This window comes from Amycolatopsis sp. NPDC004378, from assembly GCF_053602455.1.
This window is the reverse complement of sequence record NZ_JBSGDR010000016.1, coordinates 115,343-173,013: the sequence shown is the minus strand read 5'-3', so window position 1 is coordinate 173,013 and position 57,671 is coordinate 115,343. Positions and strand designations below refer to the sequence as shown.

45 protein-coding genes (2 of these 45 running past the window's edge) are annotated in these 57,671 nt (G+C 72.4%); 19 read left to right on the top strand and 26 right to left on the bottom strand.

What is annotated here, in order from left to right; all coding sequences use genetic code 11:
• The 3 genes from ACWEN0_RS35715 to ACWEN0_RS35705 all read right to left on the bottom strand — a co-directional run.
• Positions 1-345, bottom strand: partial view of a LuxR C-terminal-related transcriptional regulator gene (locus ACWEN0_RS35715; RefSeq protein ID WP_451983802.1) — the 5' end (the start) only. It extends 384 nt beyond the left edge of the window; only the first 345 of its 729 coding nucleotides appear in the window; its start codon is at positions 343-345; the stop codon falls past the left edge of the window.
• Positions 346-693: 348 nt separating this feature from the next.
• Positions 694-1,953 carry a pyridoxal phosphate-dependent aminotransferase gene (locus tag ACWEN0_RS35710; protein ID WP_451983800.1) on the bottom strand — a complete coding sequence of 420 codons (1,260 nt, stop codon included), beginning with the start codon at positions 1,951-1,953 and terminating at the stop codon, positions 694-696.
• On the bottom strand, positions 1,950-3,296 hold the full coding sequence (locus ACWEN0_RS35705; RefSeq protein ID WP_451983798.1) for a KamA family radical SAM protein: 1,347 nt from the start codon (positions 3,294-3,296) through the stop codon (positions 1,950-1,952). Before ACWEN0_RS35705 ends, ACWEN0_RS35710 begins: the two co-directional genes overlap by 4 nt.
• A gap of 183 nt (positions 3,297-3,479) precedes the next feature.
• Between ACWEN0_RS35705 and ACWEN0_RS35700 the strand changes: the two genes are divergently transcribed.
• Both ACWEN0_RS35700 and ACWEN0_RS35695 read left to right on the top strand, forming a co-directional pair.
• Complete coding sequence (locus tag ACWEN0_RS35700) at positions 3,480-4,193, top strand: thioesterase II family protein (RefSeq protein ID WP_451983796.1); 714 nt, start codon at positions 3,480-3,482, stop codon at positions 4,191-4,193.
• The gene (locus ACWEN0_RS35695; protein WP_451983794.1) at positions 4,190-6,466 is read left to right on the top strand and encodes a non-ribosomal peptide synthetase; all 2,277 of its coding nucleotides are present in this window, start codon (positions 4,190-4,192) and stop codon (positions 6,464-6,466) included. The genes ACWEN0_RS35700 and ACWEN0_RS35695 overlap by 4 nt, the downstream gene beginning before the upstream one ends.
• Here the strand turns inward: ACWEN0_RS35695 and ACWEN0_RS35690 are convergent.
• The 3 genes from ACWEN0_RS35690 to ACWEN0_RS35680 all read right to left on the bottom strand — a co-directional run bounded on the left by ACWEN0_RS35690 (position 6,453) and on the right by ACWEN0_RS35680 (position 13,546).
• Complete coding sequence (locus ACWEN0_RS35690) at positions 6,453-7,373, bottom strand: outer membrane protein assembly factor BamB family protein (RefSeq protein ID WP_451983792.1); 921 nt, start codon at positions 7,371-7,373, stop codon at positions 6,453-6,455. The two genes, ACWEN0_RS35695 and ACWEN0_RS35690, sit on opposite strands and share 14 nt — an antisense overlap.
• Before the next feature lie 89 nt (positions 7,374-7,462).
• Positions 7,463-12,559, bottom strand: a complete 5,097-nt coding sequence (locus tag ACWEN0_RS35685; protein WP_451983790.1) for a phosphotransferase — start codon at positions 12,557-12,559, stop codon at positions 7,463-7,465.
• Positions 12,560-12,619: 60 nt separating this feature from the next.
• On the bottom strand, positions 12,620-13,546 hold the full coding sequence (locus ACWEN0_RS35680) for a hypothetical protein (RefSeq protein WP_451983788.1): 927 nt from the start codon (positions 13,544-13,546) through the stop codon (positions 12,620-12,622).
• 257 nt (positions 13,547-13,803) lie between these two features.
• Between ACWEN0_RS35680 and ACWEN0_RS35675 the strand changes: the two genes are divergently transcribed.
• Positions 13,804-16,827: an MGH1-like glycoside hydrolase domain-containing protein gene (locus ACWEN0_RS35675; protein ID WP_451983786.1), complete on the top strand. Its 3,024-nt coding sequence runs from the start codon at positions 13,804-13,806 to the stop codon at positions 16,825-16,827.
• A 57-nt stretch (positions 16,828-16,884) separates the two neighbouring features.
• On the opposite strand, the gene ACWEN0_RS35670 is transcribed toward ACWEN0_RS35675, so the two are convergent.
• Positions 16,885-17,322, bottom strand: coding sequence for a DUF1707 SHOCT-like domain-containing protein (locus ACWEN0_RS35670; protein WP_451983784.1), 438 nt, complete (start codon positions 17,320-17,322; stop codon positions 16,885-16,887).
• A gap of 150 nt (positions 17,323-17,472) precedes the next feature.
• On the opposite strand from ACWEN0_RS35670, the gene ACWEN0_RS35665 reads away from it, so the two are divergent.
• The 8 genes from ACWEN0_RS35665 (at position 17,473) to crcB (ACWEN0_RS35630) (ending at position 24,208) form a co-directional block, all read left to right on the top strand.
• On the top strand, positions 17,473-18,168 hold the full coding sequence (locus ACWEN0_RS35665; RefSeq protein WP_451983782.1) for a response regulator transcription factor: 696 nt from the start codon (positions 17,473-17,475) through the stop codon (positions 18,166-18,168).
• A complete protein-coding gene (locus ACWEN0_RS35660) occupies positions 18,165-19,550 on the top strand; it encodes a HAMP domain-containing sensor histidine kinase (protein ID WP_451983780.1) in 1,386 nt (461 codons plus the stop codon). The genes ACWEN0_RS35665 and ACWEN0_RS35660 overlap by 4 nt, the downstream gene beginning before the upstream one ends.
• Before the next feature lie 56 nt (positions 19,551-19,606).
• Positions 19,607-20,410, top strand: a complete 804-nt coding sequence (locus ACWEN0_RS35655) for a DUF998 domain-containing protein (RefSeq protein ID WP_451983778.1) — start codon at positions 19,607-19,609, stop codon at positions 20,408-20,410.
• A complete protein-coding gene (locus ACWEN0_RS35650) occupies positions 20,407-22,371 on the top strand; it encodes a glycosyltransferase (RefSeq protein WP_451983776.1) in 1,965 nt (654 codons plus the stop codon). The genes ACWEN0_RS35655 and ACWEN0_RS35650 overlap by 4 nt, the downstream gene beginning before the upstream one ends.
• 126 nt (positions 22,372-22,497) lie before the next feature.
• The gene (locus ACWEN0_RS35645; protein WP_451983891.1) at positions 22,498-22,845 is read left to right on the top strand and encodes a DUF190 domain-containing protein; all 348 of its coding nucleotides are present in this window, start codon (positions 22,498-22,500) and stop codon (positions 22,843-22,845) included.
• A gap of 165 nt (positions 22,846-23,010) precedes the next feature.
• Complete coding sequence (gene crcB, locus ACWEN0_RS35640) at positions 23,011-23,505, top strand: fluoride efflux transporter CrcB (RefSeq protein ID WP_451983774.1); 495 nt, start codon at positions 23,011-23,013, stop codon at positions 23,503-23,505.
• Positions 23,502-23,843: a DUF190 domain-containing protein gene (locus ACWEN0_RS35635; RefSeq protein WP_451983772.1), complete on the top strand. Its 342-nt coding sequence runs from the start codon at positions 23,502-23,504 to the stop codon at positions 23,841-23,843. Before crcB (ACWEN0_RS35640) ends, ACWEN0_RS35635 begins: the two co-directional genes overlap by 4 nt.
• Positions 23,840-24,208, top strand: coding sequence for a fluoride efflux transporter CrcB (gene crcB, locus ACWEN0_RS35630; RefSeq protein ID WP_451983770.1), 369 nt, complete (start codon positions 23,840-23,842; stop codon positions 24,206-24,208). The genes ACWEN0_RS35635 and crcB (ACWEN0_RS35630) overlap by 4 nt, the downstream gene beginning before the upstream one ends.
• A 57-nt stretch (positions 24,209-24,265) precedes the next feature.
• On the opposite strand, the gene ACWEN0_RS35625 is transcribed toward crcB (ACWEN0_RS35630), so the two are convergent.
• Positions 24,266-25,315, bottom strand: a complete 1,050-nt coding sequence (locus ACWEN0_RS35625) for an aldo/keto reductase (RefSeq protein WP_451983768.1) — start codon at positions 25,313-25,315, stop codon at positions 24,266-24,268.
• 96 nt (positions 25,316-25,411) lie between these two features.
• Here ACWEN0_RS35625 and ACWEN0_RS35620 point away from each other — a divergent pair, with 96 nt between their 5' ends.
• Positions 25,412-25,987 (top strand): TetR/AcrR family transcriptional regulator, encoded by a 576-nt coding sequence (locus ACWEN0_RS35620; protein ID WP_451983766.1) that lies wholly within the window; start codon positions 25,412-25,414, stop codon positions 25,985-25,987.
• A gap of 157 nt (positions 25,988-26,144) precedes the next feature.
• Here the strand turns inward: ACWEN0_RS35620 and ACWEN0_RS35615 are convergent, their stop codons facing one another.
• Genes ACWEN0_RS35615 through ACWEN0_RS35605 form a run of 3 tightly spaced genes read right to left on the bottom strand, consistent with a single transcriptional unit; the run spans position 26,145 to position 28,543 of the window.
• Positions 26,145-26,582, bottom strand: coding sequence for a VOC family protein (locus ACWEN0_RS35615; protein WP_451983764.1), 438 nt, complete (start codon positions 26,580-26,582; stop codon positions 26,145-26,147).
• A 42-nt stretch (positions 26,583-26,624) separates the two neighbouring features.
• Complete coding sequence (locus tag ACWEN0_RS35610) at positions 26,625-27,614, bottom strand: LLM class flavin-dependent oxidoreductase (RefSeq protein WP_451983762.1); 990 nt, start codon at positions 27,612-27,614, stop codon at positions 26,625-26,627.
• A 26-nt stretch (positions 27,615-27,640) separates the two neighbouring features.
• The gene (locus ACWEN0_RS35605) at positions 27,641-28,543 is read right to left on the bottom strand and encodes an SMP-30/gluconolactonase/LRE family protein (RefSeq protein WP_451983760.1); all 903 of its coding nucleotides are present in this window, start codon (positions 28,541-28,543) and stop codon (positions 27,641-27,643) included.
• Between the two features lie 116 nt (positions 28,544-28,659).
• On the opposite strand from ACWEN0_RS35605, the gene ACWEN0_RS35600 reads away from it, so the two are divergent.
• Positions 28,660-29,337: a TetR/AcrR family transcriptional regulator gene (locus ACWEN0_RS35600; RefSeq protein WP_451983758.1), complete on the top strand. Its 678-nt coding sequence runs from the start codon at positions 28,660-28,662 to the stop codon at positions 29,335-29,337.
• A gap of 41 nt (positions 29,338-29,378) precedes the next feature.
• Here the strand turns inward: ACWEN0_RS35600 and ACWEN0_RS35595 are convergent, their stop codons facing one another.
• The 12 genes from ACWEN0_RS35595 to ACWEN0_RS35540 all read right to left on the bottom strand — a co-directional run bounded on the left by ACWEN0_RS35595 (position 29,379) and on the right by ACWEN0_RS35540 (position 46,222).
• Positions 29,379-31,190, bottom strand: coding sequence for an OmpL47-type beta-barrel domain-containing protein (locus ACWEN0_RS35595; protein WP_451983756.1), 1,812 nt, complete (start codon positions 31,188-31,190; stop codon positions 29,379-29,381).
• A 60-nt stretch (positions 31,191-31,250) separates the two neighbouring features.
• Entirely contained in the window at positions 31,251-35,198 is a 3,948-nt protein-coding gene (locus ACWEN0_RS35590) for a ThuA domain-containing protein (protein WP_451983754.1), read from the bottom strand.
• Between the two features lie 10 nt (positions 35,199-35,208).
• Positions 35,209-36,183 (bottom strand): multicopper oxidase domain-containing protein, encoded by a 975-nt coding sequence (locus ACWEN0_RS35585; RefSeq protein ID WP_451983752.1) that lies wholly within the window; start codon positions 36,181-36,183, stop codon positions 35,209-35,211.
• A 17-nt stretch (positions 36,184-36,200) separates the two neighbouring features.
• Entirely contained in the window at positions 36,201-37,055 is an 855-nt protein-coding gene (locus ACWEN0_RS35580; protein WP_451983750.1) for a TIM barrel protein, read from the bottom strand.
• A 9-nt stretch (positions 37,056-37,064) separates the two neighbouring features.
• Positions 37,065-38,069 carry a sugar phosphate isomerase/epimerase family protein gene (locus ACWEN0_RS35575; RefSeq protein WP_451983748.1) on the bottom strand — a complete coding sequence of 335 codons (1,005 nt, stop codon included), beginning with the start codon at positions 38,067-38,069 and terminating at the stop codon, positions 37,065-37,067.
• Complete coding sequence (locus ACWEN0_RS35570) at positions 38,066-39,208, bottom strand: Gfo/Idh/MocA family protein (RefSeq protein WP_451983746.1); 1,143 nt, start codon at positions 39,206-39,208, stop codon at positions 38,066-38,068. The genes ACWEN0_RS35575 and ACWEN0_RS35570 overlap by 4 nt, the downstream gene beginning before the upstream one ends.
• Before the next feature lie 31 nt (positions 39,209-39,239).
• The gene (locus tag ACWEN0_RS35565) at positions 39,240-40,295 is read right to left on the bottom strand and encodes a substrate-binding domain-containing protein (protein WP_451983744.1); all 1,056 of its coding nucleotides are present in this window, start codon (positions 40,293-40,295) and stop codon (positions 39,240-39,242) included.
• A gap of 21 nt (positions 40,296-40,316) precedes the next feature.
• A complete protein-coding gene (locus tag ACWEN0_RS35560; RefSeq protein WP_451983742.1) occupies positions 40,317-41,315 on the bottom strand; it encodes an ABC transporter permease in 999 nt (332 codons plus the stop codon).
• Positions 41,312-42,814, bottom strand: coding sequence for a sugar ABC transporter ATP-binding protein (locus ACWEN0_RS35555; RefSeq protein ID WP_451983740.1), 1,503 nt, complete (start codon positions 42,812-42,814; stop codon positions 41,312-41,314). The genes ACWEN0_RS35560 and ACWEN0_RS35555 overlap by 4 nt, the downstream gene beginning before the upstream one ends.
• Positions 42,811-43,998 (bottom strand): ROK family protein, encoded by a 1,188-nt coding sequence (locus ACWEN0_RS35550; protein WP_451983738.1) that lies wholly within the window; start codon positions 43,996-43,998, stop codon positions 42,811-42,813. The genes ACWEN0_RS35555 and ACWEN0_RS35550 overlap by 4 nt, the downstream gene beginning before the upstream one ends.
• A 231-nt stretch (positions 43,999-44,229) precedes the next feature.
• Entirely contained in the window at positions 44,230-45,432 is a 1,203-nt protein-coding gene (locus tag ACWEN0_RS35545; protein ID WP_451983736.1) for an ROK family transcriptional regulator, read from the bottom strand.
• 16 nt (positions 45,433-45,448) lie between these two features.
• Complete coding sequence (locus ACWEN0_RS35540) at positions 45,449-46,222, bottom strand: maleylpyruvate isomerase family mycothiol-dependent enzyme (protein ID WP_451983734.1); 774 nt, start codon at positions 46,220-46,222, stop codon at positions 45,449-45,451.
• 95 nt (positions 46,223-46,317) lie between these two features.
• On the opposite strand from ACWEN0_RS35540, the gene ACWEN0_RS35535 reads away from it, so the two are divergent.
• From ACWEN0_RS35535 to ACWEN0_RS35525, 3 genes are all read left to right on the top strand, one after another.
• The gene (locus ACWEN0_RS35535) at positions 46,318-47,844 is read left to right on the top strand and encodes a long-chain-fatty-acid--CoA ligase (RefSeq protein ID WP_451983732.1); all 1,527 of its coding nucleotides are present in this window, start codon (positions 46,318-46,320) and stop codon (positions 47,842-47,844) included.
• A 127-nt stretch (positions 47,845-47,971) separates the two neighbouring features.
• The gene (locus tag ACWEN0_RS35530) at positions 47,972-49,036 is read left to right on the top strand and encodes a class I SAM-dependent methyltransferase (protein WP_451983730.1); all 1,065 of its coding nucleotides are present in this window, start codon (positions 47,972-47,974) and stop codon (positions 49,034-49,036) included.
• A 152-nt stretch (positions 49,037-49,188) separates the two neighbouring features.
• Complete coding sequence (locus ACWEN0_RS35525) at positions 49,189-50,148, top strand: helix-turn-helix domain-containing protein (RefSeq protein WP_451983728.1); 960 nt, start codon at positions 49,189-49,191, stop codon at positions 50,146-50,148.
• A gap of 49 nt (positions 50,149-50,197) precedes the next feature.
• Here ACWEN0_RS35525 and ACWEN0_RS35520 read toward each other — a convergent pair whose 3' ends face one another.
• A complete protein-coding gene (locus ACWEN0_RS35520) occupies positions 50,198-50,926 on the bottom strand; it encodes a D-Ala-D-Ala carboxypeptidase family metallohydrolase (RefSeq protein ID WP_451983726.1) in 729 nt (242 codons plus the stop codon).
• Between the two features lie 35 nt (positions 50,927-50,961).
• Positions 50,962-52,275: a GH25 family lysozyme gene (locus tag ACWEN0_RS35515; RefSeq protein ID WP_451983724.1), complete on the bottom strand. Its 1,314-nt coding sequence runs from the start codon at positions 52,273-52,275 to the stop codon at positions 50,962-50,964.
• Positions 52,276-52,500: 225 nt separating this feature from the next.
• Between ACWEN0_RS35515 and ACWEN0_RS35510 the strand changes: the two genes are divergently transcribed.
• From ACWEN0_RS35510 to ACWEN0_RS35500, 3 genes are read left to right on the top strand one after another with little or no spacing between them, the layout of a single operon-like run.
• On the top strand, positions 52,501-53,214 hold the full coding sequence (locus ACWEN0_RS35510; RefSeq protein WP_451983722.1) for a dihydrofolate reductase family protein: 714 nt from the start codon (positions 52,501-52,503) through the stop codon (positions 53,212-53,214).
• 5 nt (positions 53,215-53,219) lie between these two features.
• Positions 53,220-53,573 (top strand): YciI family protein, encoded by a 354-nt coding sequence (locus ACWEN0_RS35505; RefSeq protein WP_451983889.1) that lies wholly within the window; start codon positions 53,220-53,222, stop codon positions 53,571-53,573.
• A complete protein-coding gene (locus ACWEN0_RS35500; RefSeq protein ID WP_451983720.1) occupies positions 53,570-54,772 on the top strand; it encodes an RNA polymerase sigma factor in 1,203 nt (400 codons plus the stop codon). The genes ACWEN0_RS35505 and ACWEN0_RS35500 overlap by 4 nt, the downstream gene beginning before the upstream one ends.
• A 6-nt stretch (positions 54,773-54,778) precedes the next feature.
• Here ACWEN0_RS35500 and ACWEN0_RS35495 read toward each other — a convergent pair whose 3' ends face one another.
• A protein-coding gene (locus ACWEN0_RS35495) for a TM0106 family RecB-like putative nuclease (RefSeq protein WP_451983718.1) crosses the window boundary here: on the bottom strand, positions 54,779-57,671 show its 3' portion. Its footprint extends 482 nt past the window's final position; 2,893 of the gene's 3,375 nt are visible here — the last part of the coding sequence; the start codon falls outside the window, past its right edge; the stop codon is at positions 54,779-54,781.

The following is a 57,671-nucleotide window of genomic DNA, read 5'->3' as shown; positions in this document are numbered from 1 at the left end:
GGCGGGCACGAGCGGGGTGAACCGCTCGCGGAACCCGCGCTCGCCCTGCAGCACGAGCCGCGAGAGGCGGCGTTGAACGCGCTCGGACACGAACGGGTGCAGCAGGGTGGGCAGGTCGGCCTGGCAGACCTCGGCCGCGCTCCGGCCGAACAGGGTCAGCAGTTCGCGGTTCGCCGCGAGCACGCGCAGCCGGTCGTCGAGAATCGCCGAAGAGACGTCCGAGTTGTCCAGGAACGAAGAAAACATTCGCTGGTATTCGCCGCCGATTTCCCGTTCCCGGCCGAGCGGGAATGCGGTGCGCGCGGTTTCGTCGAGCACGGAGCCGTGGAGCCGGCTTTCGGACATGGAAAACCCCCGGTTCGTCGTCGTGCGATGCGGGAACGAGTGGTACGGCGCCGAGTGCGCCGGGCATCACCACCGTCGAGAGTCACCCTAGGAACGGGCCGTCACCGGCGTCAACGCGAACGGGTGAGTACGGCCTAATCCTGTGGCACTTCGGGTGACCGTACGGTGACCGCACCCACCGAACGGTTCGGTGCGGGAGTTTGGAGGTTCTTCTCGAATCCGGTCCCCGGGTTGACAAGTCCGGCCGGCAGCCGAACTCCGCGAAGCCACGGTTCTTCCACAAATGTTAAGACCACCTTAAGGGCTGCGCGAGCCCTCAAGGTGGTCTTTGCCGAGTTGTTGCCTGATTCAGCTGGTCAGCTTCTCGAAAGCGGCACGGAGGGAGTCGAGCGTCTCGGCGATGTGCGGCAGCGTGAGCGGCTCCGGGGACCGCAGGGCGGCCCAGCGCTGCTCGTCGTCGGCGCCGTACAGCAGGCTCGTCGCGGCGCGGAACCGCAGCGCGCGGGGATCGTCGCCGAGGTGCTCGCCGCCGAGGACGGCCACGCCCAGCTCGTCGATCAGGTACTCCTGCAGGGACGCCGACCCGGTGACGCCCTTCCCGGCCAGCACGTCACGCGCCGGCTCGAAGTCCGGGTAGACGTAGAAGCCGCCGGTCGGCGGCCGGCAGGTCGCACCGGCCTCGGTGACCACGCGGTGCACCCCGCCCGCCACGGCGCCGTGCAGGCGGGTACTGGCCCGCAGGTGCGCGGTCACCTCGGGCGGCTCGCTCAGCGCCAGGCAGGCGACCTCCTGCATCGGGCCCGCCAGGGTGGACCAGATCTCACTGGCCAGGCCCAGCACGGTCGAGCGCAGCTCCCGGCCGCCACCGGTGGCCGGGAACCGGGCGAAGCCGATCCGCCAGCCGCCGAGCGCGAGGCTCTTGCTCAGCCCGGACGTCACGACCGTGCGTTCGGGGACGAACTCGGCGGGACTGGCGTACGCCGCGGCCGGGTCGTGCAGGATGTCGCGGTAGATCTCGTCGGAGACGATCAGCAGGTCCTCGGCCTCGGCGATCTCACAGAGCCGCCGCACGACGCCGGGCGGTGCGTGGGTGCCGGTGGGGTTGTCCGGCGACGTCAGCAGCAGCATCCGGGGGCGTCCGCCGGCCGCCCGGAACGCGCGCAGCGCCCCCGGCAGCAGGTCGGGGTCCGGCACCCCGCCGCAGCCGGCCGGGATGGGCACCTTGAGCACCGGCCGGCCGAACAGGCGCGCCTGCGGGGCGTAGGTGACCCAGCAGGGCTGCGGCAGGACGACCGCGCCGTCGACGGCGGCCATCAGCGCCAGCAGCAGCGGCTTGCTCCCGGGCGCCAGCACGACCTGGTCCGGCTCGGTCGGCAGGCCCCGGCGGGTGAAGTAGCCGGCCGCGGCCGCGCGGCTGTCGTCCGCGCCCGCGACCGGCCCGTAGGCGGTGCGCCGCGCGCCGGCGAGCAGCCGGTCGGCGAGGAAGTCCGGCAACGGCAGGCGGGACTCGCCGAAGCCGAGGTGGATCAGCGGCTGCCCGGCCGCGTGGCGGCGGTTGACGGCCTCGTCGAGCGCCAGGTTCGGCGAGACGGCGTGCCCGGCGGTCACTCCCCCGCTCCTCGCACCAGGTGCTGCGAGCGGACGGCCTCGACCAGGTCGGGCGCGGTGTCCGGGAGCAACTCCAGCTCGTCGAGCCAGGCGGCGTCCGGGTCGTGGCGGGCGAAGAACGGCCTTCCGGTCAGCCCCGGCCGCCGGGCCTGCAGGAACCGCAGCTGGAACAGCCGCTGCCCGCCGAGCTCGACCGTGCCGTCGACGACGACCTTGCCCGGCGTCGCCGACATCACCGGCCCGCGGATCGTGCGGGCGAGCCCGGGCAGCCGGCCGTACGCCGCGGCGAACAGGTCGTGGGCGCGGGCGAGCGGCACCTTGAAGTAGTCGTGCGGCCCGGTGTCGCGGGCGACGAACATGTAGTACGGCACGGCGCCGAGGGCCAGTTCGGTGCTCCACAGCCCGGCCAGGGCGGCCGCGTCGTCGTTGACGTGCGCGATCAGCGGCGACTGGCAGTACACCCGCGCGCCGGTGCCGAGGATCCGCTTGATCGCCTGCCCGGCGACGTCGGTGGCCAGCTCCCGCTCGTGGCTGTAGTGCGCCATCACCGAGAGCGTGCGCCCGGAGGCGACGACGTCCTCGTAGAGCCGCAGCACGGCGTCCGCGTCGGCGTCGGTCACGAAGCGCTGCGGCCAGTACGCGACCGACTTGGTGCCGATCCGGATCGTGCGGACGGTGGGGATCGCCAGCAGCGGCTCGAGGTGCACCCGCAGCCGCTCGGCCGACATCACCATCGGGTCGCCGCCGGTGACCAGCACGTCGGTGACCTCCGGGTGGGCCCGCAGGTACTCGACGAGCTGGTCGGCCTCCTTCACCGCGAACCGCAGGTCCTTCTCGCCGACGAACTGCGCCCAGCGGAAGCAGTACGTGCAGTAGGTGTGGCAGGTCTGGCCCTGCTGCGGGAAATACAGCACCGTGTGCCGGTACTTGTGCTGCAGGCCGCCGAGCTCGTCGCCGTCGAGCGTGGGGACGTTCAGCTCCAGCTGGCCCGACGGGTGCGGGTTGAGGCTCTGGCGGATCCGCCGCACGACGACGGGCAGGCCGGCCCGCCGGCCCGATCCGGTGGCCGCTTCGGCCAGATCGTGCTCGTCCTCCTTCGAAAGCATCCCGTTCTGCGGGAACACCAGCTGGAAGATCGGGTCGTCCGGCACGTTCGCCCAGTCGATCAGCTCGGTCAGCACGTACTCGTTCACCCGGAACGGCAGTACGAGGGAGAAGAGGCGGATGGTCTCGGCGAGCCCTTCCGGGACCGGGAACCGCTTGAGGATTTCGTCGAGTTTGCTCGGGCCGTACGCTTCGAACCTGGTGCCCACCGGGGCCGGCTGTTCCAGCAGCAGCTTCACGTCGACAATTCCCTTTCCTTCGAAACTCGGCCACGGCCGGAAACCCATCGGATTCTTTTTCCCGGGGCAGTTCTGTTCCTGCGGCCAGGTTAGGAGGCGCCGTCCTGGCAGAATGCCCGTCCCGCGAAAAGCGGCCGCGGAACTGGCAGAGCGCCACGAGCCGCGCGGCTAGCGTCGGGAACCATGAAGTTCTACTGCTGTCCCTTCGCCGGCGCCGGCGCGAGTGTCTACCGTTCCTGGACACCGCCGCGGGACGCCGTGATCGAGATCTGCCCGGTGCAGCTGGCCGGCCGCGAGGAGCAGTTCGGCCTGCCGCCGCACGAAGACGTCGCCGCCGCGGCCCGGCACGTGCTCGGCCAGATCCGGCGCACCGCCGTGGCCGGCGGCGAAATCGGCCTGTTCGGCCACAGTTCCGGGGCCGCGGTCGCGTTCGAGGTGGCCCGGCTGATCGCCGCGACGGACGAGTTCCGGCTGGCCGGCCTGGTCGTCAGCGGCGCGCCGGATCCGGTGACCCCGGTGGAACTGGGCCTGCGCGACCTCGACGGCGAGGAGTTCGTCAAGGCCGTCGAGCGGCTGATCGGCTACACCCACCCCGCGCTGGCGCAGCCCGAGCTGCGCGACATCCTCCTGCCGCCGCTGCGCGCGGACCTCCTGGCGCGCGAGGCGTACCTGGCGCCCGCGGACTCCTCGCTGCCGGTGCCGGTGCTGGCGATCCGCGGCGCGGACGACACTCTGGTCTCCCGCGCGGACCTGGCCGGCTGGGCGCGGGTGACGACCCGGTCCTTCGACGTCGCCGAGCTGCCGGGCGACCACATGTACTTCCTGCCGGACGCGACCGCGCTGCTGGACCTGCTCGCCGGCTGGTTCGACGTCCCGGTGCGGGAGGGAGCCCGATGAGCGACGAGTGGATGTCCTACGGCACCGGCGGATCCGGCACCGGCGAGGTGAGCGCACCGCTCCCGGCGGGCACCTCCGCCGACGCGCGGACGCTCGCGGCCGCGACCGCCGCGGTGCTGGCCCGCTTCTCCGGGGAGACCCCGCGGGTCGCGGTGCCGGACGACCGCGGGCACCGCACCTGGATCCTCCCGGTCGACGAAGAGCTCCCCGCTTCGCGTTACCGCACAACACTTTTCGTCGGCGCTTCGGCCGACGACGGGCCGGCGCCGGTCGCGATCGGCGTGCCGGGCTTTCCGCTGGTGCTCGACCTCGACGTCGCCGACCCGCGCCGGCTGCGCTGCCGGTTCCGGCGCGAACTCGTGCACGAGACGGCGGCGCGGTGGCTGCTGCACGGCGTCGGCGTCCTGCTGGAGCACTTCGTCCGGAAGCCCGGCACCGCGGTCGGCTCGGCCGGCCTGACCGCCGGCGAGCACCCGGCGCCGGTGCTGCCCGGGGAAGCCGCCCCCGCCTGGCTCGACGGCGAGCACACGCTCCACGAGCTGATCCAGCGCCGGGTGCTGGCACATCCCGACGCGATCGCCGTGACGGCCGGGGACCGCGCGGTGTCCTACCGGGAGCTCGGCCACGCCGCGGACGTCCTCGCCGCCCGGCTCGCCGAGCACGGCTGCGGTCCGGGCAGCCGCGTCGGCCTGAGCTTCGCCCGGTCGCCACTGCTGATCGCCGCGATGTTCGCGGTGCTGAAGACGGGCGCCGCCTACGTCCCGCTGGCGCCGGGCAACCCGCCCGCCCGGCTGCGGCAGATCGCCGAGGACGCGGAAGTGTCGCTCGTCCTCGCGGACTTCCCCGCCGAGCTGGGACCGCCCACGCTGGTCGTCGACGACGGCGTGTGGACGGACCGGGCGGAGCCGTTCGTGGCGGCCGGGACCGCCGACGACGGCGCGTACCTGATCTACACGTCGGGGTCCACCGGGCAGCCCAAGGGCGTGGTGGTGGCGCACCGGCAGATCTGCAGCCTGCTCGACGCCGCCCGGGTGTTCGGGTTCGGCTTCGGCACGGCCGACGTCTGGGCGTTGTTCCACACCTACTCGTGGGACTTCTCGGTCTGGGAGATCTTCGGCTGCCTGACCACCGGTGGCCGGCTGGTGATCGTCCCCGAAGAGACCGCCCGTGACGCGCACGCGCTGCACGACCTGCTGTCCGCGCAGGAGGTCACCGTCCTCAACCAGACGCCGTCGGTGTTCACCCAGCTGGCGGCGGTCGACGCCGACCGCGCCGAGCGGCTTTCCGTGCGGCTGCTCGTGTTCAGCGGCGAACCGCTCGACATGGCGCTGATGCTGCGGTGGTTCGAGCGGTACCCGGAACAGCGCTGCCAGGTGATCAACATGTACGGCATCACCGAGACGACGGTCGCGTGTACCTGGCACCCGGTCACCCGCGCGGCCGCGGCGGCGGGCAGCCGTTCGGTCGGCCGGGCCGTCCCCGGCTGGCGGGTCGACGTCGTCGACGAGCACGGCCGGCGGCTGCCCCCGGGCGTGCCGGGCGAGATCCTGCTCGGCGGCGCCGGCATCGTCGACGGCTACCACCGGCGTCCCGAGCTGACCGCGGCCAGGTTCCTGGGCCGCCCGGGTGCCCGCTGGTACCGCACGGGCGACCGCGGCCGCGTCCTGCCCGACGGCGAACTGGAGTACCTGGGCCGGCTCGACGACCAGGTCAAGATCCGCGGCCACCGCGTCGAGCTGGGCGAGATCCGCGCGGCCCTGCTGTCGGCCCCCGGCGTCCGCGCGGCGGCGGTGGTCGTGCGCCGGCGCGGCGAGGGCGCGGGCTCGGAGCGGCTGGACGCCTACGTGGCCGGCACCGGGCTGGACCTCCCCGAGCTGAACCGGCGGCTCCGCGAGCGGCTGCCGGAGTACATGGTGCCGGAGACGATGACCGAGCTGGACGGCCTGCCGGTCAACGCCAACGGCAAGCTCGACCCGGCCCGCCTGCCCGAGCCCCACGGCGAAGACTTCGGCCTGGTGGACGCGGCCGAGGCGAGCGATCTGCAACGCCAGGTCGGCGAGCTGTGGGCGGGCGCCCTGGGCCGCGCCATCAGCCTGGACGACGACCTGTTCCTGACGGGCGGCAATTCCCTGCTGGCGTTCACGATCGTGGACGGCATCCGCCGCGCGGGCCTGGGCGAACTGGCGGTGGTCGACCTCTACCGGACCCGCACGGTGCGCGGGGTGGCGGCGATCCTGGCGGACCGCGCCCCCGCGGCCGTCAGCCCAGGCTGACCAGCTCCCCCGACACGGGGACGAGCAGATCCCCGTTCGCGGCGACGGCGAGCGGGCCGGTGATGGGCCGGCCCGCCGTCCACGTCCCCCGCGGGCCGCCCGCGTCGAGGACCAGCACGGTGCAGTCGTCGCGCAGGTCGAAGCCCGGCCAGCCGTGGTACTTCGTCCAGTACTCCCAGGTCGGGCTGCTCGCGACGGCGACCAGCCCGCCGACGCCGGCGACGATGCCACGCACCTCCGCGCGCAACCGCTGGTGCTGAAGGACCGCGCCGGTGTCACTGTCCACGATGGACACCGTCGGGTGCGGCTCGCCGAGGTCGTCGCGCTCGGGCCAGCCGGGCAGCGCGAGCAGGCCGCCGGCCAGCGGCACCACCAGGTCCCCAGGCGGCAGGTGAGCGGGCACTCGCCGGGTCTCGCCGCCCGGGCCGAGCTCGAGGTAGCCGACGTGGTCGTCCCCCCGCACGGGCACCAGCACACCTCGTCCCGGCAAACCGGTGAGCGCACCGTCCACCTCACCGTCCACTTCGGCTCTCCACAGTGGACGTCCTAACTGGTCGAACGCCCGCACCGCCTCGTCTTCGGCGACGAACACGGTGTCGTGCCACGCGAGCGGCGCAGTCAACGCGGACACCTCGGCTTCCCACCGCGTCTCACCACTCGACGTCGTGGCGCGAAGCACGCCCCCGGCCGTCAGGAACACGAGCCCACCGCCGACCGGAACGGCCGCGGACCGCGGGGCCGCCTCGATCTGGCCGACGACCACCCCGGTCCCCTGGTCCAGCACCACGTACCCGTCGGCCCCGGCCGCGACCAGGAGACCCCCGTCGAGCAGCCCGCACCCCCAGAGCGAAGCAGACCACCGGACCGAGGTCCCCTCCAGCGCGACGACGCCGTTTTCCGTTTCCACGAAACACATCCCACCGGCGCCAACCGAGATAGCGCCGACGTGCCTTCCCGGCAGGGGGACGCGCCACCGCACCGCCGGGGAAAACATCACTACAACCCGAACGCTTCGACGGCCAGCCGGACGTGCTTCCGGTCCGCCACCGAAAGGGTCGCCGGTACCCCGCCCACCCGCTTGCCGTGCAGGTCGGTCATCGCCCGCATCAGCCAGCCGAGCGACGCCCTGGCCCGGAAGAACGCGTCGGCCTGCGGCGTCGTGCCCGTTCCGCCGCCGGCCGCGTACGCGCTGCGGAACACGGCCTGCAGCGTGGCCACCTCGGCGCGGGTCAGCTTCAGCGTGACGCTGTAGTGCGCCAGTTGCTGCGCGAAGACGCCGACGTCGCGGGACGGCGCGCCGATCGGGTTGCCGCGGGCGTCGATGGACAGGTGCAGGGTCGTGACGTCGATGATGGTGACGCCGGCCGCCGCGTCGTAGAAGTAGTTCCCGGGATGCGCGTCGCCGTGCACCAGCGCCGAGCCGCCGGGGTGCGCGCGGAACCCGGCGACCAGCGCGTCGATCCGCGACTGCAGCGCGCCCACGTCGATCCCGGCGACGGCCAGCTCGTCGCGGAGGCCGGGCAGCCGGTCCCGGCGCGCCACCATGTCGTCGATGTGCCGCTTCAGGAACGCGGACGCGACCGGCGTACCCGACCCCTTCGGCGTGGTGTGCAGCTGCGCGAGCGTGCGCCCGATCCCGGCGACCGCCGCGCTCAGCTCCGCGAACAGCCGGCGGCGCTCCGGTCCGCTCGGCGTGGCGCCCGTCTCCTCCATCATCCCTTCGACGTCGTGGCCCCGCGCCGCGCTCGTGACCACGATGCCCGTGGTGGCCGGCAGCGAAGCCCGCGCGACCCCCAGCGCGGCCACCGCCCGGCCGCCGACGATCCGCACCCGGCCCAGCCGCGCCAGCGCCGACAGCTCCATCGCGAACTGTTCGCGGCTCGGGAAGAGTTTCAGCACGCCGAGCAGTTTGCCGCGGGTGTCGAGGATCCGGCGCACCGGTGCGCCGGAGAACCCGCCACCGACCTTCACCAGCTGCACGTCCCCGGCGGCGTTGACCGAGGTCCGGGCGAAACTCCGCAGTTCGGTATCGGTGGTCGACACCACCGGCAGCGACGACATCAGCCGGTCCAGCGCGTCCGGGCCGACGTCCCCGCTCGGTGTCCGGGTGGCGGCCGCCCGCTTGTTCGCCTGGCTGGTGGTGAACCGCAGCCGCGCCTGCGTCGTCGCGGCCGTCGCGCCCGCCTCGTCCAGGACGTGCTGCCGGCCTTCCTTGAGGGCCGTGCCGTCGGCCAGCAGCTCCCGCCAGTACCCGGGCACCGGGTTCTCCAGGATCTTCGCCGGGTCGTCACCCCAGTCCATGCCGTGGAACTTCAGGGCGATGGACCGGCCGGTCGACCGCATGATCCGCCGGACCGTGGGCAGCTCGGTTTCGACGAGCACCGAAGAGGCCAGGAACTGCCGCAGGAAGATGTGGATCTCCTTGCGCAGGCTGCCGGCGTACCGCCTCGAGAACGTCACCCACAGCGGCCGGACCACGGCCCAGTTGTCGAGCAGCACCAGGCCCTCGGTGACGTTGTAGAACTCCTGCGTCTCCAGCGTGACGAACCCGAGGCCGGCCGCGTAGTCGCTCAGGTCGACGCCCTTCGACCAGAGCGCGCCCTTGCCCGGCGCGATCCGCATGCCGCGCATCAGCGTGTCCGCGACGACCTCGAAGTAGTCCGGCCGGTGGTCGCGCAGCCCGGCGATGACCAGGTACCAGAGGCGGCCGCCCGTCGTGGCCGACAGGCGGATCTTCGCCGCGCCCGCCATCCACTTCGGCCGCTCGGGGTGGTCGAAGGGCACCCGAAGGTCGACGTCGGTCAGGTGGACGAAGCTGTAGACCACGCGGCCGCGCGCCGTCACCTTCCGGCTGAGCTTGCCTTCGACGACCCACTTCTCGGCGTACTTGCGCGCCTGCGACTCGCCGAGCCGGATGACCTTCTTCAGCCCGGGCACGGTGGCGCCCATCCGGCCCGGCATGTCGTCGATGGCGAATTCGAGGCTGTCCGCGGGGTTCGACCGCTTGTAGGCCCGCTGCGCCTCGGCGAGGTAGTGGTCGTTGGCCAGGTGTTCGAAGGTGGCACGCGGGTTGATCGCGCCGTCGAAGACGAACAGCACCGCTTCGCCGGCACCGGCCCGGGCGGTCACGGTCAGCATCGTCAGGTGGTGCTTGGCCTTGATCGCGGGCAGCCCGCGCCGCACGGCGGCCTGGTCACCGGACACGCGGTCGGCGAGCCGGCCCGCCTCGTGCAGCGCGGCCATCAGCTTCTTGCGCTGCTGCGACTCGTCCTTCTTGTCGCGACGCGGTTCTTGACGGCGTGGAGGCCGGGCGGGCGCGTGGTCGTCCGGCCGCCTGCGCCGCCGCGGCTTCGGCCGCTTCGGCTTGAGCTTGGCCCAGAGCTTCTTCACCAGTCCGGCGATCTTGTCGACGACCCAGTCGATCGCGCGGTTCACCGGCCGGGAGAGCTTCTGGAAGATCTCGCGGACCTTGCCCGCGATGCCGCCGATGCCGAGCAACGCGGCGAGCGCGCCGATCAGGACCGGGACGGCGCGGGCCAGCGCGCGTTCGACCAGCGCGGGCACGCCGCCCGTGCCGCCGCGGGCGATCGCGAGAACGGCGTCGAGCACGGCGTTGACGAAGTCGACGATCTGCCGGGCGTTCAGCACGACGAACCGGATGATGTCGATGATCAGCTTGCAGGCGCGGATGAATGCGGACGCCGGGTTGAACAGCGACAGGATCCAGGTGATCCCGGCGATGACGATCGTCGGGAGCAGGTAGGACACCAGGTCGTCGATCAGGGTCTTCTTCAGGTCGCCGACGCGGGCCTTGACGTCGTCGACCACGCCCGGCACGCCCCGCCGCTTGACCTCCACCAGCACCGGCAGGGCGGCCTCGGCGGCGGTGACGGCCTTTTCCGGCACCTTGCGGACCAGCCGCGACCGGATGTTCGGCCACGAGATGCCGAGCAGCGTCGCGATCATCACCAGGATGCCGGCGATGTCGAACGTCGTCGGCAGCTGGAGCCCGGCCGTGGCGGCGGTGCCCAGCAGCCACGCCAGCACGCCCTGCTCGAGGTGCTTGCCCGCGTTGCGGATGAACAGCTTCAGCCCGCCGCCGACGCCGGTGACCAGGTTGCCGAGGAACCCGACCGGGTCCTTGAGGATCGCGCCGATCGCGCTGACCGCCTTGGCCAGGACGCCCAGCAGCATCCGGCCGAGCTCGACGATCGCGGTGAGCGCCCCGCCGATGGCGTCCGCCGCCTTCGCGACCAGGCCCTTGTTCTTCTCCTTCTCGGCCGCGATCTCGTCGTCGACGGCCTTGACCGCGTCGGTGTACTTCGTGGCGAGCGTGTCGACGAGCTGGGTGCCCTTGTCGTCGACGGTGTCCTTCAGCTCGTCGAACTGCCCGGCGAACCCGGTGGCGGCCTCGCGGCCGATCGCCTGCAGATCGGCGGGCAGCTTGTCCACGGCGGCCCGGAGCTCCCCGCGGCCGCCGGCGATCCGGTCCTTGGCGCGGCGCAGCTCGCGTTCCACCAGGTCCGCGATGTCGGAAATGATCCGGTCCATCGCGCCCAGGTAGTGGTCCTTGGCGCGCTCGTAGATGCGGTTGGCCTCCTCGGGCAGGCCCGCGAAGAGGTCGCGGCCCCACTTGAGCCAGCCGTCCCAGCCGCCGTACCGCTCGTCCTTGTAGCGGCGCATCCCGTCTTCGTGCTCCCGCGTGAACTGGTCGCGGGCGCTCTTCTCCTGGGTGGTGAACCGGTCGTCGACCTTCTTGTCGAGGTCGGTGAGGATCTGCTCGACGTCGGACTTCGTCCGGTCGAAGACCTTCTGCAGGAGGTCGGTGACCTCTTTCCGCTTGTCCTCGTCGGTCTTCTTGGTGCCGGCCTTCCCGGTGCCGACGCGCCGGCCGGTCGCCACGCGGCTCGCGTGGATGCCGGCCATGGTGGCGGACCCGCGGGCGGCCGCGTCGGCCTTCACCTCGCCGATCCGGCGGTGTTCGCCGGCCCGCAGTTTCTTGGGCGCCGCCTCCGAATGCGCGTCCATCGCCTGCTTGTCCTGGACGGCCTGGTCGAACTGCCTCTCCCGCGAGTTCGGGAACTTCAGCTGCTGCTCGGTGACGTCCGCGGCGGCCAGCTGCCGGTCGATCCGCGCGGGACCGGCGGACAGGTCGGTGGCCGACGGCGGCAGGGTGTCCGGCGCGGCCTGGTCCGGGTTCGGCGGGCCGGGCTTGGCGGGCACCTTGTCCGGTGCCAGGGGGACGACCTGCTTGGCGTCCGGCGCGGGTTCCGGCGGGGCCGCCGTGGTGTCGGCGATCTCCTTCGCCGACGCGTCCTTTCCCTCGCCGACCTTGCCCTGGACCTCGGTCTTGATCTCGCCGGCCTGGCCCGACTCCCCGAACTTGTCGGCCTCGTCGAGGTTCTTGGGTGCCTTGTCGGCGACCGCCTTCTTCACGGCGTCGACGAACGCCTGCTTGTCGAACGCCTTGGGCTGTGCGGCGGCCATGTCCTCGGCGTGGGCCGCCTTGCCGCGGGCTTCCCGGTCGTCGGCCGGGGCGACGGCGGCCGCCTGCGCCGCGCCCGCCTCGGTCCGCGGGGGCGGGTGGCTCGCGGCGACGGTCTTCTTCTTGGCGCCGACGTCCTTCTTCAGTGCCTGGAACTTCGGGTCCGCGCCCGGGCTGCGCGGGCCGGCCGCTTTCTCCTTCGGGGCCTGCTTCTCCGGACGTTCCGCCGTGGGCGGGTCCGCCTTGTCCTTGGGGTCCGCGGCAGCGGGCCCGGCCTTCGGCTCGACCGGCGCCGGGGGCTTCCGGGCGGGCGGCACGGGCGTCTGCCGGACGGGCGTCTGCCGGACGGGCGGCGCCTGGCTCGCGACGGCCTGGTTCCCGACCAGCCGCTGCGCGTCCACCCGCATCCGCGCGGCCCACGCCCCCGGCTTCGGCTGCCCGCCGAGCACCGCCGAGACGGCCGAGTTGCCCACCACGGACTGCGCGCGGACGACGTCCGCGGGCCCGGGATCCAGAGCACCGCGGGTCTCCGGTCGTCGCGGCAGGGCTACGGGCGCCACGGCGGGCGACACGGCGCGCGGCCGCGGGGCTTTCACGGGGACCGGCATCGGGCCCGAGGATGGCAGAGGACGCGCGACCGGGACGTCACCGCGACGTCACCGGGGTGTTCACCGCGTCAGGACGTCCAGCACGGACTCGATCTCGGCGCGGGCGTGGCCTTCGGCCGACGCGAGCAGCTCCCGAAGTGGCTCGACCGCCCGGCGCACCCCGAGCGTGCCCGCGGCCCGGACCGCGCGGCGATCGGCGTGCAGGCGCAGCAGCACGAGGTTCTCGACGAGGGTGCGGTCCCGGCCGGTCACGTCGTCCAGTCCGTGCGTGCGCAGGTCGGGCCGGCCGCTGTCGATGCTGTCGGCGAACCGGCGCACGGCCCTGTTCTGCGACCGCCAGGTCAGGCCCAGGTCCTCGGCCGTTTCCCCCGCCTTCCATTGGGCGACGATCTCCCGCAGTTCGGCCAGCGCCTCGGACTGCACGGTCGTCAACGCCGACAGCAGCCGCCCGCCGGCGCTCAGCAGCACATCGCCGTAGCGCACCTCGTCGTCCAGCCCGACGAGGTGCAGCAGCGCGTCCGTGGCCTCGGACCTCGCCGTGGGATCCGGGTCGGTCGCCATCACCTCGAACAGGATTTCCCGGTCCGGGCCGGGGAACGCGGCCAGCAACCGGACGGCGGCGCCGCGGTCGAAGCCGGTGCCCTCGTGGGCGCGCAACAACCGGATCACGGCGCGCTCGCCGGACCGGTCGCCCAGCTCGAGCAACGCCCTCGCGGCGGCGACCCGCACGGCCGGCGCCGCCCCGGAAGCCGTTTCGACGAGCGCGGGGATGGCCCGGGCACAGCCGGCCTCGGCGAGGGCGACGGCCGCGCGCCCGTCCCCGGTGGCGAGCTTGGCGATGAGGATGTCCTCCGCCGCCACGCGTTCTTCGCCGACCAGGTCGAAGAGCACGCCGATGCCGGGGATCTCGTCGAGGGAGTCCCTGGTGAGACCGACGGGTGCGGTCACCGCGGCCAGGAACCGTTCGAAGGCCTGCGATCGCGCCACGCTACCCGAGCACCTCCGCCGTGATCCCGGCCTCCGCGGCAAGCGGGAGCAGCGCGGCGGCCACGAGCGCGTCACGAGCGGTCACCCGCTCAGGTTAGCCGTGCGCCGAGACGCGAGTTCCGCGTCCAAGATCCGGTCCGCCGGCCAGATCTGCCCGCCGCCTCGAGCCGGGCGAACTGGGTGTTCCCTTTTGAGGATTTCTGAGCGATAGTGGTCGAACCTGAGTTTTTACAACGTTGTAACGCGCTGGAGGTCCGATGCGGCGGTCCTGGGGCAGAACCTGGTTGGTCGTGGTGGGCCTGCTCGCGCAGCTGGCGTTCGCCGGTGTCGCGGACGCGTCCGGGGACGTCGCCCCGCCGACCGCGGGGACGCACTTCCTCGACCACTCCGCCCCTCTGGCCGGGTACGCCGACCCCGGGTGGTACGAGGCGAACATCCCCTTCGTCGACCTGCCCGACGCCACCATGCAGAGCGTCTACTACTACCGCTGGCGCGTCTGGAAGGAGCACCTGCGCTACACCGATCCGGCCGACGGCTGGATCTCGACGGAGTTCCTCGACTGCTGCGGGTACGCCGCGCCCTACCAGGCGATCAACGCGGCCGCCGGGCACCAGCTGACCGAAGGGCGCTGGCTGCGCGACCCGGGCTACAGCCAGGACTACCTCCGCTTCTGGCTCACCGGCCCCGGTGCGGGCGCCAAGCCGGCGACCGACGACGTCAACGCCGACACCACCGACTGGGCGCACGAGTACAGCGTCTGGCTGGCCAGCTCCGCCTACGGCCAGGCCCAGGTGACCGGCGACTTCGGGCCGTTGCGGGAGCTGCTGCCCGCGCTCGTGCGCCAGTACCGCGGCTGGGACAAGCAGTACGACTCCGGCCTCGGGCTGTACTGGTCGGTGCCGGTCTGGGACGCGATGGAGTTCTCGGCGTCGTCCTACGAGTCGCCCGATCCCTACCACGGCGGGGCCGGCTACCGCCCGACGCTCAACTCCTACCAGTACGGCGACGCCGTCGCGATCAGCCGCATCGCGGACTCCGTCGGCGACCACAAGCTCGCCACCGAGTACGCCGAGCGCGCCGCGAAGCTCAAGACGTCGATGCAGAAGTGGCTGTGGGACCCGAAGCGGGGCTTCTACTACGCCATGGCGCGTGACGGCAACCCGGGTCACCAGCTGTCCGGCAGCCGCGAGGAGATCGGGTACGTCCCGTGGATGTTCGGCGCCGCCGACCCGCGTGACTCCGCGGCTTGGTCACAACTGCTCGACCCCAACGGCTTCGCGAGCCCCTTCGGCCCGACGACGGCCGAGCGCCGCAGCCCGTTCTTCATGAAGGACGCCGGCGGCTGCTGCCGCTGGGACGGCCCGAGCTGGCCGTTCGCGACCTCGCAAACCCTGACCGGGCTGGCGAACCTGCTCGACGAGTACCCGGCGCAGCAGTCCGTGTCCAAAGAGGACTACGCGGCGGCGCTGGCCACCTACGCCCGGACCCAGACGAAGAACGGCCGGCCCTACGTCGCCGAGGCCCACGACCCGGACCGCGACGCGTGGATCTACGACGGCCGGAACCACAGCGAGGACTACAACCACTCGACCTACACCGACCTCGTCCTCTCGGGGCTGATCGGGCTGCGCCCGCAGTCCGGGGACACCCTGGACGTCCGGCCGCTCACACCGTCCACTTGGGACCACTTCGCGGCCGAAAACGTGCCGTACCACGGGCACAACGTGACGGTGCTGTGGGACCGCGACGGCACGCACTACGGCCAGGGCGCCGGGATGCGCCTGTACGTCGACGGCCGGCTCGTCCAGCGCTCGGCGACGCTGCGGGCCACCACCATCGACGTCGGGCGCGCTGTGCTCCCCCGGTCCGACGACCTCGTGAACGACGCCGCCAACCCGGTGCGCACCGGCTATCCCCAGCCGATCACGTCCTACACGTGGCCGAACGACAACGCGTGGAGCGCCCTCGACGGCAAGGTCTGGTACGACGAGGTGCCCGAGAACACCCGCTGGACCAACTACAGCTCGCCGAACGCCAACGACTTCTACGGCGTCGACTTCGGTGCGCCCACCCAGGTTTCCGACGTTCGCTGGAGCGGTTACGACGACGGTGGCGGCGTCAAACCGGCGGCCGCCTACAGCCTGCAGTACTGGACCGGCTCGGCCTGGCAGGACGTGCCCGGCCAGGTCCGGGCCCCGGCGAGCCCGGTGGGCAACGGCGTCAACCGGATCACCTTCCCGGCCCTGACCACCAGCAAGGTGCGGCTCGTCTTCGCCAACCCGCCGGGTGCGTTCGTCGGCGTCACGGAGCTGCAGGCGTGGTCGCCGTCGAGCCCGGACGCGCGGATCGACGTCGGGCCGGCCGGCGCGACCGGCGTGGTCACGGTCAACGGGAGCACGCCGCTCACGGTGACCGTGCGGAACACGACCGGCAGCCCGCTCGTGGCACCGCAGGTGAACGTCGCCGTCGCGGACGGCTGGGCGGTCGCGCCCGCCGGGCGGCCCGCCGCCACGATCCCGCCCGGCCAGTCCCGGACGTGGACCTACACCCTGACGGCACCCCCCGGCGCCTCGCCGGGCAGTGCCGCGGCGCTCACGGCGACCGCGTCCTACCGCGGCCCGGGCGGCCGGCCCGAGAGCACGCACCGGCGGCAGAACCTGCAGATCGCCCACCCGGCCGGGCAGCACGACCCGGTCGGCGCGTGGAGCTTCGACGAAGGCAACGGCACAGTCGCCCACGACAGCGCGGGAACGCACGACGCCGCCCTGACCGGCGCCCCGGCCTGGGTCCCGGGCGTCAGCGGGAGCGCGGTGCAGCTCAACGGCTCGAGCCAGTACGCGGAGACGACCGGCCCCGTCGTCGACACCACCGGCAACTTCTCGGTCGGCGCGTGGGTCCGGCTCGACCACACGGGCTCGTGGGCCACGGCGGTCAGCCAGGACGGCCCGGTGAGCAGCGGCTTCTACCTGCAGTACTCCGCGGCCGACGACCGCCTGGCGTTCTCGACCGGTGAAGGCCGCGCCCTGTCGGACGTCGCACCCCAGCCGGGGCGCTGGTACCACCTGGTAGGCGTCCACGACGCGGACGAGGGCACCTACGTCCTCTACGTGGACGGCGTGGCCCAGGCCAAGAAGTGGAGCCAGCCCGCCGGCGACGCGGCACCGGGTTCCCTGGCGATCGGCCGCGCGGTCTCCGGCGGAAACCACAGCGACTTCTGGCCGGGCAGCGTGGACGGCGTCCAGGTGTGGAACCGAGTGCTGACGGCGGGTGAGACCGGCTGAGCGCGGTCGCGGCCGGCGGGCTCCCCCGCCCGACCGCGAGCGAGACCGGCCGATCCGTCAGCCGCGGCCGAGTTCGCGGCCGTCGAAGCGGTCCGGCTCGAAGCCGTGCAGGGTGCCGGCCACCAGGGCTGCCGCGATCAGCAGTCCGATGAGGACGGTCAGCGCGATCAGCAGCCGCCGGCGGCCGGGGGTCGGGGCGGGTGCCCGGCCGCGCAGGATCGCGAACTCGGCCGCGAGTGCGGCGCCGACCGCGGTCAGGATCTGGCGCCAGCCGTGCAGTGCCGTCGGCTCGGGGGCGGGCAGGTCGGCGGTCACCGCGGCCAGTTCGTGCCGGTAGCGGATCTCCTCGAGCCGCCCGAGGCGCTCCTCCACCTCGTCCATCGTCAGCCGGCCTTCCCCGGCCGCCGCGTAGAGCGCGGCGCGGACCTGCTCACGTTCCGCATCCGAACAGCGGATCCCTTCCGGCACCTTCGTCCCAGGCGCGTTCTCGCTCATCATTTCCTCTTTCGCTCCGGCGAACACTTCTTCCGAGGCTAACCGCGGAAACGGCGGCGAACGTTAATCTTCGATGAGAGTTCCACCCGCCCGCGGCACCCTCGACTACAGTTACCCTGTGTCATCACGGGAAGAGCGGAGGGACGCCGGGTGCACCTGGTGATCGTCGACGACGAGACGGCCGTGCAGGATTCGCTGTCGCGCACGCTGCGGTTCGAGGGCTACCGGGTCTCCATCGCGGGCGACGGCGCCACCGGGCTCGCGATGATCCGCGACGAACAGCCCGACGGCGTCCTGCTCGACGTCACGATGCCGGTGCTCGGCGGCCTCGAGGTGTGCCGGGTGCTGCGCGCCGAAGGCAACACCGTGCCCGTCCTGATGCTGACCGCGCGGACCGCCGTGACCGACCGGGTCGCCGGGCTCGACGCGGGCGCCGACGACTACCTGGTCAAGCCGTTCGCCCTGCAGGAACTGCTGGCCAGGGTGCGGGCGCTGCTGCGGCGCACCGAGTACAACTCGCCGGCCGAGCCGCCCGCGCCCGCCGCGCTGCGCTTCGGGGACGTCACCCTCGACCCGTCGACGCGGGAGGTGTTCCGCGGCGGCCGCGCCCTGCACCTGACCCGCACCGAGTTCGCCATGCTCGAGACGTTCCTGCGCCACCCGCGGATCGTGCTGACCCGCACGGTGATGTTCGAAAACGTGTGGGGCTACGACTTCGGCACCGCGTCCAACGGCCTCGACGTCTACGTCAGCTACCTGCGCCGGAAGCTGGAGGCCGGGGGCGAGTCCCGGCTGCTGCACACCGTGCGCGGGGTCGGCTACGTGCTGCGTGAGGAACCGCTGTGAAACGGCCCCGCTGGAAGAAGCTGTCCCTGCGCGCGCGGCTCGGCGTCCTGGTCGCCGGCGCGGTGGCGCTCGCCGTGGTCACGGTGTCGGCGATCTCGTGGAGCATCACGCGGGCCGACCTCTACGACCAGTTCGACGCCCGGCTGCAGTCCTACGCCCAGCTCGCGGCGAAAGCCTCCTCGCCGGAGGAAGCACTCTCGACCCTGCGGTCGACCGTGAACAGGCCCGGGCCCGACCGGTCCAACGGCCTGACCGTCCAGTTCCGCTCGGCCGCCGGGGCCGTCACCGGGATCGCCGGCGCGAAGCCGGAACTACCGCCTCCGCCGCCGGACGCGCCGTACTCCGTCGGCCGGGCGGCCAACGTCCACGTCGTCGAGGGCGACCGGTTCCGCATGTGGACGGCCCCGCGGTCCGACGGCGGCACGGTCCAGGTCGCCCAGGACTCCGAGGACGTCGAAGACAGCTTGGGGCGGCTGGGTTTCTGGCTGCTCGTGGTGTCCGCCGCCGGTGTGCTGGGCGCCACGGTGGTCGGCCGCGCGGTCGCCCGGTCGGCGCTCCAGCCGGTCGACGACCTCACTTCGGCGGCCGAGAACATCGCGCGCACCCAGGAGCTGTCGGCGGCCATCGACGTCACCGCGTCCGGCGAGATCGGGCGGCTGGCCACGTCGTTCAACGAGATGCTGACCGCGCTGAGCCGCTCCCGCGACGAGCAGCGGCGGCTGGTCGAGGACGCCGGGCACGAGCTGCGCACGCCGTTGACGAGCCTGCGCAACAACATCGAGCTGCTGATCCACGCCGACGCGAACCCCCAGCGCGAGCTGTCGGCCGAGGACCGCTCGCGGCTGCTGGCCGACCTCGACACCCAGGCCGTCGAGCTGACGGCGCTGATCGGCGAGCTGGTCGACCTGTCCACCGGCGAACGGCCGACCGAGGCGGTGGAACGCGTCGCCCTGGCCGATGTCGTCGGCTCGGCGGTCGAACGCACCCGGTCGCGGTGGCCGAACGTCACGTTCGAAGCCGAATCGGCCGAGGCCGAGGTGACCGCCCGCCCGGCGGCGCTCGAACGCGCGGTGCTGAACGTGCTCGACAACGCCGCGAAGTGGTCCCCGCCCGGCGGCACGGTCCGGGTCACGATGACGGCGGACACCGATGTGGTGCGAGTGCGCGTCGACGACGAAGGACCGGGCATCCCCGAGGCCGACCTGCCGCACGTGTTCGAGCGGTTCTACCGGGCCGACACCGCCCGCGCGCTCCCCGGTTCCGGCTTGGGGCTGGCGATCGTCGAGCAGGTCCTGGCCCAGCACGGCGGCCAGGCGACGGCGTCCCGGGCCGACGGCGGCGGCGCGCGGTTCGACCTGGTGCTCCCGCTTGCCGCTTCTTAAGCAAACCCCGCGCGATCTTCATCGAACTCTCATGGACGGCCAGCACCGTCTGACTTGTGACTCCCCGGACCACGCTTTCGCCCCCCTCGCCGGCGACGCTGACGCTGGTCATGGCCGTCGTCGCGCAGGCGATCATCGCCGGGCTGACGCTGGGGTTCGCCGGGAAGGTCAGCCCGTGGCGCGACCCGGTGAGCGACTACGCCTGGCACCGCGGCGGGCGCGTGCTGTTCGAGGTGGCCCTGGTCCTCCTCCTCGCCGCGGCGGTCGCGCTCGCCGTCGCGGCCCACCTCGCCGCCCTGCCGCGCAGCCCGCTGGTCACCGCGCTGTTCCTGTCCTGGACGGCGGGGCTCGTGGTGGTCCTGGTGTTCCGCAGCAACGTCAGCACCGCGGACGTCACGGTGTCGGGCGAGGTCCACCGAGCGGGCGGGGCGGTGCTGTTCGCCAGCCTGCCGCTCGCGGCCTGGGCGTTGAGCACCCGCCTGCGAGCGGAACCGCGGTGGCGCGCGCTCGCCCCGGCCCTACGGCGGGCGGCGGTGGCCGGGGTGGTGACGGCGACGGCGTTCGGCCTGGCCCAGCTGGTCGGCTGGCTCCCGGCCGGGCTGCTGGAGCGGGCGGCACTGCTGGCGGAGTTCCTGATCGTCGCGACGACGGCGACCGCACTCAGGCGGGTCGCGGCGGATCCAGGGCGCGCGGCGGGGCTGCCGCAGCAGGCCGATCGCACGCACGACCCGGAACACACGGCGCCGCCGACCCACCAAGCCGACCGGGCCGAACCCACGAGCAATCCGGAGCGAGCGGCGGGGCCGCCGCAGCAGGCCGTGCGCGCCGAACCCGTGAGCGATTCGGAGGCGATCCGGTGACCGTGCTCGCCGTTGTCTGTGCGCTGCTTGGCGCCACGCTGTTCGCGGTCGCCGCCGCTCGGCAGCATGCCGAGGTCGGTGGTCTGGCCACGGCGGGCGCTCCCGGGTTGCGGGCGCTCGCCCGGCTGCTGCGCTCCCCCGGCTGGTGGACGGGCACCGCCCTGGCCGTCGGTGGCAGTCTGCTGCACGTTGTCGCGCTCTCGCTGGCGTCCCTTCCGGTCGTGCAGCCGCTCGGGGTGTTCAGCCTGGTGCTGACCGTCCTTTTCGGACGCCGGGATCGCCGGGTGCTCGTCGCCGTGGTGCTCGTCGTGGCGGGCGTGGCCGGGTTCGTGCTCCTCGCCGCCTCGTCCGCCCCGGTCGCGGCGATCGGAGCGGGCACCGCCGAAACGGTGGCCGTCGTCGGCTTCGGTGTTGCCGCTCTGGCGTGGTTCGCCCGGGTCGGCTGTGCTCTGACGGCCGCGGCCGTTCTGTTCGGGCTCGGCTCGTCCGTCGTGCATGCCGCCGCGGCTCAATCCCCTGCGACGGCGGTGGTGCTCGGCGGTCAGGCCCTGCTGTTGCTCGGCGCCGGCGGCGTTCTGCTGCACCGGGCTTATGCCGCCGGGTCCACCGCCGTCGTCGTCGGGACCACGACCGTGCTCGATCCGCTCACCGCCGTTGCCGTGGCCGCGCTGGCCTACGGCGAAGGCCCGCAACCCGCCGCCGCGATCGCCGCGGCCGTCGCTCTCGCCGGTGTGCGCGTGCTCGCCGGTGCCCTTCCGCACATCCGCCCGAAACCCGAGGAGAACTCCGTGCCCCCGACCGGCCTTCGCGTCCTGATCGGCGCCGACACGTTCCCGCCCGACATCAACGGCGCGTCGTTCTTCGCCGCGCGCCTGGCCCGCGGGCTCGCCGGCCGCGGCCACGACGTCCACGTCGTCTGCCCCTCCGACGACGGCCCCGCCCGCACCGAGCAGCGCGACGGCTACACGATCCACCGCCTCCGCTCCCGCGCGATCCCGTTCCACGGCGACTACCGGTTCTGCACGCCCGGCGGCGCCCGCAAGGAGGCCGGGCCGCTCCTGGACCGGCTGCGCCCGGACGTCGTCCACGTCCAGGCCCACTTCGGCGTCGGCCGCGCCTTGCTCGAAACCGCCGCCGAACGCGACATCCCCGGCATGGCCACCAACCACTTCATGCCGGACAACCTGCTCGGCTACACCCCATTCCCCCGCCGCGTGAAGGCCGCGCTCGCCCGCTGGGCGTGGCAGGACCTGGTCCGCGTCTACCGCCACGCGCGCATCGTCACCACGCCGACGCCGAGGGCCGCCGAGGTGCTGGCCGGGATCGGGTTCGACCGGCCGGTGCAGGTCGTGTCCTGCGGCATCGACCTCGCGCACTACGCGGCCCCCGCACGCCCGGCCGACGGGCCGATGTCCGTCCTGTTCGTCGGCAGGCTGGATGCCGAGAAGAACATCGACCAGCTCCTGCGCGCGCTGGCCCCGCTGCCGCACATCCGGGCGGACCTCGTCGGCGACGGCACCCGGCGGCCGGACCTGGAAGCTCTCGCCGCCGAGCTGGGTGTCGCCGATCGCGTCACGTTCCACGGCTTCGTCTCCGACGCCGACCTCGTCCGCCGGTACGCCGAAGCCGACGTGTTCTGCATGCCCGGCACGGCGGAGCTGCAGAGCCTAGCCACGATGGAGGCCATGGCGGCGGGCCTGCCGGTCGTCGCCGCCGACGCGCTCGCCCTGCCCCACCTGGTCCACCACGGCGAGAACGGCTACCTCTTCGAACCCGGCGCGATCACGACGATTTCGCGCTGGCTCGCCGACCTGGCCGCGGATCCGGACCAGCGGGCCCGCATGGGCGAGACGTCCCGGGCCATCGTCGCCGGACACGACGTCGAGGGCGCGCTGGCGAGGTTCGAGGCGCAGTACCGGATCCTGCTTCCCGCCCCGTCCGCGGTCGGCCAAGCCGCGTGACGAACACGCTCGCCGGGTGCCCGGACCGGGGTGCTTGACCCGTCCGGCCCGGCGCGCGTGTACTGGACGCGGGCGACGGATCCGCCCGGTGACCGGGAGGAGCCCGCCGTGAAGACCACCGGAACCATGCTCCGCCTGTCGATCTTCGTCGAGCAGACCGACCAGTGGCACCACAAGCCCCTCTACGCCGAAATCGTGCACCGCGCCCACCAGGCCGGGTTGGCGGGCGCCACAGTCATCCGCGGGGTCGAAGGCTTCGGCGCGACGTCGCGCGTGCACACCGAGCACCTCTTCCGGCTCAGCGACGACCTGCCGCTCCTGATCCTCATCGCCGACGAGGAGGACCGGGTCCGCCGGTTCCTGCCCCAGCTGGACGAGCTCGACCTCAGCGGCCTGGTCGCGCTCGACCCGGTGGAGGCGATCCGCTACACCCGGCCGCCGCCCCGGCGCGCGCACTGGTGGTCGTCGAGCTGATCCGGTGCCCCACCGGACACCGCGGTGCCGCCGCCTTCGGGGCCTCCTCTACACTCGCGGTAGCGGCGGTGGGGCTCGCCGCTCCGGGACACCGGAAGAACCGCGGCCCGCCCGCCAACGGTCCCTACTTGACCAGCACGACCACGGTCCAAGTAGGAGGCATGCGTGAGCAGCGAAATCGAGCTGACCGACCCGGTGGATCCCGACGTCGACCTGCACGTCCGCGGGCACCGCCGGGAGCTGGTCCGGACCCACGGCAGCATCCTGCTCGTGATCGCCCTCGGCGGCGGCCTGGGCGCGCTCGCCCGGTACGGCGTCGCCCAGGTGTGGCCGACGGTCCCCGGCCGGTTTCCGCTGGGCACCTTCCTCACCAATGTCGCCGGCTGCTTCCTCATCGGCATCCTGATGGTGCTGATCACCGAGATCTGGACCGCGCACCACCTCGTCCGCCCCTTTCTCGGCGTCGGTCTCCTCGGCGGGTTCACCACGTTTTCCACCTACGCCACGGAAACCCGCGCGCTGCTGCAACCCGGGACCGTCGTCCTCGCCTTCGGCTACCTGGCCGGAACCCTGCTGGCGGCGTTGATCGCGGTCGTGCTGGGCGTCTGGCTGACGCGCACGGCCGCCGGCACCGTCCGCCGCCGAGGAGACCTGACATGATCGCGACCGAGCCGGCGCTGCGGCTGTCGATCTTCGTGGGCGCGGACGATCTGTGGCACCACAGGCCGGTCCACCACGAGATCGTCGAACGCGCCCGCCGGGCCGGGATCGCCGGCGCCACCGTGCTGCGGGGCTGCGAGGGCTTCGGCAGCTCGTCGACCATCCACACCACCCGGCTGCTCAGCATGACCGAAGACCTTCCCGTGCTCGTGCTGATCATCGATACCGAAGCGCGGATTCGCGCGTTCCTGCCCGAACTGGACGAGCTCATCGCCGAAGGCACGGTCCTGATCGACGAGGTGCAGGTCCGCCGCTACCAGGGAAAACCGAAGTCATGACGCTCGCTCTCGTCTTCCTCGGCGCCATCGTCGGCGCGCCCGCCCGCTACCTCACCGACCGCCTCGTGCAGAGCCGCCACGACAGCCTCTTCCCGTGGGGCACCTTCACGGTGAACCTGGCCGGCTGCCTCGTCCTGGGCGGCCTGGCCGGCGGCGGCCTCGCGGTGCCGGCCTCGGTGACGGCATTGGTCGGCACCGGTTTCTGCGGCGCTCTCACCACCTACAGCACCTTCAGCTACGAGACGCTGCGGCTGGTCGAGCAGCGCAGCTACTTCTACGCCGTCGCCAACGTCGGGGTGAGCGTCGTCGCCGGGCTCGGTGCGGCCCTGCTGGGCTACACGACCGTGCACGCGCTCGTGGTCTGACCGCCCCAGGCCTGAAGGTCGCCCAAGGGAGGGCCGAAGCACTCCGCGACATCGCGGCTACTTCAAGGCCATGCCGGGTACGCGGGCGCGGATCGCGTCCAGCTCGGCCTCGTCGGAGATGCCCTGCCAGTCGTACCTCGGTGTGTACGGCGCGACGAGCGACCTGACCTCGTCGTCCGTGAGCTCCACGTCCAGCGACGCCACGGCGTCGTCGATCTGGCTCAGTGATCCGGCACCGACCAGCGGGGCGGTCACCACCGGCTGGCGGCGCAGCCAGGCCAGCGCGATCTGCGCACGGCTCACCCCGTGCGCGGCGGCGACCTTCCCGACCGCCGCCACGATCGCGCGGTTCGACGCTTCCTCGCTCGGCGAGTAGAGCAGGTCCGCGAAGTCGCCGTCGGTCTCGGCGCGGGCGGTCGCCTTGGCGTCGTCCCACGCCCGGGCCAGCCGGCCGCGGGCCAGCGGGCTCCAGATGATCGTGCCGACGCCTTCGTCGAGGCACAGCGGGATCATTTCGCGCTCTTCCTCGCGGTGCAGCAGGTTGTAGTGGTCCTGCATGGACACGAACCGCGCCCAGCCGTGCTGTTTCTGCAGGTGCAGGGCTTTCGCGAACTCCCACGCGGGCATCGAGGACGCGCCGAGGTAGCGGACCTTGCCCGCCTTCACCAGGTCGCTGAGCGCCTCGAGGGTCTCCTCCAGCGGTGTCGCGTGGTCGTTGCGGTGCACCTGGTAGAGGTCGATGTAGTCGGTGCCGAGCCGGCGCAGCGAGTGGTCGACCTCCGTCATGATCGCCTTGCGGGACAGCCCCCGGCCGTTGGGCCCCGGGCGCATCGGGTGGCGCAGCTTGGTGGCGATCACGACGTCGTCCCGGTCGGCGAAGTCCCGGAGCGCGCGGCCGAGGATCTCTTCGCTGGAGCCGTTGGAGTACATGTTCGCCGTGTCGAAGAAGTTGATACCCGCTTCGAGGGCGTGCTTGACCAGCGGGCGCGCGTCCTCCTCCCCCAGCGACCAGACGGGGTGGCCGCGGTCCGGCTCGCCGTACGTCATCGCGCCGATCGCGATGGGCGAGACGTCGAGACCGGTGGTGCCGAGCTTCACGTACTGCATCAGTTCTCCCAGCCGAACATGCGGAGGATTCTCCGCGTCTGCCCGCCAAACTAGCGGAGGATTCTCCGCATGTCAAAGATGAGGCATGATCGGGGCATGAAAGAAGGGACGTACGGCACCCAGCGCAAGGCCGCGGCACGCAACCGCGGCGCGATCATCGACGCCGCACACGAGCTGTTCGCGGTGAACCCGCTCGTGACGCTGAGCGAGGTCGCGAAGCACGCGGGGGTCGGCGCCGGCACGCTCTACCGGCACTTCCCCACCCGCGAAGACCTGATCCTGGCGGCCTACCAGCACGACATCGAGCAGCTGACGACGACGGCCGACGACGTGCTGGCCCGCCAGCCGTCCGCCAAAGCCGCGTTCATCGAGTGGTTCGAGACGCTCTCCGCCTACATCCGCATCAAGCACGGCCTCGGCGACGCGCTGCACAGCGACGCGGCCCAGGACCTGATCAGCGCCTCGTGGGCCCCGGCGACGGCGGCGGTGGCCAAGCTGGTCGACGCCTGCGTCGCCGAGGGCACGATCGCCCCCGGGCACGACCCCGCGGACATCATCATGCTGATGAGCTTCCTGTGGCGCGTCCCGAACGACGACGAGGGCGCGGCCCAGGGCCGGCGGCTCGTCGCGGCCGTGTTTTCCGGGCTGCAGGCGCCGCCGCAGCCGGTCTGAGGGCGCCGCGGGTGGTCAGCGGGCGACGGCGTACGCCTGCTGCCCCGCGGGCGGGCCGCCGCGACACCAGGTCGCCCCCGAAGCCCGTCGCGCACAGCGGTTTCGAACCCCACGGCGGCTCGATGAACTCAGCGCCGGAGTCGGGTCCGGGCTGACGTCAGCTCTTCTTCAGCTCCTCGGCGAGCATCACGATGATGCCGCTGGGACCGCGGACGTACGTGAGCTTGTAGGCGTCCTCGTAGGTGGCCACGCCGCGAAGCGGACGGCACCCGTGTTTCGCGGCCGTCTCGAGGGCCTGGTCGATGTCGTCGACCGAGAAGGCGACCCGGTGCATGCCGATCTCGTGGGGACGGGTGGGATCCGACTCGATCGCTTCGGGGTGGAGGTACTCGAAGAGCTCGAGGTGCCCCTGACCGTCCGGCGTCCGGAGCATCGCGATCTTCGCGTGGTTGCCATCGAGCCCGACGGCGGTGTCGGTCCACGCACCGCTGACCGTGTCACGGCCGACGACCGTGAGCCCGAGGTCGGTGAAGAAGGAGATCGCTGCTTCGAGGTCGCGCACGGTGATGCCGACGTTCTCGAGCTTGATGGCCATGGTTCGCATGCTACCGAGCCGGGCCGGGCGGCCTGGTCGTGCTCAGCCGTTCGCGGCGTCGAAGAAGCGCTCGAGCTCGGAGCGGACGTCCGGCCCGCACGGCTGGAACACGATTTCGGTGACGCCCCGGGCGGCGACCTCGGCCAGCCGGTCCCGCAGTTCTTCGCGCGTGCCGCTCATCGTCACGTCGCGCAGCATCGTGTGGCCACCCGCCTGCCACGCCGCCTGGTCGGCCTCGCCCAGCTCGACGCAGTGTCCGGTGTGGACAGCGAGGTGCCGTCGGCCCTCCGGCGTCCGCTCCACCACGGCCATCCACTCCGCGCCGCCCGGGAGTTCGCGCACGGCGGAGGCGCCGCCGAACTCGTAGGCGCCGTGGTAGGCCAGCGCCCAGCCGGGCCCGGCGGCCCGGCGCGCGTGCTCGGTGTCCGTGGCCTCGCCGTCGTCGAGCACCGTGCCCCACACGAGGTAGGGCACCCACGAGTACTCGCTCAGGAACTCGGGCAGCTGCAGCGTGACGTACAGCCCGTCGCCCAGTTCCCTGGCGACCTTGTGCCCCTTCGGTCCCAGCGCCCCGATCAGGACGGGGACGTCGACGGGCCGGGCGGGAGCGTGGCCGCCGGGGTGCAGCATCCGCATCTGCGCCCCCTCCCACTCGACGACGTCACCCTGCAGGAGACCGCGGTAGGCGCGGATGTAGGACTCCATGTAGGACCACGTGATCGCGCGGTACCCCATGGCGCGGCGGCCGGTGAACCCGGTGCCGAAGGAGACCGCGACGCGGCCGGGTGCCAGCGCGGCGAGGGTGGCGGTCGCCGCGGCGTTGACCATCGGGTGGCGCAGGCTCGGCACCAGCACGCCCGGCGCGAGGCCGATCCGCTCGGTGCGTTCGGCCGCCAGCGCGAGAGTCATCCACACGTCGGGGCTCTGCTGCGGGGTGTCGTACACCCACGCCCGTTCGTAGCCGAGCTCTTCGGCCAGGGCGATGTGGTCCGGGGAGTCGAGTGCGGTCGGGAAAGCGCAGGAGACGTCCATGGAACCCTCCGGTTCACGCTGCGGGATCAGGGCAGGCCGGCGTGCGGGACCTCGACGTCGACCGCGAGCAGCTGGGCTTCGCGGACCGGACGGCGTTCGTGCTCGGCGAAGGAGGGCGCCGCGCAGAGGTACAGCGTCCGCCCGTCGGCGCCGCCGAGCATGCAGGCGAAGACGCCCGTGCCCGCATCGATCTCCTCGAGGATCCGGCCGCCTTCTTCGACCCGGAGCACGCGGTTGTGCAGGGCGTCAGCCACCCAGATCGCGCCCTCGGCGTCGGCACAGATGCCGTCCGGGGCCACTTCGAGGAGCTGCACCGCCTCGCCGACGTCCTCGGTCTTCGGGGTCTCGCCGAACTGCGCCCAGACGCGCCGCCCGCTCAGCTCGCCGTCCTCGCCGATGTCGAAGGCGGTCAGCCGGCCGGCGAACGTCTCGGCGACGACCAGCACGTCGCCGAGGATCACCATGCCGTTGGGGAACCCGAGGTCCTCGGCGGCGACGGCGACGCTGCCATCGGCGTCGACGCGGGTCAGCGTGGTGTGGCGCAGGGGCGCGCCGCCCATGAGGTCGAACCCGAAGTTGCCCACCCAGGCGCGGCCGCGGGCGTCGACGACCATGTCGTTGAGCACCCCGGAGACCACTCCGGACAGGTCGGCGTGCTCGGTGAGCTTGCCCGGTCCGTCGCGCACGAGGAGGCGGTGGTCGCGCATGGACACGATCAGCAGGCGCCCGTCGGGCAGGAACCCGAGGCCGGACGGCTGCTGCGGCACCTCGGCGATGACCTCGGTCTCGCCGCGGGCGTCGATCGCGACGACCTTCTCGGTGTAGAAGTCCGACACCCACAACCGGCCGTCGTGCCACCGGGGGCACTCGAGGTACGAGAAGCCGTCGAGTACGACGGCCGGCTGCCTGGCCGCGGGCCCAGATCCCATCGCGACCTCTCCTTACGTCATCGTCGACAGTTCGGCAGGTCTTCGCGCCCACTAACTGAGCGCCCAGTTACCATGACTCCGGGGCCGGGCAGTGTCAAGTCGGAGGGAGACCCGCGATGCCGGGGACAGAGCGCCGTCGCGGCGGCGGGCGGTACCCGGTGGCGGCCGCGACGGAGCTCACGACCGCCCTCGGGCCCGAGACCGTCCCTGGCGAGTTCTGGGGCGAGGACACCTCCCCGGTGGCCCGCGCGCTGCTGTCCTCGGCCGTGCAGTGCTTCGCCGGCAAGGGTTTCCACGCCACCACGACCCGCGACATCACCGCCGTCGTCGGCCTCAGCCCCGGTTCGCTGTACGTGCACTTCGCGTCGAAGGAAGCCGTGCTGTTCCACATCGCACGGACGGGCCACGAGCGAGCCCTCGCGGCCCTGACGTCGCAGCACGACGACGGCGACACCCGCCACCACGTCCGCCGCCTGGTGGCCGGGCACGTGTCCTGGCACGCCCGCCACCACACCGTGGCGCGGGTCTGCCAGTACGAGCTGGCGGCACTCGAGCCGGAACACCTCGCCGAGATCCTCGACCTCCGGCAGCGGTTTTCCGCGACCTTCCAGGCCGCGGTGGAGCGCGGCGCCCGCGAGGGCGTCTTCGACGTGCCGGACATCGACCGCGCGGTGCGCGCGATCCTGTCGCTCGGCGTCGACCTGGTGCGCTGGTACCGCCTGGACGGCGCGGACTCGCCCGAGGCACTGGGCGAGTCGTACGCCGAGCTGGCCGCCCGGATGCTCGGCGCCTGACCTCGGCCCACGACCACCACCAGGTGCTCAAGTGGGTCGTTTCAGGTCAGAACGCGGTGATCCGCTTTTGCCGGGGCGCCGCCGACGCCGGACTCGATGGCCGCCGTGACGATGCGGTTGCGGTCTCCCGGCGACAGCACGCCGTTGGTGACCAGTTCCTGCGTCACCGCCTTCACGTGCTTCACGAACCGGTCGTGCGACGTGTACTCCGCGTTTTCGTCGATGACGTCGTTGATCGTGCAGCCGTTGCCGATGTCGGTGTTCTCCACCTGGCTGTCGACCCCGCCGATCACCACCGTGTCGCGGGTGTCGGAGTCCGGGCAGGCGTCCGGTGGCGGCGGGGCCGCGACCACCGCGAACGTCCCGAACGCCTCCGCCGACACGTTCCCGGCGACGTCCGTGGCCCGCGATCGGACCATGTGCGCGCCGAGCGCGGCCACGACGACCGGTGTCGTGTAGCGGGTCCACGCCCCGGTGTCCACTTTGTACTCGACCGCGGCGATCCCGGACTCCGCGTCCGTGGCGAACACCGTCACCGTCGCCTGCTCGACGTAGTTCCAGTTCCCGTCCTGCTTGCCGGTCAACGCCAAGGACACCGCCGGCGCGGTCGTGTCGCCGCCGGCGACCACGGTGAAGGACGCACTGCCCTCCGCGGAAGCGTTGCCCGCGACGTCGCGGGCGCGGTAGCCGACGGTGTGCGGACCCGCCGCCGTCACCGGAACCGGTGCGGAGTAGGCGATCCACACGCCACTGTCTACTTTGTACTCGACCGCGGCGACGCCCGAGCCGGTGTCCGAAGCCGTGACGGTCACCGTGGCCTTGCCGACGTAGTTGCCGTCGTCGTCCTGGGTTCCGCCCACGGCCGCGGAAACCGTCGGCGGGGTCGTGTCGCGCTTGACCACCGTGAAGTGGGACATGCCTTCCGGTGACGTGTTCCCGGCGGCATCAGTGGCCCGGAAGTGGACCATGTGCTCCCCCGCCCCGGTCACCGCGACCGGCGCGGTGTAGGCCGTCCACGCGCCGCCGTCGAGCTGGTACTCGACCGAGGCCACGGCGGAGTCGGCGTCCGTGGCCGTCAACCGGACCGTGGCGACGTCGAGGTAGTTGCCCGAGGAGTCCTTGTCACCGGTGATGTCGGCCGTCACCGTCGGCGGGGTCGTGTCGCCCTGGCCTCGGACGATCGTGAAGTGGGCCATGCCTTCTTCGGACGTGTTCCCGGCGACGTCGGTCGCGCGGTAGTGCAGCATGTGCACGCCGGCCGCGGTCACCATCACCGGCGCCGAGTAGGTGGTCCACGTCCCGCCGTCGAGCTGGTACTCGACCGAGGCCACGCCCGATCCCGCGTCGGTCGCGGTCAGGGAAACCGTCGCGGACTCGAGGTAGTTGCCCGACTCGTCGCGGTCCCCCGCCACCGCCGCGGTCACCGTCGGCGCGGTCGTGTCACCGGTTCCGTCGGAGACGACGAACTCGCCGACCATCGCCGTGTGGCCGGGGATCGTGCAGAAGTACCGGTACTTGCCCGGGGTGAGCGTCACGGTCGCTTCGTGCCGGCCGTTGTTCGTGTCGAAGGGGTTGGCCAGGATGTTGAGCGAGACGTCGTGGTTGTAGCCCGGCGTCGAGGTGTCGAACGTCAGGGTGTGCGACATCCCCGTCGTGTTGCCGGTGGCTTCGCTGTTCTCGAAGACGATCGTGGTCTCGCCGGGCAGCGCACCGGTGGGCGCGGACGCGTATTCGGTGGTGCTGTTGTTCCCGGTCCAGGTCAGGGTCTGGACCGGCGCCGCCACCGCGGGGGTGGCCGGCCCGAGCAGGGCCAGCAACCCGGCCAGCAGCACTGTGATCAAGCGTGGGGACATCGCCGGAGGAACCTTCCTGGGAGGGATGGGGACCGGGCGCGCGGCCCGGCCCCCATCGCGCTACAGCTGCCGTACCCGGATGTTGCGGAACTCGACCAGGTCGTTGTCACTGTGGTTCTGCAGCCCGATGAAGCCGCTGACGAACTGCCGCAGGTCGGTCGGCGGGTCACCCGCGCGCGAGGACTGCTGTCCCGGCGTGTTGTCGAACTCGTTGATCACCACGCCGTTGCGGATCATCGTGTAGTGCTGCCCGACGACCTTGATCTCGTACTCGTTCCACGTGCCCTTCGGCCGTGCGCCCGCCTGGTCCAGCGGGCGCGGGTCGAAGTTGTAGACCGACCCGGTCTTCTGCGGCTCACCGCTGTCGCCGTCGTAGATCTGGATCTCGTGACCGCAGTAGATCGCGACCCAGGCCTGTGACGTCCGCGCCGAGCCGACCGTGCCGCAGCTGCCCGGCGGCCGCTGGTCCAGCGGGGTCCGCGGATCCGGGAACCGGACGAACACGCCGCTGTTGGCCCGGAACCCGTCCGGTGCGATGTCCTTGAACTGGACCTTGACCGAGAAGTCGCCGAACTGCCGCTGGGCGTACCAGAGCATGCCCAGTCCGCCGGCCGAGCGGATCGACCCGTCGGGTTGGAGCGTGAACTGCCCCGACGGGGCCTGTTCCCAGTTCCGCAGCGACTCCGCCGTGCCGTCGAAGAGGGCGTCGTAGCCGGTGGTGCCCGCCTTCCCGATCGGTGACGCGTCGGCGGCCGCGTTCAGCTCGGCTCCCTCGGCGTCGTTGAGCACGCCGAGGTCGGTGAGCGTCTCGACGGCGTTCTCGACGTGGTTGACGAACGCCGCGTGCGTGCTCCACGTGCCTTCGTCGTCGATGAAGTCGTCGACCGTGCAGCCGCCACCGGCGTTGCGGTTGACCACCTTCGTGATGGTGTCGCCCAAGGTCACCACCGGGCTCGGGTCGGCCACGGCGCAGCCCACGTTCACCGCGGTCCGGGTCGTCACCGCCTCGCCGTTCGCGTAGGTCACGGTCAGCTTGGCGGTGAAGATCCCGGTGCGCGGGTAGGTGTGGCGCGGGTCGGCCTGGGTGGACACCGAGCCGTCGCCGAACTCCCAGCGGTAGGACACGCCGCCGGACTTCGAGCCGGTGAACGCCGCCGTCAGCGCCTTGTTCTGCACCAGCGTCGACGACGCCGCCGGAGCCGGGGTCGCCGCCCCGCCGGTGTAGCTGATCTTCAGCAGCTTCTGGTTGGCGTCCAGCGAGAAGAACCCGTTCCCGTAGTCCAGGACGTACAGCGCGCCGTCCGGCCCGAACTTGGCGTCCATCCAGCTCTGCACCCGGGTGTCGCCGGCGCCGCCCGGGATGATCTGGCGGAACGTCTCGGCGAACACCGGCGGCTGGTGCGTCGGCACGCCCGCCGGGTCGACGGTCACCGCGACGCGGTTCTGCGAGTTGGACTCGTCGCCGATGAACCACTTGTTGTCCCAGTACGCCGGCCACGCGACGCCGCTGTTCGTGTTGACCAGCGAACGGTGGTACGTCGGCCCGGACATCACGGCCTGGCCGCCGCCGCGCAGGTACGGCTGGGTGTAAGTGGCGTCCGCCGCGTTGTACGTCGGAATGGACGAGCCCGGCCGCTTCGGGAAGACCGGGCCGCCGCCGTCCGGCGAGTACCAGATCATGTTGTCCTTGATCGGCGGCAGGTTCACCAGGCCGGTGTTGCGCGGCGAGGTGTTCACCGGGTTGTCGCAGTCGTACCAGCCGGTCAGCTCGGCGGCGTTGGTGCTGCTGCGGTCGCGGTAGGGCTGCCGGTTGCCCATGCAGTACGGCCAGCCGTGGTTGCCCGCCTCGGTGATGATGGTCGCCGTCTCGTACTTCGCCGGGCCCAGTTCGGGGCTCGGCGAGGACGCGTCGGGGCCGACCCAGCCCGCGGTCATCCAGTTGTGCACCGGGTCGATCTGCAGGCGCGAAATGTTGCGGACGCCCATCACGTAGATCTCCGGACGCGTCTTGTCCGCGGGTCCGTTCGGGAACAGGTTGCCCTGCGGGATGGTGTAGGTCCCGTTCGCCTCCGGGTGGATGCGCAGGATCTTGCCGTCCAGGTCGTTGGTGTTGCCCGCCGTGCGGCGCGCGTCCTGGAACGAGAGGCCCTTGTAGTCGAGCGTCCAGTTGTTGCCCGAGTAGCCGTTCGAGCCGCCCGAGGAGTTGTTGTCCCCGGACCCGATGTAGAGGTTGCCGTCCTTGTCGAACGCCATGCCGCCGCCGGCGTGGCAGCAGCTGTGGATCTGGACGTCCCAGGACAGCAGGTCCTTGCGGGTGGCCTGGTCGAGGGTCTGCGCGGTCAGGTTGTAGGTGAACCGCGAAACCGTGCGCTTGCCGATCCGCTTGTCGCGGTCGATCGACTCGTGCGGCATCCAGTAGGCGTACAGGTAGCCGTTCTCGGCGAACTTCGGGTCCAGCGTCAGCCCGAGCAGGCCCTCTTCGTTCTTGACCAGCTCGTCACCGCTGCCCCGGTTGCCCATCACGCGCAACGTCGTGAGCAGCTTCGGCTTCTTGGTGACCGGGTCCCACTGGTGGATCGTGCCGCAGCCGAGGCCGACGTTCGGGTCGTCCCAGCTGACGACCGGCCCGGTCGGGCAGGCCGCCTTGCCGATGTAGAACACCTTGCCGTCCGGGGCGATGGTCAGCCCGTGCGGCTCGCCGATCTGGTCGAGCTGCCCAGCGGCGTTCTTGCCGGTCAGCCGCTCGACCTTGTAGTTCGCGGCGATCCCGGCCTGGCAGTCGCCCCGCACCATCCCGGTCGTCCAGCGCAGCGCGCCGAGCAGGTGCTTGCGGAACTGGTCCTCGCCGTACGAACCCTCGGTCCGGCCCATGCCGGTGTAGAAGGACCGGCCGCCGTCGTAGTCGCGGCACCAGGAGATCGGGTGGAACGCGCCGTTCGCACCGACCCCGGGGTTGTAGCCCTTCTCCTCCACCTGCGCGACCGTGTGGACGGTGCCGACCGGGTTGGACTCCCAGTTGAGCCAGCGGTCGGTGCGCGTCCAGTTCTGCGGCAGCCCGGCGGTGGCCGGGTGCTGCGCATCGAGGACGTCGACGACGGCCTGCTGCGGCGCCGGCTCGGGCGGCGGCGGGGTCGTCGAGGTGTCCTTGAACAGCTTGAGGTCGGCGAGCTGGATGAGCGGCTCACCCGCGTTCGCGGTGATGTTCAGCCGGTAGTTCGGGTACACCGTGGTGTTGGTGAAGGTGAACGTCCGGGTCTGGAACCGGTCGGTGAACACCTCGTTGGTGCGCGTGTCCAGGTCGACCCAGGTGCTGCCGTCGGCCGAACCCTGCAGGGTCCAGCTCTTCGGGTCGCGGCCCGGGAAGTCGTTCGCCGACACCAGGGAGTAGCTGCTGACCGCGACCGGGGTGGCCAGCTTGTAGGCGGCCCAACCGGTGTTCGCGAACGTCAGCCACTTGGTGTTCTCGTTGTTGTCGGCCAGCTTTTCCTTGGTCTCGTTGGGCGGGTTCTCCGCGCTCGCGGTCACCGACGCCACGGCTTCGGGCGTCGGGCGGGCCCCGACCGGCCGGGCGCCGATCAGCCCGGTGAACCACTGGGACGAGTCCTGCGCGCGGGCCGCGTCGGAGATGCCGAGGAACCCGCCGCCCGCCTTCATGTACGCCTGCAGCGCGGCTTCCTGGTCCCGGGTGAGCGCCACGCCCTGGGCGGACAGGAACACGACACCGCGGTAGCGGGCCAGGTTGGCGGTGCTGAACACGGCCGGGTCCTGCGACGCCGTCACCGTGATGCCGTTGTCCCCGCCCAGCCTCGCGATCGCGTCCGCCGCGCGCAGCACCGGGTCCTTCTGGCCGGCCGCGGCGCCGTGGAAGACCAGCACGTTCACCGGTACGTTCACCGCGGCCGGCGCGGCCTGTGCCACCGGCATCGCCATCAGCGGCGCCCCGGCCGCGAGGACCGACCCGATGGCGAGCACGACCGCGCCGCGCCTTCCGAACCACCGTCTTTTCATGGCTCCCCTCCTACGCGTGCGTGCGGGCTTCGGGCATGTCGTGCCCGGAGTGGTCGTGCTGCTTGAACCGGTCGATCGCGTCCTGGGCGCCGTCGGGCAGGCTGCCGTCGGGGTTGCGGACCAGGAACAGGCCCACCATGCCGCCGTCGGAGTGGGTCTGGACGTGGCAGTGGTACATCCACACCCCCGGTCCGACGCCGTCGCCGGCGAGCACCTGGAAGCCGAACGAGCTGCCCGGGTCGAGGTTCTTGTTGTCGACGGTCTGGGCGTTGTCGGTGGCACTGCTCAACATCCCGGTGCGGGTGTCGGCCCAGCGGTGCCCGTGCAGGTGGAACGTGTGCGGCAGGCTCCCGTACCCGATGCACACCCACTCGACGCGCTCGCCGAGCCGTGCCTCGAGGATCGGCGTGTTCGGCGCCATCTCGTGGTTGATCATCATCTCGTTGAACACGACCGTGTACTGCCGGCTGGGCAGCAGGTCGCCGCGCTTGCGCACGATCAGCCCGCCGTAGAGCCCGCGGGCGAGCCCGGCGGTGCCGTGGTCGGTGCCCATCGCGTGGTCGTGGTAGTGCCAGTACCCGGCACTGCCCGGCATCCAGAACCCGCCACTGGCCTCGGCTCTCGCCCGGGTGCGCCAGACGTAGGTCCGCGTTTCGCGCGGGTTGTTGAACGACGCGTTGAGCGGCGCGCCGTCCGACGCGGTGTCGTAGTTGACGCCGTGCGGGTGGATCGACAGCCGCTGGTCGGTCGTGTTGACCAGCTCGATCTCGAGGGTGTCGCCCTCGTAGATCTCCAGCAGCGGCCCCGGAACCGTGGCCTTGCCCGGCTCGAGCCCGTAGCCGTAGCGGCCGTTGGGCAGTGCTTCGGCGTAGATCGTGATCCGGCGGGTCAGGCCCGCCGCCTCGGCCGTGCCGGCCAGCCCGACGGCGGGCGCGAGCACGCCCGCGGCGGTTCCGGCCAGCATCGACCGACGTGACACTCGCATGTGGATTCCCCCGGGGCTCAGAAGCGCACGGTACGCAGGTACTCGAAGCCGGCCTTGGCGGTTTTCAGCGGATCGGCCGGCTGGTCGTGCTCGACGATGTACTCGCCGATGGTGTGGCAGGACGCGGCGAAGATGCGCGGGAAGTTGATGACGCCGGCGCCGGGGTCGACCATCTGCCCGTCCGCGGTCCGGTCCTTGACGTGGTACTGCGTCACGCGCGGGTAGTTGCGCCGGAACAGCTCGACCGGGTCCGCGCCGCCGTTCACCGCCCAGAAGAGGTCGATTTCCAGGTGCACGTCCCGCTTGTTCGTCTTCGCGGTGAGCACGTCGTACGGGACCACCCCGCCGATCGGGGCGAACTCGTGGTCGTGGTTGTGGTAGCCGAGCTTCAGCCCGGCCTTCTTGAACGCCACCGCGGCGGTGTTCATCCGGCCCGCGAAGGCCTCCCACTCCGCGATGGTGCCGAAGTTCGCGTACGGCACGACGGCCGAGGTGTTGCCGAGGATCTTCGCGTCCGCGATGGTCTGGTTCAGGTCGCCGTCGATGCCGACGTGCGTCGAGGACGCCTTGAGGTGGTTGCGGTCGAGGATGGCGCGGAACTCGGTGGCGCTGCGGCCGTACGTCCCGGCCAGCTCGACCTTCCGGTAGCCGATGTCGGCCAGCGCTGACAGCGTGCCTTCGGGATCGTTCTGCAGCAGGGACCTCAGCGAGTAGAGCTGGATGCTGATCTTGTCGAGCGGAACGCGTCGCCTCGCGGGGGAAGCGTCCGCGACGCCGGGCAAGGCGATGGCCGCCGCCCCCACCGTGAGGGCGGCCGTCGCCACGTTCAGGAACGTTCGCCGGGAGTGCTGCTCTGGCCGTTCACCGCACATGGAACTCCCTCATCTCTGGTTGCTGAAAGCCGCGTCGAAAGCCGCCGACGGCTGGTCGAACAGGTGCTCGCGCAGGTACTTCACCGCCTCCGCCGCGCCGCGGAGGCGGTCCATCCCGGCGTCCTCCCACTCCACCGAGACGGGGCCGGTGTACTTGATCGCGTTGAGCGCCCGGAAGCAGTCCTCCCACGGGACGTCGCCGTGGCCGACGGACACGAAGTCCCAGCCCCGCCGCGGATCGGCCCACGCCAGGTGCGAGCCGAGGCGCCCGTTGCGGCCGTCGAAGCGCTTGCGGGTGTCCTTGCAGTCGACGTGGTAGATCCGGTCGGCGAAGTCGAGGATGAACCCGACCGGGTCGAGGTCCTGCCACACGAAGTGCGACGGGTCCCAGTTCAGCCCGAACGCGGGCCGGTGCCCGACGGCTTCGAGCGCCCGTTCGGTGGTCCAGTAGTCGTAGGCGATCTCCGACGGGTGCACCTCGTGCGCGAACCGGACGCCGACCTCGTCGAAGACGTCCAGGATCGGGTTCCAGCGACGCGCGAAGTCTGCGTAACCGTCATCGATGACATCGCGCCCTACCGGCGGGAACATCGCCACGTACTTCCAGATCTTCGACCCGGTGAACCCGATGACCGTGTCGACACCGAGCTTCGCCGCCGCCCTGGCCGTGTCGGCCATCTCGGCCGCCGCCCGCTGCCGGACGCCCTCGGGATCGCCGTCGCCCCAGATCCGGGACGGGACGATCGCGCGGTGGCGGTCGTCGATCGGGTCGTCGCAGACGGCCTGGCCGACGAGGTGGTTCGAGATCGCCCACACCTTGAGGCCGTGCTCGGCGAGCAGCCGCAGCCGCCCCGGCACATAGTCCTCTTCGGACAGTGCGCGGTCGACCTCGAAGTGGTCGCCCGAGCAAGCGATTTCCAGGCCGTCGTAGCCCCACTCGGCGGCGAGCTTGCAGACCTCCGTGAACGGCAGGTCCGCCCACTGGCCGGTGAACAGCGTAACCGGACGGCTCATTTCTCCTCCTCTACCGCGGTCCACTTCGCTTCGGCGGCCGCGCTTTCCTCGACGGCAGCCAGCACCCGCTGGACGCGCAGGCCGTCGTCGAAACCCGGCTCGGGATCGGTGCCCGAGCCGATGGCGGTCAAGAGGTCGGCGACCTCGTTGGTGAACGTGTGCTCGTAGCCCAGGAGGTGCCCCGGCGGCCACCACACCCCGACGTACGGGTGCTCCGGCTCGGTCACCAGGATCCGGCGGAAGCCCGCTTCGGTGCCGGTGCCGTCGTACCACCGCAGCTCGTTCATCGACTCGAAGTCGAACGCCAGGCTCGCCTTCGACCCGTTGACCTCCAGGCGCATCGCGTTCTTGCGGCCCAGCGCGAACCGCGTCGCCTCGAAGCTCGCCACGGCTCCCCCGGACAGCCGTGCCAAGAACAACGCGGTGTCGTCGACGGTCACCTCGTCCGTCCCGCCGGTCTCCGCGGGCCGCTCCGTGACGAAGGTGTTCGTCAGCGCCGAGACCCCGGTGATCACCTCGCCGGTGACGAACTGCGCCGCGTCGACGATGTGCGCACCCAGGTCGCCCAGCGCACCCGACCCGGCGGACTCCTTCCGCAGCCGCCAGGTCATCGGCGCCCGCGGATCCGACAGCCAGTCCTGCAGGTACACCGACCGCACGTGCCGGATCTCGCCGAGGGCCCCCCGCGAAACCAGGTTCCTGGCGTGCGCGAGCGCGGGCACCCGGCGGTAGTTGAACGCGACCATGGCCCGTACCCCGCGTTCACGGGCCCGCCGCGCCGCCCCGGCCATCGCCTCGGCCTCCGCGACCGAGTTGGCGAGGGGTTTCTCGCACAGCACGTGCTTCCCGGCGTCCAGCGCGGCGATCGCGATCTCCGCGTGGCTGTCGCCCGGCGTGCAGACGTCGACCAGGCCGACGTCGTCCCGGGCGACGAGCTTGCGCCAGTCGGTTTCGACGTCCTCCCACCCGAACTTCTCCGCGGCCGCCCTGGCCCGGGTTTCGTCGCGGCCGCCGAGCACGGCGAGCCTCGGTACCAGCGGCGGGTCGAAGAACCGGTGCACGCTGCGCCAGGCGTGCGAGTGCACCGCTCCCATGAACGCGTGCCCGACCATGCCGATCCCGATGGTTTCCCGGCTCATGCCCCTCCTTGTGTTCTGGCGAAAAGTCCGGTCAGGAATCGAAGCCGACGTCCAGGTACTGGTCGACGTTCTCCTTGGTGACGACCGCGGAGTACGTCGTGATCTCGGCCGGGATGTCGTGCTCGGCCAGGTCGCCGATCCCCTTGCCCTGCCCCAGCAACCGGGCCAGCGCGATCGCCGTCGAGGCCATCGACGGGCTGTAGAGCACGGTCGCCTTGATCGGCGAGGAGTCGGCCTTGATCAGGTTCATCATGTTCTTCGAGCCGGCGCCGCCGACCATGATGAACTCCTTGCGGCCCGCGGTGTCGATCGCCGCGTTGACGCCGATGCCCTGGTCGTCGTCGTGGTTCCACAGCGCGTCCAGCTTCGGTGCGCCCTGGAGCAGGTTCGCCGTCTGCTGCTCCCCCGACTCCGACGTGAACTGCGCCGAGACGCGCGGGCCGACCTTGAACCCGCTGCGCCCGAGCGCGTCCGCGAAGCCCTTGCTGCGTTCCTGCGTCAGCGGCAGCGAGTCGATCCCGGCGACCTCGCCGATGATCGGGTTCGCGACGTTCTTCTTCTTGAGCTCCGCGGCGAGGTAGTTGCCCGCGTTGACGCCCATCCGGTAGTTGTCGCCGCCGATCCACGTTCGGTACGCGAGCGGGGTGTCGAAGACGCGGTCCAGGTTGATCACCGGGATGCCGGCGTCCATCGCCTGCTGGCCGACCGAGGTGAGCGCCTTGCCGTCGAAGGGCAGGATGACCAGGACGTCGACCTTGGCGTTGATCAGCGTCTCCACCTGGGAGATCTGCTGGTTGACGTCGTTGGTGCCTTCGGTGGCGGTGAACTTCACCTCGCTGAACTTCTGCGCCTGGGCCTTGGCGCTCTTGGTGATCGCCGCGATCCAGCCGTGGTCGGCGGCCGGCGCGGAGAAGCCGATCGTGACCGGCTTTCCGGGCTGGGCGTTGCTCCCGGCGTTGGCGACCGGCGCGGTCGACTCCGACGCCGCGGGCGTGTTCGACGTGCAGCCGGCCAGCAAAGCGCCGGCGCCGACAGCGGCCCCGCCCAGCAGGAATCCCCGGCGGCCGAGGAAGGGTTGTTCGGCCATGATGACCTCCATCGGTGATTTCTACGGACCGGTCCTGGCTTTCCTGGCCCGGAACTGCAGGAGCACGGCGAGCACGATGATCACGCCCTTGGCGATGTTCTGGATGTCGGTGTCCAGGTTGTTGAGCGTGAAGAGGTTGGACAGCACCGTGAAGATCAGCACGCCGATCAGGGTGCCGATCAGCGAGCCGCGGCCGCCGGTGAGCAGCGTGCCGCCGATGACCACGGCCGCGATCGCGTCGAGCTCGTAGAACATGCCGTTGGTGGACGCGCCCGCCGTCGTCCGCGCGACGACCATGAGCGCGGCGATCCCGCAGCACAGCCCGGCGACGCCGTAGACGAGCGCGAGGTGACGCTTGACGTTGATGCCGGCCAGCCGCGACGCCTCGATGTTGCCGCCGACGGCGTAGGTGCGGCGGCCGAAGGTGGTGCGGTTGAGCACGACCCAGCCGACCGCGAACACCAGCGCGAACAGCCAGATGAGCGTCGGGATGCCGAGGAAGCCGCCCCGGAAGAAGGCGAGGAAGTCCTGGTCGGCGACCACCTGCGTGCGACGGCCGCTGATCCGCTCGGCGAGCCCGCGCGCCGAGACGTACATCGCGAGCGTCGCGATGAACGGCACGACCTTGCCGTAGGCGACGAGCACGCCGTTGACCAGCCCGCAGCCGAGCCCGACCGCCAGTCCGCAAAGGACCATGATCCACGGCCCGTACGACTGGGTGGCCAAGGTCGTCAGCCAGACGCTGGAGAGCGCGACGATCGAGCCGACGGACAGGTCGATGCCGCCGCTGATGATCACGAACGTCATGCCGACGCTGACCACGCCGATCGCCGCGGCCAGCCGCAGGATCGTCGAGATGTTGCTTTCGGTGAAGAACAGCTCGGGCCGGGTGAACTGGCCGACCAGGCAGAGCACGACGAGCACGCCGGCCAGGCCGAGCAGCCTCGGGTCGGCCCGCCAGGAGAACCGCCGGCTTTCGGCGGACAGCGCTTTCGCGGGTGGTGCTTCGGTGTCGGTCATGCCGCGCTCCCCTCGAGAATCACGTCGAGCACCGCGGCCTCGGTCAGCCCGGCGGACGGCCGGTCGGCGAGGACCCGGCCCTCGCGCAGCACCAGCACCCGGTCGGAAAGCCCGAGCACCTCGGGGATTTCGCTGGACACCAGCACGATCGCGACGCCGCTCGCGGCCAGCTCGTCGATCAGCCGGTACAGCTCGGCACGCGCGCCGACGTCGACGCCGCGCGTGGGCTCGTCGAGCAGCAGCACCGTGCACCCGCGGACCAGCCACCTCGCGAGCACCGCCTTCTGCTGGTTGCCGCCGGAGAGCGTGCGGACGATCCGGCGCGGGTCGGCGGGCCGCAGGTCGAGGCGGCGCAGGCTCGCGCCGGCGTCCTCGAGTTCCTTGCCGCGTTCGGAAAAACCGAACTTCGCGTAGCGGCCGAGGCTGGCCAGCGTCACGTTGTGCACCACCGGGAGGTCCAGCAGCAGGCCCTGGCTCTTGCGTTCCTCAGGGGCCAGCCCGATGCCCGCCTTGACGGCGGCGAGCACACTGCCGGGCCTGAGCGGTTTCCCCTGCACGGCGATGGTTCCGCTGTCGGCCTTGCGCGCGCCGAAGATCGTCTCGAGCAGTTCGCTGCGACCGGACCCGACCAGCCCGGCGATGCCGACGACTTCGCCGGGGTGGACCGAGAAGGTGACGTCCTCGAACTCGCCGGTGCGGGCCAGCCCCTGGACTTCGAGCGCGGTGCCGGTCCGGTCGGCGTGACCGTCGTGGCGCGGGCCGAAGACCGTCTCGACCTTCCGCCCGGCCATCAGCGCGACGAGATCGGAGGTCGGCGTCGTGCGGGCGTCGAGGCCGGTGCCGACGGTCCGGCCGTCCTTGAGCACGGTCACCCGGTGCCCGATCCGGCGCAGTTCTTCCAGGCGGTGCGAGATGTAGACGACCGCGACGCCGTCGGCGGTCAGCTCGCCGACGATGCGGAAGAGGTTGTCGACCTCCTCGCCGGCCAGCGCGGCGGTCGGCTCGTCCATCACGAGCAGCTTGGCGTCGTGGGCGAGCGCTCGGGCCATCGACACCAGCTGCTGGCCCGCGGCGGACAGCTTGCCCACCTCCTGCCAGGGCCGGATGCCGGGGTGGCCGAGCCGGGTCATCAGCCGGGCGGCCTCGTCGCGGGCCTGGCTGATGCGCGTGAAGCCGAAGCGGGCCCGCTCGTGGCCGAGGAAGATGTTGTCCGCCACCGAAAGCCCGGGCACGAGGTCCAGCTCCTGGTACATGGTGGCGATGCCGAGGCGCAGCGCGTCGACCGGCGAGCCGACGTCGATGCGTTCGCCCCGCCAGGTCAGCTCGCCCGCGTCGGGGCGGTGCGCGCCGGCGAGGACCTTGATCAGCGTCGACTTGCCCGCGCCGTTCTGGCCGAGCAGGCAGTGCACCTCGCCGGGTTCGACGTCGAGGTCGACGCCGTCGAGCGCGCGGACGCCCGGGAAGCTCTTCACGATCCCGCGCACGGACAGCAGGCTCATACCGAGGCCTCCTCGAAGAGCGTCGGGTTCGTGAACAGCCGCTCGGCGGCCAGGTGGGACGCGCCGCGCAGCGGGGCCTTGAGCCCGAGTCCGGACGGCACGACCCGGGCGTGCCCGAGCGGCCGGGCGGCGAGTTCGACGCGAATGGGTTCGACGAGCCAGTCCCCCAGGTCGGCGAAGTAGCCGCCGAGGACGACGACGTCCGGGTCGAGCACGTCGACCACAGTGGACAGTGCGACGCCGAGCGTGACGCCGAGTTCGTGCACCGCGGTGAACGCCCGCTGGTCGCCGCGCCGCACGCGCTGCTTCAGCTGTTCGACGCGGCCTTCGACGCCGAGAGCGGGGTCGTGCAGCGGATCACCGGGTGCGGCCGCGGCACGCAGGACCGCGGCCAGGTTCGCCTTCGTCTCCAGGCAGCCGGTCCGGCCGCACGCGCACCGTTCGCCGGCCGGGTCGACGGCGATGTGCCCGACCTCGCCCGCGAAACCCCGGGCGCCGCGCAGGATCGCGCCGCCGGAGACGAGCCCGCCGCCGACCGCCGTCCCGCCGCTGAGGTAGAACAGCTCGCTGCCGGTGCCGGCGACCGACTCGGCGAGCGCGCCGAGGTTGGCGTCGTTGTCCACGGCGATGGCGTCGACCGGAACGGCCAGGCGGGCGGCCATGAGGTCGGCGATTTCCGCGTCGCGCCAGCGCAGGGCCGGGGCGAACCGCAGGACGGCGGCGGTCGAGTCGACCAGCCCGGGCACCGAGATCGCGACGCCGGCCGGCGGGCCGGGCAGCACGCCGGTGGCCAGGTGGGCGAGTTCGTCCAGGCATCGCTGGAGGCCGAGCGCGGCGACGTCGACGGTCTCGGCTTGCTCGGCCAACACGCGGCCGGAGAGGTCGGTGACCACGGCGGAGAGGCGGTCGGCCTCGATGCCCAGGGCGAGCGCGTAGGCGTCTTCGCCGTCGAGTTCGACCAGGCGGCTCGGCCGTCCGTTGCCGGGCAGGACGCCGGCGGGCCGCACCAGCCCGCGCTCGGCGAGTTCGGCGAGCAGACCGGGGACGGCGGACTTCGCGACGCCGCAGCGGGCGGCCAGCTGGGTACGTGACAGGGGTCCCGCGCGCAACGCTCTCAGCAGGGCGGCCAGGCTCGCCGTGCGCGGGCTCGCCGGTTCGGCGCGCCTCGTCCCGGCCCCGGCCACGTTGCCTCCACTGGTGCTGAGTGCTGAACACACTTTGTTGCTCAGGCAGCGAAAGTAGGGTGACTGCCGTCACCCGTCAAGGTGACAAAGGCGTGTTAAGTCCGGGTTTCACCCGGATAGACGCCTCAAACCGTACATACTTTTGCATTTGTAGTGCAAAAGTATGTACGGTTTGAGCGCTACAGAGAGGCCGCGTTCAGCAACCGAGGGTGAGACTGTGCGGGATGCCCGTCAGCTGCTGAGCGTGAACGCGCGGTCGGTCGCCGACCAGGCCGCGCCGATGACGCCCGCCGTGTCGCCGAGCTCCGACAGGACGATCGGCAGGTTCCCCGTCGCCAGGGGCAGCGAGCGGCGGTAGACCGCGCTGCGCACCTCGGCGAGCAGCTGGTGCCCGAGCTGCGCGACGCCGCCGCCGATCACCACCATGCCCGGGTTGATGAAGCTGACCAGCGACGCGACCACGTGGCCGAGGCGCCGGCCGCCGTCGCGGATCAGGTTGACCGCGCCGAAGTCGCCCGCCGCCGCGGCGCGGCCGACGTCGCGCGCGGTCACCGCGCCGCGTTCGGCGGCCACCTCGGCGAGGTGGGCCGAGCGCCCGCTGCGCGCCAGCGCCAGCCCGTCCCGCGCCAGGGCGGCGCCGCCGAAGTAGGCCTCCAGGCAGCCGACCTCACCGCAGGCGCAGGTCGGGCCGAAGTCGTCGAGGCGGATGTGCCCGATGTCGCCCGCCGTGCCCGCGACCCCGCGGTAGACCTTGCCGCCCAGCACGATCCCGCAGCCGATCCCGGTGCCGATCTTGACGAACATCAGGTCCTCGGTCGACCGGGCGACCCCGGCGTGGCGTTCGCCGAGGGCCATCGCGTTGACGTCGTTGTCCACCGCGACCGGGCAGCCCCAGAGCCCGCCGAGGTGGTCGCGGACGTTGAACCGGTCCCAGCCCGGCATGATCGGCGGCGCGACTGCCATCCCCTCGGCGAAGCTGACCGGCCCCGGCAGCCCGATGCCCGCGGCGACGAGCTTGCCGGGCGCCTCGTCCCGGACCTTCCCCGCGAGCTCGGCGACCCGGCGCAGCACCGGGTGCGGCCCCTGGCGCACGTCGCAGTCCTCGACGGTGTGCGCGAGCACCTCGCACGAAGCGTCGGTCACCGCCACCCCGACCGACGTCGCGCCGACGTCCACCGCGAGCACGCGCAGGTCACCGGCCAGCCGGACCAGCGTCGACCGGCGGCCGCCGCGGCTGGCCGACGGCCCGGCGGTCTCGACGAGCCCGACCTCGTCGAGCCGGGCCACCTCGGCCCCCACCCGGGCCCGCGGCAGCTCGAGGCGTTCCCCGAGCTCGACCCGCGACATCGGGCCCTCGTCGCGCAGCAGCGTGAGCAACCGGGTCTGGTGCCGGGTTTCGACCATCGACTGCTCCGGGGTTGATGCCGCGCTCATTCGGCTCAGCCTACGGTCAGAAACCGGGGAACACGCGACGCAGGTCGTCGAGCGTGGCGTTGCCGTCGACGGTGACACCGCGGTCGTACGGCGCCTTGAGGCGGCCGCTGACCAGCCGGACGAACGCCTCGGCCGGCCCGGTGAACGTCGCGGTCGGCGACTCGAGGTGGTCCACCGCGGTGACGGTGTCGTCGATGACCAGACCGCCGCCGGGAACCGCGAGCGACACCGGGTTCGCGAGCTCGGCCGGCTTCGCGAGGAAGCTCAGCATGAAGCCGACGGGCCCGGCCAGGAGTTCGACGAGCACGGCGGCCGAGCCGGCGTCCACCCCCGCGTCCGGGTCGAAGGCCACGCGCACGTCCCAGGAGTGGTTGGCGACCTCGCTCAGGCGCATGCCCACCGCCGTCACGAGCGGGACCGGCTCCGGCAGGAACCCGAGGTCGACGGTCAGCGACGACCGCTGCTCGGCCGTGAGCGCCTCGACCGTGTCGAGCCAGCGGGCGTTGTGCTCCAGGAAGCCCTCGGCCTGCGCGCGCGGCGCCGAGCCGTCCCAGCGGGCCCAGATCGTCGGGTTGTCTTCGGCGGCCACGGTCTCCCCGGCGGCCCGGGCGATCGGCGCGCGGCCGATCTCCGCGCCACTGCCGAGGTGGGAAAGGGCCTGCGCGACGGTCCATTCCGCCGCGCCGCTGGTGGCGGCCAGCTGGTCGTCGGTGAGGGTGCGGACGAGGCCGGCGAGCGCGTCGTGCTCGGCGCGCAGGGCGGCGATCGTGCGGTCCACGAGGTGAGTCATGCCACCCTCAACTCCCCGCGGGGCACGAGTGTTCCGCCGCGGCCGGGCCCGTGCTAGAAATAGAACGTGTTTCAGTTCTGCGGCAGGAGGCGCGGATGAACGTCCCGACGGTGACCGAGCTTCTGCTGGCCCGCGCCACCGACGAACGGCCCGGCCTGCGCTTCGAGGACGAGACGTGGTCGTGGGCCGAGCACGTCCGGGCGTCGCGGTGCCGCGCGGCCGACCTCCGCGCGGCGCTGCGGCCGGGCAAACCGCCCCACGTCGGCATCCTGGCCGACAACGTGCCCGCGTTCTCCGTCCTCCTGGGTGCCTGCGCGTTCGCCGGCGCGGTCCTGGTCGGGCTCAACCCCACCCGGCGCGGCGAGGCGCTCGCCCGGGACGTCCGGCTCGCCGACTGCCAGTTCGTGCTCGCCGAACCGAAGTACCGGCCGCTGCTGGCCGGGCTGGACCTCGGCGGGATCGCCGTGCGGGACCTGGAATCGTGGCCGTCCGGGGACACGCCGATCGAGCCCGTCGCCGCGTCGCCGGACGACCTGCTCATGCTGATCTTCACCTCCGGCACCAGCGGCGACCCGAAGGCCGTGCGCTGCACGCACGGCAAGATCGCCTTTCCGGGCGCGATGCTCGCCCAGCGCTTCGGACTGTCCACATCGGACACGGTCTACGTCACGATGCCGTTGTTCCACTCCAACGCCGTCATGGCCGGCTGGGCGGTCGGGCTCGCGGCGGGCGCGGGCATCGCCCTGCGCCGCCGGTTCTCCGCCTCCGGCTTCCTGCCCGACGTGCGGAAGTTCGGCGCGACCTACGCCAACTACGTCGGCAAGCCCCTGTCCTACGTGGTCGCCACTGCCCCGCGCCCCGACGACGCGGACAACCCGCTGCGCCTCGTCTACGGGAACGAAGGCGCGAGCGCCGATCTGGCCGCGTTCGAAAAGCGCTTCGGCTGCAAGGTCGTCGACGCGTTCGGCTCCACCGAAGGCGGGATCGGCTTCGCCCGCACCGACGACACCCCGCCCGGCTCGCTCGGCAGGCCGACCGAAGACGTCGCCATCGTGCACCCGGACACCGGCCGGCCGTGCCCGCCGGCCGAATTCGACCGCGACGGCCACCTGGTCAACGCCGCGGAAGCCGTCGGCGAACTGGTGAACACGACGGGCCCCGGCTGGTTCGCCGGCTACTACAACGATCCCGGAGCCGACGCGGAACGCCTGCGCGGCGGCCGGTTCCACACCGGCGACCTCGCCTACGCCGACGCCGACGGGTTCTGCTACTTCGCCGGCCGCCTCGGCGACTGGCTGCGCGTCGACGGGGAGAACCTCGGCACTGCGCCGATCGAGCGAATCCTGCTGCGCCACCCCGCGATCACCGACGCCGCGGTGTACGCGGTGCCCGACCCGGTGACCGGGGACCAGGTGATGGCGGCCGTCGTCACCGACGGCACGCCCTTCGACCCCGCCGGCTTCGGCCGGTTCCTCGCCGGCCAGCCGGACCTCGGGCCCAAGCAGGTGCCGAAGTACGTGCGCGTGGTCCCGGAACTGCCGCGCACCTCGACGTTCAAGGTCCTCAAGCGGCAGCTCGCCGCCGAAGGCACGGATTGTCCCAACGTGCTCTGGCGGCGCTAGCTCAGCAATCGGCGGGAATATCACGCCATCCCCGCCGCGGCATGAACTACGTTCGGGGCATGACGATCACCGATCACACGGAACGCGAGGACGCCTCCGCCGTCGACCGGGCCGCGCGGAGCGAGGCGTGAACACTTCCGCGCAGGCCAGTACGTCCTATCGCGACGCCACGGCCCACTACACCTCGCCGAAGCGGCGCGATCCCGTCAAGACCATGCTCGAAGAAGTGGTCTCCCACCGCGTCCTGCGGGACGCGGCCGCCCTGGCCCGGCCCGAACCCGGCAAGCCGCTGCGCGTGCTCGACGTCGGGTGCGGCATCGGGGACGGGCTCGCGCTGCTGACCGACCGGCACGGCAGCCTCGCCCCGGTCACCGACGACGGCGAACTCGACTACGTCGGCGTCGACGTCGATCCGGACATGGTCGACACCGCGCGCTCGCTCCACGAACAGCGGCCCGCGCGGTTCCACATCGCGGACATGCGGTCCGAGCTGCCTCCGGGCGACTTCGACCTCTACCTCTCGTGCGGCGTGCCGTATTCGCACCTCCCGCACGAGGAGGTCACCGACGTCCTGACCGGCATCATGCGCCAGATCGTCGAAACCCGGGACAGCGCGGTGATCATCGTCGACGTGCTCGGCCGCTACTCGATCGAATGGACGCCGCGGTGGCCCCGGACGCGGTGGCCGTACAACATGAGCTTCTTCGAAGAGGCGACCGAAACCATCCACGACCAGATGAGCTTCTACGACCGCCGGTCGCTGGACGAAACCCTCGTCGAGGCGGCAACCCGGGCCCGGGCCCGGCTGAGCCGGCTGACCTTCACGGACCGGTCGATCCTCGTCGGGCGGCACACCGCGACGCTCGCCTTCAACCCGGCGATCCCGCCCTACCGCACCCTGCTCAACGACCTCGCCCGCGGCGCCACCGACGTCGATCCCGCGCGGCTGCGGCTGCGGCCGCCCGCCGAACCCGCCCCGCGGCACATCGAGGCGTTCTTCGAGACGTTCGCCCGGCGGTGGAACGACGTCGTCGCCGCCTCGGTCGGGGACGGCCGGGGCCTGCGCTCGGCGGACCAGGCGAAGGCGCTGGCCAAGGCCCTGTTCGCGTGCGAACAGCAGACCCAGCAAGGGCTCGGCGTCGGCCACTCCCTGATGGCGACCGTCGTCGTCGAGCGCGCCACCGCTTCGTGACGCCCGGGCCGGGCTGCCCGACGACGGGCAGCCCGGCCGGGCGAGCGTGATCGGCCGGGTGGCCCAATCCGTCGGTTTCCGCCCGGCTCGCGGCGCGGCGGTGTTAACTTCCGTCGGTCATTCGCTGCCCCGAGCGAGGTGTACCCGCGATCGTGCCCCTGCACGCGGAGAAGTTCGCCGCCTACCTGCGCATGTTGAAGGACCGCAGCGGACAGGGCTACGAGCGGCTCGGCAAGCAGGCGGGGGCCAGCGGGTCCAGCCTGCACCGGTACTGCTCGGGCAAGAGCGTGCCCGCCGACTACCGCGTGGTCCACTCCTTCGCCAAGGTCTGCGGCGCGTCCGCGGACGAACTGCGCGAACTGCACCAGCTGTGGGCCCTGGCCGACGCCGGGCGAGTCGACGAAGTGGCACCAGAGCACGTCGAGGCCCCGTCGCGACGCGGGTGGTGGCCGCGCCGGCGCGGGTACCTGGCGGTCGCCGTCGCGGTCGTGGTCCTGCTGGCGGGTGGCCTGGTCTGGGTCACCGCCGACGGGTCCGAGCCGGCCGCCGGCCGGTACGCCGACCGGATGCTGTTCTCCCCCGCCTGCCAACCGCCGGTGAGCATGGGCCAGCACGACGAGTGCGTCACCGAGGTGCAGAACCTGCTCGTCGCGGCCCAGGGGCGGCTTTCGGTCGACGGCTCGTTCGGCCCGGAGACGCTGCGGCGGGTCACCGCGTTCCAGGTGCTGGCCGGGCTGCCCGCCCGCGGCGTGGTCGACGACGCCACCAAGAACGCGCTGTACGACCACCGCACCAGCATGGCGGGCTGGCCGACGACGGTGGTGGAGCAGCGGATCCGGGCCGTGTTCACCGAAGCACCCGACACGGCGGTCGCGATCGCGCGCTGCGCCTCGTTCCTCGATCCGCTGTGGGTGCTGCCGAACACGAACGGCAGCCGCAACTGGGGGGTCTTCCAGATCTCCGACGCCCGCCTGCTGGACCTGGGCGGCACGCCCCGCCAGGCGTTCGACCCGGTCTGGAACATCGACGCGGCGCACCGCCTGTGGAGCGTCGACCATGACTTCCACGACTGGCCGTCCTGCTCGGCGGCCCTGCAGAACACCGCGCGCTGACGCCGGAAACCCCCGCGCGGGTTTCCGGCGTCAGACCCGCGGCCGCCGGTCAGACCGTTCCGTTCTCCCACCACCACGAGCGGCCGAGGTCGGCCCGGCTGTCGACGTGCTGGTGGTCGGTGTTGTAGGTCTCCAGGCCGGAGAACCCGCAGGTCTCGGCCTTCTGGTAGACGGTCTTGTTGGCCACGCCCGGCACGTCCAGGTCGGCCGCGGTGCCGTACAGGTGCATGCTGTCGGCGGCCCCGCCGATCTCGGCGTTGTGCGCGATGCTGCGGAACCCGGAGTTCACCGTGATCGGCGTGTTCCCGAGCTTCTTGCGCAGCGCCTCCAGCTTGTACATGCAGCGGCGGGCGTTTTCCTTGGCGGTGGCCGCGCTGACCTTGCCGCCGTTGAAGGTGCCGCTGACCCGGTCGGTGAACTCGCTGAAATCGAAGTGTGCGGTGGACCCGTCACTCTGCTCCAGCGCGTTGAGCGCGGCCTGGGTGGCCGGGCCGACCTGCGCGTCCGCGCCCAGGCCGTAGGCCGCCTGGAACCGGCGGACCGCCGCCGCGGTGCCGGGGCCGAATTCGCCGTCGATCGAGACGCGGCTCTGGCTCGCGTGGTCGGCCGCCCAGCCCGCGACGCGGATCTGCAGCTCGGTGACGTCGGCGCCGGTGTTCCCCTGCACGAGCGTGCGGGACCACGGGTACGCCTGGGCGGTGCCGGCCAGCAGCAAGGGGCCGGCCACCGCGGCGGTGCCGATCACGGCCGCGCCGCGCAGCACCGTGCGGCGGCTCATGGGGAGACTCATACTTGTCCTTTCCTGACGGGGATTCAGCGGTTGGCGAGCTGGTCGAGGTCGGCCTGGGTGCCGTTGAAGACGTCCCCGGTCGCCGGCGCGGGGATGCCGTCGGGGATGGCCGCGTCGGTGTACTGCCACATCAGCCACGTCTTCGACCCGGCGGGCAGCGCCGGCTGCGTGACGGACTGGCGGTAGTCGGCGAGCTGCATCGGGTACGCGGACAGCGCCGTGGTGCCGCCCAGGCACGCGTCCAGGAACGACTTCTGGGTGTAGATGACGGGGGTCCGGCCGAACGCCGCGGCCACCCTGTCCAGCCACGCCTTGGCGTCGGCGACCGTGACGTACGGCGGGCAGCCGCCGGAGCCGTCGTCCTTCCACTCCAGGTCGAACACGGGCGGCAGGTCGCCGGCGCGCTTGCCGGTGTAGCCGGTGGCCTTCACGGCGGCGACGAACCGGTCGGCCTGCGCGCCGCCGGTGTTCGCCGCGGTGCCCGTGTAGAAGTGGTACGGCCCCACGGCCAGGCCGGCGGCGCGGGCGGCGGGCAGGTCCGTGGCCAGGTACTCGTCGGTGACGTTGAGGCCGCGGGTCGCCTTGACGGTCGCGAAGTCGACGCCCGACGCCTTAACGGCGTTCCAGTCGATCGCCGCGCCCCCGGGGTGCTGGTACTTCGCCGTGTCGACGCCGTCGACCGGGTGCCCGGCGGGCTTCGGCGGCACGCAGTAGGCGTTGCGGCTGGACCAGTCGGTCACCTTCGCCCAGGTGGCGGGCCCGGCGACGCCGTCCGCGCTCGCGTTGACGCAGTGCTGGAACTGGATCACCCGGGTGCGGGTGCCGTCGCCGAAGTTCCCGTCGACCGTCAGCGGCGGGTAGTGGCCCGGCTCCATGGCGAGGTTCAGCCGGCACTGGAGCTCCTTGACGTCCGTGCCGGTGGAGCCGCTCCGCAGCGTCGGACGCGCCGTGGAATGGCCGCACACGACGCTCTGCGCGGCGTCCGAGGTGCCCTGGGTCGCGCACTTGCGCGGCCGCGCGGCCCACGAGTTCAGCGCGGCCCACGTGTTCAGCCCGATTTGACCGTCCACGCTCACCGCGGCGCAGCGCTGGAACACGCGGACCCGGGCGTCGGTGGCCGGGCCGAAGGAGCCGTCCGCGCCGAGGGGCGTGTACCGGCTCGCCTTGGTGGCGAGGTTCAGTTCGCACTGGGCTTCGACGACCGCCGTGCCGGTCGCCCCCTGGGCCAGGGTGGGCTGGGAGCCGGTGTGACCGCACACCGCGACGGGTACGGCCGCGACCGCGGCCGCGGCGGGGAGCACCAGCAGCATCGCGACGGCCAAAGCGAGTTTCTGCATGGCGAGGAGGCTGGCAGGGGCGACCCGATCGGTCGCGGGTACGCGGTCGACTCGGGACGCCGGGACGGTCCCACCCCACCGGACCAGCGGAAACGCCACCCCGGTGGGACGCCGCTGGGACGTCCGGGATTTCTTCGCCGGCGCGTGTCGAGAACGGCCGGCCCGCTCCGACTGAGGGGCACCGGCGGCCGGACGGAGCCGCCCACCCGAAAAGGAGCACGGCCGATGACCCAGGTGACCGCGCAGATGTCGGTGTCCCTCGACGGCTTCTACACCGGACCACGGGCCGCCAAGGAGGTGAACGACTGGATGCGGGGACCCGAGGCCCCCGGGTTCTTCCGCGTCACCCGCTGGGCCGTCGACGCCATGGCCTGGCGCGAGCGGCAGGGTTTCGCCGGCGGCGAGCCGTCGGTCGACTCGGAGATCGTCGCGGAGACGTTCGCGGCGGCCGGCGCCTACGTCATGGGCCGGCGCATGTTCGACGCCGGAGAGGTCCCCTGGGGCGAGGAGCCGCCGTTCCGGGCGCCGGTGTTCGTCGTGACCCACCGTCCCCGGGAGGTGCTGGAACGCCGGGGCGGCACCTCGTTCACGTTCGTCACCGAAGGGCCCGAGCGGGCGATCGAGCTGGCCCGCGAGGCCGCCGGGGACAAGGACGTCGCCGTGGCCGGTGGTGGGGAGCTCCTGCGCCAGGTGCTGGCCGCGGGGCTGCTCGACCAGTTCGAGCTGCACATCGCCCCGGTGCTGCTGGGCGAGGGCCAGCGCCTGTTCGACGCCGGCCTCGGCCTCGGCGCGGCGGACGGCATCGAACTGGTCCCCGTCCGGGTCGTCGAGTCGCCGGGGGTCACGCACATCCGCTATACCGTCAGCGGGCGGTCGAAGCTGGTGCTGGACGACCGCGGCGCCAGCGGCGAGCTGGTCGGCGAGAGGAGCGAGCGGTGAAGTACATGCTGCTGATCTACGGCAACGAGGAAGCGTTCACGTCGATCGGCGCGGAGGCGCTCGCCGAGCTCATCCGCGAGACCGACGCCCTCAACCAGGAGCTGTTCGAGTCGGGTGAGCTGGTCGGCGCCTGGGGCGTGGCCGACCAGGTGAACGCCAAGCTGGTCCGGGTCGCCGGCGGGACGCCGGTGGTGACCGACGGCCCGTACGCCGAAGCCAAGGAGTTCCTGGGCAGCTTCACGATCGTCGACTGCGACAGCCTGGACCGGGCCCTGGAGATCGCGGCTCGCAACCCGTCGGCGCGTCACTGGGGGGTCGAGGTCCGGCCGCTCATGCACGAGGCCGACGTCGGGCCGTGAGCGACTGGCAGGCCGTCCGGCGGCTGGTCCCGGAGGTGCTCGGCGTGCTGGTGCGCCGCTACGGGCAGTTCGACGCCTGCGAGGACGCCGTCCAGGAGGCGCTGGTGGCGGCCGCGGCGCAGTGGCCGGTGGAGGGGTGGCCGGACAACCCCCGGAGCTGGCTGGTGACCGTGGCGTCGCGGCGGCTCGCCGACCAGGTGCGCAGCGAGGCGGCGCGCCGCCGGCGGGAGGAGGCCGACGCCTTCCGCACGCCGCCCGCCGGCGACGCCCCGGGCGACGACGACACCCTCACGCTGCTGTTCCTGTGCTGCCACCCGGCGCTGACGCCCCCGTCGCAGGTCGCGCTGACGCTGCGGGCCGTCGGCGGCTTGTCGACCGCCGAGATCGCCCGGGCCTTCCTCGTGCCCGAGGCGACCATGGCGCAGCGCATCAGCCGGGCCAAGCACCGCATCAAAGCGGCCGGGGCGACCTTCGCCCCGCCCCCGCCGGCCGAGCAGGCGGACCGGCTGGGCGTCGTGCTCCAGGTCGTCTACCTCGTCTTCAACGAGGGGTACACGGCGACGTCGGGGGCACGGCTGGTGCGGGCCGAGCTGACGGCGGAGGCCGTCCGGCTGGCGCGCGAGCTGCACCGGCTGGTCCCCGGCGACGGCGAGGTGGCCGGGCTGCTGGCCCTGCTGCTGCTGACCGACGCCCGCCGCGCGGCCCGCACGGCGCGGGACGGCTCGCTGGTGCCGCTGAGCGAGCAGGACCGGACGCTCTGGGACGCCGGAGCCATCGCCGAAGGCGTGGCCCTCGTGACCGAAACGCTGGCGAAGGGCCCGATCGGCCCGTACCAGCTCCAGGCCGCCATCGCCGCCGTCCACGACGAGGCGCCCACCGCCGAAGCCACCGACTGGCGCCAGATCCTGGCCCTCTACACGGTTCTGGAGCGCGTGGCCCCCAACCCGACGGTGACGCTCAACCGGGCCGTCGCGGTCGCCGAGGTCCACGGCCCCGCGGCCGGGCTGGCTCTGCTCGACGCCCTTTCGGCCGACGAGCGCGTCTCCGCGTCCCACCACCTGGTGTCCGTGCGGGCCCACCTGCTGGAGCTGGCCGGCGACCACGACGCGGCCCGCGCCGGCTACCAGGAGGCGGCCCGGCGCACCACGAGCGAACCCGAGCGGCGCCACCTCCTGACCCGCGCCGCGCGGCTGGGGTGACGGGTCTCAACGCCCGGCGGGCCAGGGCCGCGCGCCACCCAGCAGGCCGATCATGCCCGCCACCAGCCGCATCTGGTCGACCGTGCGGATGTCCGCTTCCACCAGCTTGGCCGAGCACACCAGGACCGCCAGGACCTGCGCCCGCGACAGGGCGACGTTCAACCGGTTGCGGGACAACAGGAAGTCGAGGCCGCGGGGCAGGTCGACGGCCGAGGACGACGTCATGGTCGTGATCACCACCGGCGCTTCCTGGCCCTGGAAGCGGTCGACCGTGCCGACCCGCACGCCCGGGAACCCGGCGCCTTCCAAGGCCCGGGTCACCGTGCGCGCCTGCAGGTTGTACGGCGCCACGACGACGATGTCGGTGTCGGCCAGCGCCCGGGAGACGCCGTGGTCCGTCCACATGCGACCGACCAGGGCCGTGACGATGTCGACGACCGCCGCGGCCTCCTCCACCGAGCGGGTCGTGTTGCCGTGGTGGTCGACCTCGGCCAGGTAGAGCCCGGCCGGGACGTCCTCGAGCGCGCGCTCGGCGGCCGACGCGTGGGCGTGCAGGCGGCCGGCGTAGGACAGCTTCGACACCGGCTCGCACACCGCGGGGTGCATGCGCCGCGTCTCGTCGAGGAAGTAGCCGAGGTCGGCCGGCATGATGTCGGCCTCGCCGATCAGGTGGCCCAGCGCCGACGCTTCCGCGCCCGCCGGGTGCGTCCCCTGCACGACCTGCGGGAGCTGCTGAGGATCGCCGAGCAGCAGGAGGTTCTTCGCGCACGTCGACACCGCCAGCGCGTCGGCGAGGGCGAACTGGCCGGCCTCGTCGATGATCAGCAGGTCGAAGGGTTCCTCCCGGATCGCGGCGTTGGCGAACGTCCACGCCGTGCCGCCGACGAGGTGCCCGGTGCCGTGCTCTTCCCGCCACTTCACCAGCGCCGGGTTGCTCTTCGGCTGTTCCCACGGCGCGTCCGGGTCCGGCGTCCGCTTCGCGCGCTTGGCGCACGGCAGCCCGGGCGCGCTCTTCTTCGCCGCGCTGAGCACGTTTTCCACGGCCTTGTGGCTGGTCGAGGTGACGGCGACGGTGTGCCCGGCCCGCACGAGCCGCGCGATCAGCTTCCCGGCCAGGAACGTCTTGCCCGCCCCCGGCGGTCCCTGGACCGCGAGCGTCGAGCCGTCGAGGGCTTCGACGGCGTCGATCACCGCGGCGATCAGGTCTCCGCCCGGCTCCGGCAGGGCCGCTCCGCCGCGCAGCCGTGGCGGGGTCCGCCGGAGCAGGTCGACGCCGGGGTGGCGCGGCAGCACCGGGAGCGCGTCGACGACCAGCTGCGCGAGGTCGGCGACCGCCTCGTCCTTGGGCGACGGCCGCACCGGGCTGCCGGGCAGCACCGCGGACGGCCGGTCGGCGGTGGTGGCGTCGGGCGGGCAGCTCTCCTCCAGCGTCAGCTCCACCGCCGACGCGGAGGCGACCTTGGCGTCCCGGGTGACGCCGTCGTAGCGCAGCCGCACCTCGTCGCCCGGCGCGAACGGGTGCGGCCGGTCCGGGTCGCACGCCAGGACCAGGGTCCGCTTCGCCGTGCGGACGCGCCCGGCCGGCGGGACCCACTCCCCCGCTTCCAGGGACACCGGCACCGTGCACGAGGTGTCGACCTCGAGGTCGCCGAGCGGGGCGGCCAGCTGCCGGAAGTACTCCCACCACGCGGGGTTCGTCTCGCGGCGGTGGTAGCCGACCGCCGCGGCGAGCAGCGCGCGGGCCCGCTCGTCGGCGGTGAACCCGGCCGGGTCGTCCGGCAGGCCGTCGAGCAGCGGGTCGACCAGCGCGGCCAGCCGGGCGGCGCGTTCGGCCCGGCGCTCGGCGGCGACGTCCTCTTCGGCCTGGCGCAGCAGCGCGTCTTCGGGCGATTCCTCCGCCGGGGCCGCGAGTTCGATGCCCGCGTCGGCCCGCACCTGGTGCAGGAACTCGAGCAGCCGCAGCGCCGAGACGCAGTCCTCTTCGCTCTCGCCGGCGATGCCGCGCAGGACCTCGTCCGCGCGCCCCGGCTCGGCGGACCGCGCGAGCAGGAGGTACTCCTCGTACGCCTCGACGTCCGAAAGCGCGGTCTTCGCGTCGCCCTCGCGCGTACCGGGCCGGTAGAGCGGCTCGAGCTGCCGGAGCCCGTAGGCCCGCTGCGAGACGCGCAACGCCTTGCGCACCACGGTGTGCAGGTCCACCAGCGCGCCCCCGCGCAGCAGCTGGTCGACGGTCTCCTCGCGGGTCCCGTGCACGGCGGCCAGCCGCTTGATCGCGGTGACCTCGTACGGCCCGTAGTGGTAGACGTGCGAGCCGGGGTGCTCGGCGACCCGCGCGGCGGCGAAGTCCACGAACTCCTCGAAAGCCTGCTTCTCCTGCGCCCGGCTGTGCGCCCAGAACGGCGTGAACCGCCGCTCGTCGCCGGGGGTGAGTGCACCGAAGAGGAACTCCAGCCCTTCGCCCGCCAGCGCGTGCGGATCCCCGGCGAGGTCGGCGAAGACGTCGCCTTCCGCGGGCGTCGGCAGCGCGGCCAGGGCGCCGGGATCGACGACCTCGTAGCTGACTTCGCCGGTGGCGTCCTGCCGCACCTGCAGCGCGGCTTGCGCCCGCAGGGCGGTGAACGAGGTGACCGACAGGTCCCGCGGCCGGTCGCCCGGCGTCGCCGCGGCGAGCGCGTCGATGGAGCCCAGCCCGGCGGCGGCCAGCTTGCGGCGCTGGTCGCCGCGCATCCCGGCGACGAGCAGCAGGTCGCGGTCGGCTTCGCGGGCCGACGCGCAGTGGCGGGCGTACCCGCAGCCGGCGCAGGCCGGGCGTTCGTCGGCCCACAGCGGCGTCGGCGGCGCCGTCGGGCGGTCGCGCAGCCGCGCCCGGAGCCGGTCGACCAAGGGCCGGAAGTCGTCC

Excerpts from the sequence above, each read along its gene's own strand:
- ACWEN0_RS35505 (WP_451983889.1), top strand. The coding sequence starts at position 53,220 with ATGCTGCTGATCTACGGCAACGAGGAAGCGTTCACGTCGATCGGCGCG.
- ACWEN0_RS35675 (WP_451983786.1), top strand. The coding sequence starts at position 13,804 with ATGCGGCGGTCCTGGGGCAGAACCTGGTTGGTCGTGGTGGGCCTGCTC.
- ACWEN0_RS35615 (WP_451983764.1), bottom strand. The coding sequence starts at position 26,582 with ATGGCCATCAAGCTCGAGAACGTCGGCATCACCGTGCGCGACCTCGAA.
- ACWEN0_RS35545 (WP_451983736.1), bottom strand. The coding sequence starts at position 45,432 with ATGAGCGCGGCATCAACCCCGGAGCAGTCGATGGTCGAAACCCGGCAC.
- ACWEN0_RS35635 (WP_451983772.1), top strand. The coding sequence starts at position 23,502 with ATGATCGCGACCGAGCCGGCGCTGCGGCTGTCGATCTTCGTGGGCGCG.
- ACWEN0_RS35540 (WP_451983734.1), bottom strand. The coding sequence starts at position 46,222 with ATGACTCACCTCGTGGACCGCACGATCGCCGCCCTGCGCGCCGAGCAC.
- ACWEN0_RS35560 (WP_451983742.1), bottom strand. The coding sequence starts at position 41,315 with ATGACCGACACCGAAGCACCACCCGCGAAAGCGCTGTCCGCCGAAAGC.
- ACWEN0_RS35580 (WP_451983750.1), bottom strand. The coding sequence starts at position 37,055 with ATGTGCGGTGAACGGCCAGAGCAGCACTCCCGGCGAACGTTCCTGAAC.
- ACWEN0_RS35620 (WP_451983766.1), top strand. The coding sequence starts at position 25,412 with ATGAAAGAAGGGACGTACGGCACCCAGCGCAAGGCCGCGGCACGCAAC.
- ACWEN0_RS35575 (WP_451983748.1), bottom strand. The coding sequence starts at position 38,069 with ATGAGCCGTCCGGTTACGCTGTTCACCGGCCAGTGGGCGGACCTGCCG.
- ACWEN0_RS35595 (WP_451983756.1), bottom strand. The coding sequence starts at position 31,190 with ATGTCCCCACGCTTGATCACAGTGCTGCTGGCCGGGTTGCTGGCCCTG.
- ACWEN0_RS35625 (WP_451983768.1), bottom strand. The coding sequence starts at position 25,315 with ATGCAGTACGTGAAGCTCGGCACCACCGGTCTCGACGTCTCGCCCATC.
- ACWEN0_RS35645 (WP_451983891.1), top strand. The coding sequence starts at position 22,498 with ATGCTCCGCCTGTCGATCTTCGTCGAGCAGACCGACCAGTGGCACCAC.
- ACWEN0_RS35605 (WP_451983760.1), bottom strand. The coding sequence starts at position 28,543 with ATGGGATCTGGGCCCGCGGCCAGGCAGCCGGCCGTCGTACTCGACGGC.
- ACWEN0_RS35585 (WP_451983752.1), bottom strand. The coding sequence starts at position 36,183 with ATGCGAGTGTCACGTCGGTCGATGCTGGCCGGAACCGCCGCGGGCGTG.
- ACWEN0_RS35685 (WP_451983790.1), bottom strand. The coding sequence starts at position 12,559 with ATGCCGGTCCCCGTGAAAGCCCCGCGGCCGCGCGCCGTGTCGCCCGCC.
- ACWEN0_RS35610 (WP_451983762.1), bottom strand. The coding sequence starts at position 27,614 with ATGGACGTCTCCTGCGCTTTCCCGACCGCACTCGACTCCCCGGACCAC.
- ACWEN0_RS35695 (WP_451983794.1), top strand. The coding sequence starts at position 4,190 with ATGAGCGACGAGTGGATGTCCTACGGCACCGGCGGATCCGGCACCGGC.
- ACWEN0_RS35565 (WP_451983744.1), bottom strand. The coding sequence starts at position 40,295 with ATGGCCGAACAACCCTTCCTCGGCCGCCGGGGATTCCTGCTGGGCGGG.
- ACWEN0_RS35535 (WP_451983732.1), top strand. The coding sequence starts at position 46,318 with ATGAACGTCCCGACGGTGACCGAGCTTCTGCTGGCCCGCGCCACCGAC.
- ACWEN0_RS35700 (WP_451983796.1), top strand. The coding sequence starts at position 3,480 with ATGAAGTTCTACTGCTGTCCCTTCGCCGGCGCCGGCGCGAGTGTCTAC.
- ACWEN0_RS35570 (WP_451983746.1), bottom strand. The coding sequence starts at position 39,208 with ATGAGCCGGGAAACCATCGGGATCGGCATGGTCGGGCACGCGTTCATG.
- ACWEN0_RS35670 (WP_451983784.1), bottom strand. The coding sequence starts at position 17,322 with ATGAGCGAGAACGCGCCTGGGACGAAGGTGCCGGAAGGGATCCGCTGT.
- crcB (WP_451983770.1), top strand. The coding sequence starts at position 23,840 with ATGACGCTCGCTCTCGTCTTCCTCGGCGCCATCGTCGGCGCGCCCGCC.
- ACWEN0_RS35515 (WP_451983724.1), bottom strand. The coding sequence starts at position 52,275 with ATGCAGAAACTCGCTTTGGCCGTCGCGATGCTGCTGGTGCTCCCCGCC.
- ACWEN0_RS35555 (WP_451983740.1), bottom strand. The coding sequence starts at position 42,814 with ATGAGCCTGCTGTCCGTGCGCGGGATCGTGAAGAGCTTCCCGGGCGTC.
- ACWEN0_RS35520 (WP_451983726.1), bottom strand. The coding sequence starts at position 50,926 with ATGAGCCGCCGCACGGTGCTGCGCGGCGCGGCCGTGATCGGCACCGCC.
- ACWEN0_RS35510 (WP_451983722.1), top strand. The coding sequence starts at position 52,501 with ATGACCCAGGTGACCGCGCAGATGTCGGTGTCCCTCGACGGCTTCTAC.
- ACWEN0_RS35600 (WP_451983758.1), top strand. The coding sequence starts at position 28,660 with ATGCCGGGGACAGAGCGCCGTCGCGGCGGCGGGCGGTACCCGGTGGCG.
- ACWEN0_RS35590 (WP_451983754.1), bottom strand. The coding sequence starts at position 35,198 with ATGAAAAGACGGTGGTTCGGAAGGCGCGGCGCGGTCGTGCTCGCCATC.